Here is a 57,671-nt window from a genome sequence, read left to right on the forward strand (position 1 = left end):
AGAGAGAGAGACGCATCACTTGCGTTAACTAAACAGAATTTTTCTAAAATACAAATTTTCCTATTGTGTCAAAATAACGGAGCATTTTTTTATGCTTTCGTTTACTTCGTGGTATATATCCAATTCCAAATAAGTTGGTTCGGTAAGCTGTACCGGATAGAATCATTGTTGTTTTGTTGTCGTTCGAAAACTACTCCGGATAACCATTTACCAATAAGCCAACTGCCTATTGCAGCAGGGTGCAGTGTATGCACTTTGCTGCTTTTCTTTCAAATGATCAATAAATTCGGTGCTGAAAATCAACAACTCTTTATAAAAACAACAAGAGGGTCTGAGGCCCCAACAACTCAAATTGAAATGACAATGAAAAAGAAATGTTTGCCTTTGCTGGGTATATTCTCGTTCGGGATATTCCATGCACAGGTAGGAATCAACACACAAAACCCACAGGGAATTTTCCACATTGATGGGAAGAGTGACAACTCTTCTACCCCAACAGTAACACAACAATTGAATGACTTTGTTATACTTAGTAATGGCAATGTAGGAATCGGGACACTAAATCCCTCTGCTAAATTAGTTATCGAAGATGGAGCCACTGCTGTGAATCCTAAATCTGTACTGAAAATTGTAGACCCCAATGTGAAAAAGGATAGGGTTATGACTGCCATCAACTCTAATGGAGAGGCTACATGGCAGGATTATGAATATCAGGGAAAAATAGGACAGGTATATTCAACAACATCGCTTCCGGCACAAACATTTCCGGCAGCTATAACCGCAATAAACGGTTGGAGTTTTACAATACCGGAAGAAGGATATTATGCTTTTGATATCCGTTGGTGGGCTACTTATTCGGCTGTGACTTCGGGGGCGGTAGCTGTTACTGCTACTCATTTCTACTTAAATGTAAATGGAACTACCATGGATCAGTATGAAACATATAATACAATTAATACATCTCTTGGGAATCGTTTAACAGCCTATTTTCCCCTATACTTCGATGCAACTGCTGCTGATGTGGGTAAAACCGTAACAATCAGTGTTCGTCCCGGAATCTCTCCGGCATCGGCAGGACAGTCGACACAAAACAATACTACAATCCCTTGGACAACGAGTAAGATAACTGTAAAACGTATGGATATATGAGAAATATTCTTGGTATATTAATTTTAACGGCTTTACCGGTAATGGCGCAGATAGGTGTCAATACCGAAACACCTTATACCCTGTTTCATCTGGATGCCCGTTATACAGCGACAACAACCAATCCGGATAACGCCGTTCCTTCTAATATTCAGCAACAAGATGATGTTGTAATCACAGAAGATGGTAAAGTCGGTATTGGAACGATAACCCCGGGTGCGAAATTTGAAGTGAATACCCAAAACGTAGCCGGTATGTATCCTTTACAGATTACAGATACCAGTGATCCCACAGGTAAAGTTTTGGTTTCGGATAGTAATGGAAATGCTCTGTGGACAAAAGTCCAGCCTCCCCGGGGAACCGTATATCCCATTATTGATATACCTGCCTCTACAATACCTGCTGGATCGGAGCAATTGGTGCCGAATAGTGAATTTACGGTACCGCATGATGGCTTTTTCTCGTACGAAATACGTTGGTGGTCTTATTATAGTGCAGCATATGCAACAGCTTCGCGTATCAGTATAGTGTTGATACTGAAAAGAAACGGGGTTACAGTAGACTCATTCAGGTATCAGACTCCTTTTATAGGATCATCGGCTATAACAAGTTATATTCCATTGTATTCTACAGCCAATGCTAATGACAAGCTGGCTCTATATATACATTCTGTAGAAGGACCGGGCAATGTGATGACTCAAACAACACGTCAATGGACTACTCCTCGAATTTTAGTAAAAGAATTACAAATGAATTTTTAAAACAGTGGATATGATTAAATACATTATAATAGGGTTATTTACAATGATTTGCTATTGTGTGTCGTATGCGCAATGTATAGGTATCAACACCCGTAATATGCCGACCGGAATGCTAGTCGTTGTAGACGGAAGTGGAGATAATAGCCTTTCTCCATCTGGTGTGGAAATTCAAAACGATGTAGTAATTAATGCCAGAGGGAATGTCGGAATCGGGATGCACAATCCTTTGGCAAAATTAAGTATCGATAAAGGGAATGCAAGCTATCCTATCCGGATTATAGACGGTTATCAGGAAGAGGGAAGAATGCTTACCTCCGATGATTCGGGAAATGCAAATTGGCTGTCTGTTGCCCCATCTACAGGCAGTATAGAGGCTATTATATCTTTACCCACACAGAATATAGCGTACAGTAACTATACCATTCCGTTAACAGGATCTGAGTTTGTCGTACCTACCGATGGGTACTATATATACGAAGTCAGATGGTATGGCAAGTATTCAACTGCACCAAGTAGTCAGGCCATGACTACTTCTCACTTTAGACTGACTCTGGATAATAATATTGTTGATGAATACGAAGCTTATATGGATATTACTACGGAAACGAACGACGCTGTTGCATTCTTTACCGCTCTGGCTACCAAGGCTCAAAAAGGACAAAGGTTGGCTTTGATAAATAGATTGGGGTTTGGACCCGGTAATGCATCCGGTGGTTATATGCAGATAACTGATTATGGAACAGGCGATCCCAGAACCTCAAAAATCATAGTGAAGCGATTAAATATGCGATAAATAAATTGGAGAATAGGGAGGATATGACTTGAAGAATAGTATACCTCCCTGTTTTTTACTATTTGGATCACAGATCCGATAAAGTTATCTTTTTTTGTTAAAATCAAAACATTCCTTATATTTGCCATACAAACAACCTATTACAATCTCTGAATGACTCAGGTTTTCACACATAAAAATATCAATAATGATCTAAATTTTAACAGTTTAGATTTGATATTGTGTGCTGAAATATTAGAGAGAGAGAGAGAGAGAGAGAGAGAGAGAGAGAGAGAGAGAGAGAGAGAGACGCATCACTTGCGTTAACTAAACAAAATTTCTTATTGTGTCAAAATAACGGAGCATTTTTTTATGCCTTCGTTTACTTCGTCGTATATATCCATTTCCAAATAAGTTGGCTCGGTAAGCTGTACCGGGTAGAGTCATTGTTGTTTTGTTGTCGTTCGAAAACTACTCCGGATAACCGTTTACCAATAAGCCAACTGTCTATTGCAGCAGGGTGCAGTGTATGCACTTTGCTGCTTTACTTTCAACCAATTAATAGCCATTTAAACACAAAGGCACTAAGACATAAAGGTTTTATTCAAAGACGTACTGTAGGGGTAAGGCTCTGCTTTACCCATTGTCCTGAAATACAATATAGAGCCCTTTGCGCCTACTTCGTGCCCTTTGTGATAAAGTACACATTATCGGGCAAAGAAGAACCCTACCCCTACAATCACCACATTCAAAATCAACAACTCTTTATAAAAATAACAAAAAGGTCTACGACCTTAAAAACAACAAAAGGGGGTGCGACCCCAACAACTCAAATTGAAATGACAATGAAAAAGAAATGTTTGCTTCTGCTGGGAATATTCTCGTTCGGGATATCCCATGCACAGGTAGGAATCAACACGCAAAATCCGCAAGGAATTTTCCATATCGACCCTCAGGCGGATACTTCCGGTACTTCGGGGAGTGGAGACGATGTGGTAGTAAAAGACAATGGTTATGTCGGGATCGGAACGGTTGACCCTGTATCCCGGATACATATCAAAACACAAGGTACTGCCACTTCTCCCGAAACTGGTTTTATCCTTGAAGATGGAAATCAAAGTGAAGGGAAGATACTCACTGCTATTGATGATACCGGTCTTGCCACGTGGAAAGAACTCGTCGTCTTTGATGCTGTGATGTTTAATAGATCGACCAGTTCTCCTAATTTGAATCTTGAAACGAATCCTAATTTCTATGCGACAAATTCCACAATAACTTTATCTCCTGGGCGTTGGGTTGTTCTGGTTGTAATGTTTATAACAACCAGAACCGCTACCGTTACTGCGTATTATGGGAGTGATCAATTTGGAGTGAGCGCTACTTTTTCGGATCCAACCCTCTTGGCAAATAATGGACAACCATTGAATAATATTAGAACTTTGGATTTAGAAGGTTTCGGTGTTGTGTCGGGTCAGTTCTGGACAGGCTACTATTCTGGTATTCTTACAGGTTCTGTTATTATCAATAATAAATCTAATGCAGACAAAGTATATTATTTTATGGTGGGAAATATAGAATACAATGGAAATTCAGCTCCTGCCGGACTTTATATAGGAGGTCCTGGAGGAGGTTGGGGAGAAGATAATATTGTAGCTTATCGCATTCCTCGCGAATTATAAATAACGAAAGAAAATAGTATTGTAATGAAAAATATATTTGTTTTACTTTTCTTGCTGTTAGGTGGAATCATTTATGGGCAGGTATCTATAAACACCCTTAATCCTTTGTCAGGAGTTTTACATATCGATTCGTCGGGTGATAATGGCACTGGTACACCTACGTCGGTTCAAACGTCAGATGATATTTTTATCTCTAATAGCGGTTATGTAGGTGTCGGACATGCTGTTCCGCAGGCTCAGTTTCATCTCAAAACCTCTGATCAATATAATGGTTCTATTAAGATAGAGGATGGGTCACAGTTTAATGCCCGTGTTTTAAGGTCGGATGCTAATGGAAAGTCTGTCTGGGCATATGCCGGGGAAGTGCAGACAGTATATGCTCAACTTGGTTCCGGGATAAATGTATTGTTGAGTACAATAAATGTTGCAGTGGATATATTTACTGATACTCAGGGATATATTTACCTCAATCCCGGAATGTGGCTTGTTACATGTTCGATGTCGTTGAATTTCCAAACCTCAGAAACAACGAGCTTACTTTATCGGTGTTGGATAAGAAGTTCCTTTTCGGATATTGCAGGAGGAAGTTATTCGGCCGATATTGTAGGCCCAAAGTATGCTTCGGGAGTTGCTTATTCTATAGGATATGGTCAGTTGAATGGTTTTATTGTCATCCACAATCAAACATCTGCTATCAAGCGGTATTACTATGTGTTGGCATATTCATCAAAGGTGAATTCTCCTACCGACAGTATTCTGATGAATTTTGCAAAAGGAGGGGTAGAAGGCAACACTATTATTGCTTATAAAATGAAAGATAATTAAGATATGGAAGATATACTATTTTTATTCAGGATAAGAGTAATAGCTATATTTATAGTTATGATGATAACATCACAGTTTACACATGCTCAGATAGGGATTAATACGGATTATGTAGCAAATAATCTGATATTGCAGATAGATTCGAAGAGGAATAATCCTTCAGACGGCACAACACCTTCTGCTTCCCAGGCATTGGATGATGTCGCAGTTACGAATACTGGTAATGTCGGTATCGGGACTCTTACTCCACAAACGAAATTACATATTGTGACAGGCGGTACTACTTTATCACCTAATCCACAGTTCAGGCTCGAAGATGGGTTGCAATTGACTAATCGGGTTTTGACATGTAATGCACAAGGTATCGGTTATTGGGAAGATTATGTTCCCGGTGCATCACAGGGTGTGTGGGATACTTCGGGAGTTAGCATCTCAGGTAGTGAAACTTCCTTTGTGAATACAAAAGCTAAAATCAGCCTTGATTCGGGTAGCTGGGCGATCTTTTATGCCTTGATAGTGGAAATTGATACACCTGGTATGGCTTCGAATGGAAACCGGATATTGGTTAAAACATCATTGGCTGATGATACTACTTTATACAACTCAGGTATAAACGGGTTTCCTACTACTGATATCTCAGGTGGAGGTACTTATTACGAGTATATTGTATGGCAGTATGGGAAAAGTGTTTTAGTCGGGAGGTATGTTATCAATAATACAACTACCGGATCGAAAGATTATTATCTCATTGCCGGATCGGTATCTAATCCGGGAGCGGTTACCGGTATTACTTTGGTTAATGTTGGAAAAGAGGTTGAAGGATCGAGCTTTTTCGCTTTCCGGGCTAAAGAGTAAAGATGATAGACATAAATAAAGCCGGCAAAATGAAGCCGGCTTTATTTGTATTTTTGAGTTAGTCTTATTTACCTCCGAATGTAAAGCTTACCGGAATAGCTACCGGCGATGTAATGCTTTGTCCTGCGATTACAAATGTAGGTTTCAGTTGTACTTTCACATTTGACTGCTGAGAACCTATTCCAATGAAATTCTTAGCAATATTCTGAACTGCATTTTTCGAATCACCAGTCATTAATGTGGCCAGATCAACACCAATATTCAAAGGCAATGTCTGTGTACTGCCTCCGGCAATATTCAATGCCTGGTTCACTTGTCCTGTGGTGAACTGAATGTCATCAATACTGATAACATATTGCAATCCGTTAAGAGCTGCAGTTGCTGTATTCGGATTTTTAATATCCAGATTAAGAGTAAAGTTCATAGGAATAGAAGATGCGGTACCTCCTAGAATCGAAATAAGTTTAGGCAAATTGGTTGCCGAAATGCCATTCGACAGATTCATTCCCGAAACCGTCAGGTTCGAAATGTTTTTGTACTCATACTCGCATTGAGTAAGGTTATATGCACTCGAAAGGCTGTTTCCTGTTGTTCCACACCCCGAAAATAGTATTGATACGAACAATACTAAACTTAAAATCTTTTTATTCATTTTATGTTGTTGTTAAAAGTCTCGCATGTTGGTTTAAAATTATTTTATGGTAACCATAGTTGCTCCGAAACCATATTCGCGGAACGATGCGTCTTGTATGTAGGTGTGTTTGTATTTATTCTTAAGTTCGTCGAGAATCGCTTTTTTGAGTACACCTTCTCCTTTTCCGTGTATGAAAACGATTTTTTGTCCTTTGTTCGATTTGTTCTCGTCCATTATTTCCCTGAATTTACTCAACTGATAATCGAGTATATCCGATGCTTCCAAGCCGGCTGTGGAGTCAACAAGTTCATCGATATGCAGGTCTATTTCGAGAATAGGAGAGGTTTCTTTCTTTTTTGCGGGTTGTATTCTGGGACGTTCCGATTGTTGCTTTTCCCTCATTGCCACAGCTAGTACTTCCGGCTCTATGGTAAGTTCTTTTTCAACCAGATCTTTCTTCATCAGGTAGTAGATGATCGCATTTTCGTCGAAATAATCATTATCCCTGAAACTGTGCAGCTTATAAAACTTAACGGTATCCAACCGGATTTCGGCTGAACACGGATTCTTTAAACTGAAAGGTTTATCTTTTTTGAAAGCTATAAATTGTACACAGATCTTTTCCAGATCATTGAGATCGGTTTTATTAAACTCTTCCAGAAATATTTTTGTATTAGGCTCTATTAACCCTGCGGCGCGGCTGACCCATCCATGGTCATTCCTGCTCATATAGTTGTATGAAAGGAAGTAGTTACTGTCGTTCACCAGATAGCATTCGTACGCAGTGGTCGAAAGGCTCTTTTCGTCTAATGGCAGGTAGGCAAGACAAGCTGTAATAAGGTCTCCCTCTTTGGTTTCGATAACAGGAGTGTCTTCTTCGGGTTTTTCCTGATAAGTTTTCTGTGTTGGTTCCGTTACATTCTGTGGTTTAACAGACTGCCTGACCTGAGTATCGTGGGCAGGTTCTATAACTATACATTCGCGGATTAGTACCGGGGTGTCAAATCCGTCATCATCAACAATTACAACATCTTTACCTTGAAACCCTTTTACTATACCACCTCCTGTTGTATTCAGAAAGCGAACTTTATCACCTATCTTCATGATGCGTTTTATATACTTGCAAAATAATAAAAAGGCCTGTGACCTTAAATCTCTTTTATACTTCGTGCAAAGTTGAATAATTTTGACGGATAAACAAGAGAAAGGACATGGCTCTTTGCTGTGCTTTTAGGAATTATAACAATTAACCCTGTTTCTGAAATTTCGTTTGTTGTGTTCTATATACTTTTTTATTCGTATAAAGTTGAGTAATTTTGATGGACAAACAAAAGAGAGACATTATTAACTCTTGTCTTTATTCTAGTAATTATATTGGTTATACCCTATCAGATGGAATCATTAGACCCTCGTCAAATACATATTAAAGACTACAATTACAACCTGCCCGATGATCGTATCGCTAAATATCCTTTGGAGGAAAGAGACAGTTCTCGTCTACTGGTTTATAAAGAGGGTAGGATAACGGATAGTTCTTTTACTACTCTTCCTGATTTTTTACCATCGGATAGCCTGATGATCTTTAATAATACGAAAGTTATTCAGGCTCGGATGTATTTTCAAAAATCCACAGGGGCACAGATTGAGATTTTTTGCCTTGATCCGTATGAGCCGCATGATTATAATCTGGTATTTCAATCAACCGGATGTTGTTCATGGCATTGTCTGGTTGGTAACCTTAAGAAATGGAAGGAAGGTAAACTATCGAAAAGTATTACTATCGGAGGACAAGAGGTGCTGATAACCGTAGAACGTAAACATTCGGCTGGAAATACACATATAATCGAATTTGCATGGGATAATTCGCAATTTACTTTTGCCGATATACTCGATTCGTGTGGCGAATTGCCTATTCCGCCTTATTTAAACCGCGATACGGAAGAAAAAGATAAAGAAACTTATCAAACATTATATTCTAAAATAAAAGGGTCTGTAGCAGCACCTACTGCCGGATTACATTTTACGGAAAGGGTATTTGCTGACATCAACAAGAAAGGAATAAAGACAGATGAAGTTACGTTGCACGTAGGTGCAGGTACTTTTAAGCCGGTTAAGAGTGAATTGATAAGTGATCACGAGATGCACTCAGAATTTATCTCGGTGCGTCGTGAGACTATCGAAAATATATTGAATCATCAGGGGAATATTATCGCTGTTGGTACTACTTCTGTGCGCACTATCGAAAGCCTGTACCATATCGGTGCAGCATTGGAAAAAGACCCGTCTCCCGGATATCTATTAGTGAAGCAATGGCAGCCGTACGAAGAAACAAACTCTACTATTACTAAAGAGCAGGCTTTACAAAATATTTTGGATTATCTGGATAGTCATTCGATGAAGGTGTTGTTGGCTGATACACAAATAATAATTGCTCCGGGCTACGAATTTAAAATAGTGAAAGGTATAGTCACTAATTTTCATCAGCCACAGAGCACTCTCTTATTATTGGTTTCTGCTTTTGTAAAAGGTGATTGGAAGACTATCTATAATCACGCACTAACTCACGATTATCGTTTTCTGAGTTATGGTGATTCGTCGCTATTGCTTCGATAGTTTCAGGCGTATATTCAGCCAGTCCTTCTTCTATTGTTTTAAAAACATAGCCTTGTTCTTTCAGCCATTCGATAGCCAGAGGTAAAGCATATTTCATATTCTTTTCAGCTTTTACTGAATCATGGAATACTATAACAGAACCGTTACGGGCGTAATGCTTCACGTTATCAAGAACTTCTTCCGGAGTCTGGCGTTTACTGTAGTCTCTGGTCACGACATCCCATAGAATTATGTGGTAATCCTTTCTCAATTTGAAAAACTGGGGAAGTCTCATATGTCCGTGTGGAGGGCGAAATAAAGTAGATTTGATATATTCCGCAGCTTTTTCCGTGTTCTTAATATAATTCTTCGAAAGTGTTCTTATACCCTGTACGTGGTTAAATGTGTGGTTGCCCACGGTATGCCCTCTTCTCAATACTTCTTCGTATTCTTCAGGGTGCTTTTTGACATTATCTCCTACACAAAAAAAAGTAGCTTTTATATTGTACCTATCCAATAGGTCAAGTACCCAGGGAGTAATCTCCGGTATAGGGCCATCGTCGAATGTGAGGTATATTACTTTTTCTTCTTTGCTTGGCATTCTCCATATTCCTCCCGGAAAGAGAAACCTGTAAAAGAAGGGTGGTTGCTCTATGAACATTGTTTTTAAACTATATAAATAACATCCAGTTACAAAGGTCAGAAAATTCCCGACCTTTATACTAGATGCAATTTTTTCTTATTCGTTGCTTCGCGCTGCATATTCTTGTAATAATGCAGGACTATATTGTTGCATCAACTGCATCGATTTGCGTGAAAGATCCTCTTCAAGTTTTTGTATATCAGATCCTTCTTCGGCCATATAGTATCCGCGAATAGAGACGTCCGTTAGATTTTTAAGAGCATAATTTCCTAATGTTGATGCCCTGTTCTGGAAATATTTTTCTACATATCCTTGCAATTTCTCAATCATTGCTTTGTATTCTGCTGTTTTCCCGTTTTGCTGATAAACCATAGCTATACGGAGCATGTTGTCGTAATACTCGCGAATGTCGGCAGTACTGTTATTCATTTGCGAAGGACTCAGGCGATTATACCAGTTTAATGATTGTTCCGAACGGTCTTGTATTATTTTTCTGATATTATCAGCTTTTTCAGGTTGCTCAAGTTTATAGTAGAAATCAATAAATGAAACCGATTCTCCTCCCATAGGAACTGTAGCTGCCGGAATTGATTTAAGACAGTGCTCAAGGGCTGATAATGCTTTGTCTTTTTTGCCTTCTGCTATTAACGCCGAAATCAGTTCTCCGAACATAATACGGAATGTTTTGCTTGTGCGGGTATTATTTTCATCCAGATATACTTTCGGATTTTCAATTCCTCCCCATTTAAACTTGTTCACCATATTGTCGTATGCAACCTCGGTATTTACACCTGTTTCGTTCACAATACCTGGAGTAACTCTGTATGCCATACCTTCAAGAGAGAAGTTTCTTTGTTTCAGGTTCATATACATATCGGAGCCTACTGTGGTTGCAAAATAGATAGGGCGTTCCCAATTTCCTTTGTTGATATTATTCAGCATTTCCATGATCATCAGTTCCTGACGGTAAATAACGCTTTTTCCTCCTAGATTGATAAACATAAATGGCAGAGGCTTGCTGTTCAATGCTTTCCAGTCTACTTTACTGGTATCGACTTGCATATAGAGAAGATTACCCGGAACAACGAGTTCGTTGTCGCCTTGTATGAACGGATTTTTAGGAACATAGCTGTAATTGTTTCGCAGTATGTTCATCAGTTCATCTAAAGGAACAGTATCGGTAAATGCACTCTGGTCATAGTATGCTCCCAGATTATAGTTTTGTTCACCTACTTTACTCATCCATGAGTTACTTGACCCTTGGTCTAATTGCTGCTTCAGATAAGCTTCTATCTGCTCTTTAGTGATTACATATGCGTATTGACCCTTGTCTCCGATATAGTGGGCTTTGTCCCATTCGATCGGCAAAGGAGGCGAATCGTAAGATTGACGGCGCATCTGGTCTACATACCAATCTGTTTGCAGATAGCTGAGGTTAGATACACGTACATCTGTTCTAAAACCTTCTACTTCCTGTGCATACCAAAGAGGGAATGTATCATTGTCTCCGTTGGTGAATATTATACCGTTTGGAGCTACGCTTCGCAAATAGTTCATCCCGAAATCGCGTACTGTATAACGGTTCGAGCGGTCGTGGTCGTCCCAGTTTTGCGATGCCATCTGGATCGGTACTAAAAGTCCGATAATGGATACTACTGCTGCGGCAGCTGTTTCGGGGATATAACGCTTGGCTAATGTCCATATTCCGGCAATACCCAGTCCTATCCAGATACTGAAAGCATAGAACGACCCTGCATATGCATAGTCACGCTCGCGAGGCTCGTATGGTTTCTGGTTCAGATAAAGGACTATGGCAAGACCTGTCATGAAGAATAGCATGAAGGTGATCCACATCTGTTGTTCTCCTTCTTTTTTTCTCGACAGTTGGAATATTATCCCGATGATTCCTAATATGAGAGGTAACATGTAATAAACATTGTGCCCTTTGTTGTCTGCAATATCGGGTGGAAGGTTATCTTGTGGCCCTAAGCCCAAAACATGTTCATCTATAAAGCTGATACCTGTAATCCAGTTTCCGTTACTGATGCCACCCATTGATTGAATATCGTTCTGACGGCCGGAGAAGTTCCACATAAAATATCTCCAGTACATGAAATTGATCTGGTAAGAGAATAGGTATTGTACATTTTCGAAGAATGTAGGCGGAATTTTAGGATCGGTTATTCCTCCCCAGTTTTTGTAACCCGAGATATGCCTTGGGTCATCAGAATACATACGGGGGAAAAGCATTGTATTTGTATAATCGTAAGAAGGTGATTCACTGGCAACGAAATAGCGGTCTTTTTCGTCCGGTGATTTTTTTACGATTTTGTCAAATTTCTTTTTCTTGGAGCTTTCAATAGCTCTGCCGTTATAATCGCGTTTTACGTCAGAAGCATAAGTCCGTCCGTAAAATAGGGGAGAATCTCCGTATTGTTCGCGGTTCAGATAATCAGTCAGGGAGAATACATCTTCGGGCGAGTTCTGATCCATCGGGGTATTAGCTGCCGAACGGATAGGTATCAGTGCGAAAGAAGAGTATCCTATCAGTATTACTAACAGACATAGTAGCGAAGTGTTTACCATGCGGAAAGTAACTTTTTTGCTTTTCACACAGAAGAAGATTAGTCCGCCTAAAAGTACAATCCACAGTAACCAATTGGATCCGATAAATGTGATTCCCGAAAGAACCATACTTAGTATAAACGCTATTTTAGCTCTTTGAAGATTACCTTTAGCCGATAGGGTTTCGTATAAGCCCCATATTATGGATACGAATAATAGAATCAGGTAAACGAATACTCCCGAGTTGTAAGGTAAGCCAAGTGTGTTTACAAAGAACAGCTCGACCTGACCTCCGACTTTGGTAAATCCGGGAATAATACCGTACATAAGTACGACGATGAGCCCAATTGAGCCTATAAGTGCTAATAATATACCTTTAAAGTTTGGTTTTTCTGCTTTTTTGAAATAGTAAACCAGTACGATAGCAGGGATACAAAGAAGATTCAGCAAGTGAACGCCTATTGATAGCCCCATCATATAAGCAATCAGTACCAGCCATTTATCAGAACCTTCCTGATTGGCTCTGTTTTCCCATTTTAGTATCAGCCAGAATACCAGAGCGGTGAACATAGACGAGTATGCGTAAACCTCACCTTCGACGGCTGAAAACCAGAATGTATCTGAGAATGTATATACTAAAGCTCCTACAAGACCCGAGCCAATGATGGTGATCATTTCGCCCATAGTCATTTCTTTGGAGGTATCACTGTAGACCAGTTTTTTTGCAAGATGTGTAATTGTCCAGAATAAGAACAAGATAGTCAATGCGCTGAGTAAAGCCGACATGGCATTAACCATCATAGCTACTTGCGACGGATCGGACGCAAAGAGTGAAAAGAATTTACCTGTCAACATGAAAAAAGGAGCGCCGGGAGGGTGTCCTACTTCGAGTTTATAAGCGGAAGTGATGAATTCGCCGCAATCCCAAAAACTGGCAGTAGGCTCTATTGTCATCAGGTAAACAACGGCCGCTATTACAAAACTTAACCATCCGAAGACATTGTTGACTAAGTTGTATTTTTTCATATTCACGATCAGATAATTAGACTAGCTATTGCCTTCGCAACACGCTAAATGTGACTTTTTCTTTTTCAATCAAGGTGCAAATATAGTTAATTGAATGGAACTAAAGCCTTTCATTATTCTTTTTTAAGGTCTTAAATTCTGTTTATTCGCTGTGTTCTGCCCTTTTATGTAATGATTTTGCGTAATTCTGGTCTTTCTTGCTTCAATCTATCCTAGATTTTCTTCTTAAAGGTTATTTCTAATAACCTCTTCTTTGTACCTATTGTCAGGTTTTCAGATTCGAGGCCTATTGGCTTGTTGATATGTATATCAATGAATCTTAAGGATATTCTTATACTTATCCTGTTGAGGAATTCCGTTTCAGAATTTCAGGCACTTGTATATGAAGAAGGCTATAAGGATAATGGCAATGATCCGGTAAACGATAATGAGTCTTTTTAGTTTTTTCGATTCTTCCATAATTAAGGGTATTTATCTGAAAGGCCGTCCGGATCCCATGCTATATAGAAAAAAGAGAATCCCCGATGCAATTATCAAGTACGGGATAAGGATATATTTCATAAGTGATGTTATAAAGGAGAGTTTGAAGTATGTTTTACTACCTTTTGTATAGCATTGCCGGGCTATAGATGTGAGTGTCCACATGAAGACTGGTATACCTATAAAAATCCCTGTTAATAGGAACATTTCGGATAATCCATCCCTGTCAGGAAAATAAGTGCTGGCAATGCCAACAGAAGATAAAAAGATAATTATAAGTAGGCTGATAATAGTCAGAAATATCCTTTTCTCTTCTTCTGGAGTGGTGTTTATATTCATTATTCTTGAGGTGTAGTATTATTTCTATAGCCTATAAAGGAAGAGAATTTTTAATAAATAAAAAAGCGTCCACTTTTTTAAGTGAACGCTTTTGATGAAATCTATATGATTTTAGTTTCGATAGATGATTGTAATTGACTATTGATTTTTTCTACCAATACTGATTTTTGAGCAGCTCCTACTTGTTTATCTACTACTTCTCCATTCTTAATGAATAAAATTGTAGGGATATTGCGGATACCGTATTTTGATGTAATCTCATCGTTATTGTCTACATCTACCTTACCGATAACTGCTTTGTCGGCATATTCTCCGGCTAGTTCTTCTACGATTGGGCCTACCATACGGCATGGTCCACACCATTCTGCCCAAAAGTCGATAACCACCAATTTGTCTGATTTTAGGACTTCTTCAAAAGTCGCATCTGTAATTTCTAGTGCCATTTGTTTAATTTATTTTTTAGTTATTTCTCTACTATAATACAAAGATAACTAAAGTATCTTTATCTGTAAAATATCAATTAATCCTGAACAGGACATTGTCGTTTTGCTCCAAATAGTCTATTAACTCCTTTCTTATATTGATCTTAATACCTCTGGCGAAAAGCTCGATTTTCATGTTTTTCTCGCCGTCTACTACTTCAAAATATAACAGTGAATTTCCGGGATTGTTCTTGGTGAGTGTCGACAGTTCTTCTACCATCGTTGCATTCATTTCGTGAATAGGTAAGGTGATGGTTATTTTCTCGATCATCGAGTCTTTTACATCCGGAAGCAACTGTATCGAATTGATCTTTAACTCCAGTTGGTTTTCGTTAAAACGCCTTCCCTGTACCCGTCCTTTTACATATACATAAAGTCCCGGGCGTCCGTATTTTGCAAAATTGATATAGTCATCGCCGAATAGCGGAATTTCGCCACTACCGGTAAAGTCTTCTATCTTGATGATCATGTAAGGCTTACCTGTTTTGGTAATCCCTTCACGAACTCCGGCGACTAATCCCCCGAATGTGACCTCCTTGTTTTTGAGGGCATCTTTGTCTTCGATGTCAGCCATACCTACATTACACCCGTATTTTAGGGCAATGGCGAATTCATCGAGAGGGTGAGCCGACAGATAGATACCTATCAGTTCGCGCTCTTTGTTGAGGCGTTCCAGATCAGACCATCGTTCGGCTTTTATTATCTCGGGATGTGCTATCTCTACAGCAGCGTCTCCCCCGAATAAAGAATTTGTAGCCTGAGCTTTATCCACCTGATATTTATTTCCGTACCTGATAAGGAGATCAATAAATGTTTCGCTTTTGCCATTCATTACGAAAAACTGTTCTCTGTGCATTTCGGGGAAGTTATCGAATGCTCCGGCTAGTGCCAGTGATTCTATATTCTTCTTATTGCAAGAGGTAAGGTTGACACGTTCTACAAAGTCGAATATGTTTTTGAACGGGCCGTTCTTGGTTCTTTCTTCTATTATATTGTTTACAGCTCCTTCGCCTACTCCTTTTATGGCAGCCAGCCCGAAACGGATATCACCTGCTTTGTTGACAGAGAATTTGAGAAATGATTCGTTTACATCGGGTCCGAGTACATTCATTTCCATGGCCTTGCATTCGTCCATGAATTTCGTGATTTCTGTAATGTTCGACAGATTTCGCGAGAGTACGGCGGCCATGTATTCCGGTGGATAATTCGCTTTTAGCCATGCTGTCTGATAGGCTACCCATGAGTAACAGGTGGCATGTGACTTATTGAATGCATAAGAGGCGAATTTTTCCCAGTCGGCCCAGATTTTATTGAGGGTTTTTTCCGAATGACCGTTTTTCTTACCTCCGGCAAGGAATTTCTCCTTCAGGGCATTCATCTTATCAATAAGCTTTTTCCCCATTGCTTTACGCAACTCGTCTGATTGACCACGGGTGAAATCGGCCAATAGACGGGACAGAAGCATCACCTGTTCCTGATATACGGTAATACCGTATGTGTCGTTGAGATACCGTTCCATGACAGGAATGTCGTAACTGATCTCTTCCTGACCGTGTTTACGGGCGATAAATGATGGTATATAGTCCATAGGACCCGGACGGTACAGAGCATTCATCGCAATAAGGTCTTCGAACTTACTGGGTTGTAGTTCTTTCAGGTACTTTTGCATACCGGCGGACTCGAACTGGAATGTTCCGGTTGTTTTTCCCAGACTATAAAGCTCGTAGGTTTTCGGGTCTTCGAGCGATATGGTGCTTATGTCTATGTCTTCTCCTGTAGTGTGCTTAATGTTTTCTATGGCTTCTTTTATAATAGATAGGGTTTTCAGCCCTAAGAAGTCCATCTTTATCAATCCGGTTTCTTCGATAACAGAACCTTCGTATTGCGTTACAAGCATTGTTTCGCCGGTTTCTTTATCTTCGGCTGTACTTACGGGAACTACATCCGAAATAGCTCTTTGCCCGATAATTATACCACAGGCGTGTACTCCCGTATTACGGACATTACCTTCAAGCATTTGGGCATATTTGAGCGTATCACGCATTACTGTGTCGTAACTGTTAGCTGCATCTTTCAGTTCGGGTACATATTCGATAGCATCACGAAGTGTGACTTTTTTCTTATCCGGAATTTTATCCGGCACGAGTTTAGCCAAGCGGTTCGACTCGGATAGAGGTAATTTTTGTACACGGGCAACGTCTTTAATGGCCGATTTGGTTGCCATTGTACCGTATGTAATAATGTGTGCTACACGCTCCTGTCCGTATTTGTCGGTTACCCAGCGTAATACCTCGCCACGTCCGTCGTCGTCGAAGTCGATATCAATATCGGGCATCGAGATACGGTCGGGGTTAAGGAAACGCTCAAAAAGTAAGTCATACTTAATCGGGTCTATATCGGTAATACCCAGACAGAAAGCAACTGCCGATCCTGCTGCCGATCCACGACCGGGTCCTACGGCTACTCCCATTTTACGGGCGGCAGCTATAAAGTCTTGTACTATGAGGAAATATCCGGGAAATCCCATTGTTTTCATCACACTGAGTTCGAAATCGAGCCGCTCTTTAGTTTCCTCATTCATGTTCGGATAGCGCGATTCTGCTCCTATCATGGTAAGGTGTGCCAGATAATCGGCTTCGAGCTTGATACGGATTACTTTATCGTATCCTCCTAAACGATGGTATTCTTTTTCTCCGAATTCGGTAATTAAGTCCTGCTCGGAATATTTTGTTTTGTAATCTTCTTCAGTTCCAAACGAAGGATCAATATCGAAGAAGGGCATCAATGCATCCGAATCAATAGAATAGAATTCTACCTTGTCTGCAATCTCCAAAGTATTTGCTAACGCTTGAGGAACGTCGCCGAACAACTGATTCATTTCGGCAGTTGTTTTCAGCCATTCCTGTTTAGTATACCGCATCCGCTTCGGGTCGTCAAAGTCTTTACCTGTGCTCAGACATATCAGACGGTCGTGCGCATCGGCATCCTCTTCGTTTACAAAATGGGTGTCGTTGGTTGCTATCACTTTTACTCCCAGTTTTTCGCTGATCCGGAGTAATTCTTTATTTACTCTTTCCTGCAGTGGATATGCTTCGAGGTTTGAATCGGGGCGTGATGTTTTATGCCGTTGAAGTTCGAGGTAATAATCTTCGCCAAACAGGTTTTTGAACCAAAGAACGGCTTCTTCCGCGGCTTCGATATCCCCATTGGTAATTTTCTTCGGAACTTCTCCTCCCAGACAGGCAGACGATACTATCAGCCCTTCGTGATGTTTCTCCAATAATTCCTTATCGATACGGGGACGCATATAGAAGCCATCGGTCCAGCTTTGAGAAACCAGTTTTATCAGATTCTTATATCCGGTCAGGTTCTTGGCAAGAACAACAAGATGCCATCCGCTCATATCTTGCTTACCTTCTTTCAGCTTGTGATTTCTGCGTGCGACATAGCACTCACAACCTAAGATAGGCTTGAACAAGTGGGATTCTTCATCTTTTAGTTTTTGTGTAAGTTCCTCTATCTGTTTTTGGTCACCTTTGCTTTCGGCTTCTTTCAAATCCTTTTTGATCTCTTTGATAGCGGCAAAAACAGGCCCGTTCTTTTTCTTTACGTAGTTGTAAAATTCTTTGATCCCAAACATCGACCCATGATCGGTAAGGGCTATGGCTTTCATTCCGTCGCTTTTAGCCTTGTCCACAATCCGCGAAATGCTTGCTTGTCCATCCAGCAAAGAGTACTGCGAATGGACATGTAAATGTACATATGGTTGCATACGTTAGTTAATCTTTTATGCTATAAAGGTACTCTTTTTTGAAGAAAGAGTACCTTTATATATAATCGAAAGTTTTGATCGGTTTATCAACAAGCGGCTAATTTTTTGTTGCTATCAGCTGCCACTATCGCTTTGGTGCTTGCGTTTATCCAATATCTTCTTCACATTTACTTTGTCCTGGTAAATATGTTTTTTTAATGTTTCCAGATCCGGGAACTTTTCATCAGGACGGACAAACTCTACAAATTCTACCGAAAGATATTTTCCGTATAAATCTTCGTTGAAGTTGAAGATATTAACCTCGAGACTGATATTATCTCCATTATGCAGGGTAGGGCGTTTGCCTATATAGAGCATTCCTCCATATTTTCGGTCTTCTATATGCACTCCTACCGCATATACACCGAATGCCGGAACAACCTTAAAGTCTTCCCATATCTTGATATTAGCAGTAGGGAAGCCTATGGTACGCCCGACTTTGAAACCTTCTATTATCTGCCCCGATATGGTATAGTTGTAGCCCAACAATTGGTTGGCTTTTTCGATATCGCCTTCGCCTAACAGGCGCCGTATACGTGATGAACTGACGTGGACACTCGGGCTCAGCTCTTCGGCTTGGATAACTGTCATCCCAACTTTGGCTCCGTATTCTTTATATTCTTCAAATCCGTCTTCACGATTGTGTCCGAACCGATGGTCATGACCTATCAAGAGTGTGTCTACCTGAAGTTCTGCCTTTAGTACTTTTTGTATAAAGTCCCGTGCCGACATCATAGACATTTCTTTTGTAAAGTCGAGAACTTTACAGTAATCAACGCCGGTAGTTTCTATGCGTCTGATCTTTTCTTCGAATCCACATAGTAAGGCTGGCTGGTAATCGGAGTTTAGCACCCGGCGCGGATGTACCGGGAATGTAATAATGGCCGACGGCAAATTCCTTTTGAGTGCTTCTGCTTTTAGCTGTTCTATCAGGAACTGGTGTCCGGTATGGACTCCGTCGAAAAAGCCGATAGTGGCTACTAACGGCTTGTGATTTATCTTATTTTCAGCATCCAGAATCTGCATGTATGCCTCCTTTATTTTTCGAAAACTTTTCTTAAATCCTGAGTTTGATCTACCAGATATGTTTTAAATCCGAACTTTTCGGCTGCATCCAGATTTGACTGTCCATCATCGAGAAATAATGTTTCTTCGGGATTGATTCCGGCAGCAATTACAGCTTCGAATGATTCTTTCGATGGTTTTGTATGTCCTATTTTATATGACATAAATGTCTCATCAAAAAAATCCGATAGGGTTTCGCCTGTTGTTGTAAATGTATCCGAATGTGCCCATTCCATTATTATCGGGTTGGTATTACTTAACAGATACAGATTATAATCTTTACGTAAGTCTCTGAGTAACTGGAAACGGTATTCGGGTATACCTCCCAAAAAGCCAAGCCATCCCGAATCTATATCTTTGTCGGAAATATTTTTCCCTGTCATTTTACGTAATTCGTCATAAAACTCTTGTCTGGTTATGGTACCTTCTTCAATACCAAGAAATATCCCTTTCTGACGGAACTCGCCCAGATATTCTTCTATGTTGTCGACTCCTATTTCTTTGAAGCGTTTTATTGCTCCTTCTTTATTTATATCGACGATAACCCCGCCAAAATCGAAAAGTAAATTTTTGATACCTGTCAAATTTCCCATAATGTTTATAATTGTTTGATAGATGGTACGAAGGTAAGCATTAATTAGTGAAATCGGAGCAGTGGCTTTTTTTTCTAAAAGAAACAGGAGATAAAACTGCCAAATTTTACCTCCTGTTCTTTTTTAATAGCCTGCCACTGTATCATCTCCTCTCGGGTCTGCTCCTCCTTCGAGTGTATTGTCGGGTTTAACGATTACAGATTCAATTCTTCCGAATGGTTTTCTGGAAGTGATCTTATACCCTTTTGTCTCGAGATACTTTCGGGTACTTTCCGATATTGCTCCGTCTTCGACTTGTATTTCATCAGGTAGCCATTGATGATGGAAACGTGGCGCTGATACTGATTCCTGCGCACTGAGACCATGCTCGATATTATTGATAATTGCCTGAAAAACAGATGTAATAATTGTTGATCCTCCAGGAGTTCCGACAACCATGTATAGAGAACCTTCTTTTTCGAGAATAGTAGGCGTCATCGAGCTGAGCATACGTTTTCCTGCAAGAATTGAGTTGGCTTCATTGCCGACCAAACCGTACATATTAGGGATTCCGGGCTTTACGGAGAAATCGTCCATTTCGTTATTCAGAAGAAATCCGGCTCCTCCGACTACAACTTTCGATCCGTATGATCCGTTGAGGGTTGTAGTAATGGAAACAGCATTACGGTCTTTGTCGATTATAGAGTAATGAGTGGTTTGATCACTTTCGTATGGCATGAATCCGATCGGTTTGATTTCGAAGCTGGGAGTTGCCTTGGTGAAATCGATATCGGACATCCGCCTTACGATGTAATTAGCTTCGAGAAGTTCTTCTTGAGGAACTTTAAAAAAATCAGGATCACCCAGATATTCAGCTCTGTCGGCATATACCCGGCGCTCTGCTTCAACGATAAGTTGTATTGTCGAGTCTTCCTGAAATCCCCATTTGCTGACTGGATATTTTTCTATAGCTTTCAGTAATGTAATCAGTGCTATCCCTCCGCTCGAAGGGGGTGGCATTGATATAACTTTATAGTTTTTATAATCGGCTGTTACCGGATTTCGCCATACAGCTTTGTATTTTTCTAAATCGGAGTGGGTGATGATTCCATTGCTCCGTTGCATTTCGGCAACTATTTTGTCTGCAACCTCTCCTCTATAGAAGCCGTCACATCCTTTTTCGGCTATCAGTTTTAATGTATTAGCCAAATCGGGTTGTTTCAGGGTATCTCCTTTATTCCAGCCCTGATTTTTGATGAGGGCGCATCCGTCAGGATTATATTTGATGAAGAATTCTTGGTTTCGATTGAGTTCGTCGACTTGCATATCTGTTATCTGGAACCCATTTCTGGCTAGTTCGATCGCCGGTTCAAGTAATTTGCTCCAAGCTAATTTTCCATATTTTTTATGGGCTTCCACCATTCCGGCAACAGTGCCTGGTACTCCGGCGGCAAGACCTCCGTATAAACTCTTGTCTGTAATTGCATTTCCGTTTTCATCGAGATACATATCATGATGGGCTTTTTCAGGAGCGGTTTCGCGGTAATCTAAAGCAGCCGTCTCTCCCTTTGCCGAGCGGTAAACCATAAATCCTCCACCCCCGATATTTCCTGCATTGGGATACACTACAGACAACGCAAATTGTACTGCTACGGCGGCATCTATAGCGTTACCTCCTTCTTTTAATATTTCTATGCCGACTTCCGATGCCAAAGGATGTGCTGTAACAACCGCTCCATTCGGATATGTTGCAGTAATGTTTTGAGAAGGCAGTAAAATACTTATTAATAAAAGCAGAGAGAGTATTTTGATCTTCATTTTAGTCTCAAATTTTGTTTGTCGGTAAAAGAAAACCACCGGATTATGATAAAATAATCCGGCGGTTGTTCAGTTTAATTTATCATAGATTATATGGTCAAACCAATTCTGGCAAAAACATAGCGTCCGTTAAATCCGAATTGCTGGCCTGTACGCGAGTAGATAAAGTATCCTGCACCTCTATTCCCTGCATTGTTCTTATCAGGATAAATATCGAAAACGTTGTTGGAGCCTACACTTAGTTTCAGGTTTTTATTGAAATCATATCCTACAACAAGGTCTGTTATTATTCTCGGATCGTATGTCTGGGCATCTGCTTCTATGTTGGTGGCTGCATCGGTTGATCCGAAGTAGACATTGCGAAGCAGGAATGACCATTTGTCGAGGCTATAGTTCAAAGAAAGGTTTACCTTCACTCTCGGAGTAGCAGATTCTATATAAATCCGGCTGGCCCTGTCCAGATAAGAGTTTTCTTTTCCGGCTAGTATGGTTGACGAGTGTACATCTCCTACAACATTTGTTTTTGAGAATGTTCCGGAAAGGTCTATTCTCAGATTTCCTTTTCCTAACTGATCTTGATATGTCAGTACTGCATCAATTCCTTTAGTTTCAGTATCAATTGCATTGGCAAAGAAACGGGCTGATGATGCTCCTACCTGATACAGTAGTTGATATATTTCTTTGTCTTGGGCAGATGCTTCAGCCGCATTGCTTCCTGTGAATTGTCCTGTATAGATAATGCGGTCATCGATGCGGATAAAGTAACCATCGACAGTAGCTTTGAACTTTCCGAAGTTGGCTGTAAGGCCTCCGCTCACGCTGAATGATTTTTCTTCTTTCAGTTTAGGTATACCCAGTAATTTGGCTGCACGGCTATCGTTAGTGAATGTTCCTGATTGTACAATTACCCCGTCAGTCCATACGCTGGATGTTGCACTAAAGTAACGTTGATGAAGAGATGGAGCCCTGAATCCTGTATTGGCTGCTGCCCGAACCGAAAGTATATCATTAAACTTGTAACGGGTAGAGAGTTTCCAATTTAATGTAGAACCGAAGTCCGAATAGTTTTCGAAACGCAAAGCTCCGGCTACTAACCATTGAGGAGTAAAGTTTACTTCCACATCGCCGTATGCAGCAAAAGAAGAACGGCGTGCATCGACTGCATTTTCGGGTCTGAATCCGGGGAATGCCTGTGCTCCGCCTGCATATGCAGAACCATTTTCGGCGAACAGTGTCTGAACCGATCCATTGATATCCGATACGTATATAGGATTGCCATCGGCATCAGTTCCTATCTGTGTAGCTTTTCCGTAATCGCGGTAAGACGATTCCTCTCCTTGACGGATAATGTAATTTTCATATCTGTGTTCTAATCCGAAAGCCACATTTACACCCGATAAGGCATCTGCAAAATTACGGTCTATATCTAAGTTGGTTGTATTTTGAGTAAAGCTGTATCCTCCGGCATCGAAACTGGTAGGAGAACTTTTTCCTAATGATGCATTCAAGCTGTTTTCGGTTGTAAAATCTATCTTGTTGTTGCCATAGGTGTTTGAAAAATCGACATTCCATCCCGATACTTTCCCTCTTATACCTGTCGCAAGTGACTTGTCGTAGTTGTTGGTTACGATTAAAGGTAAATATCCATCGGGATATATTTCAGAAATGTTTTGGGTAAGCTGAGCCGGCTGACGTCTGAATGCCGTAGATTCTCCCTGACGATAGTTTAATCCACCGAAAGCATAAAATTCGGTTTCATTCTTCACCGGTATTACACTGTTGAAGAATAATGCGCCCCCTCTGCTTTCCGATTGTCCGATACGCGAAACATAGTCGGCTCTGGTTTCACCTCTACGTGCTAATTCTTCGTCTGTGATATCCGCTCCGGTAGGATTAGGATAAAGGTCGGGTCTGTTATAGTCGGTAAATATTGTTCCTGTAAATTCTTTCTGGCGGTTGGTTGGTTTACGGTAATTATACACCCCGGCCAGGTTAAGGAAACCTCCTTTATCTCCGAGTTTGATTCCGTAATTGGCATCTACATCTACTCTTTCCCCGTCAATATCCCCTTCCGAATTTCTGGATATATTAGCACCTGTTGAAGCATTGAATTTTAGCTGGTCGGTCGAATCTTCAAGGATAATATTGATAACTCCGGCAATGGCATCAGATCCGTATTGTGCTGCTGCTCCGTCGCGAAGAACTTCTATACGTTTAATAGCTGAAGTTGGAATTGCATTCAGGTCGGCTCCTACCGATCCTTTACCCACTGTTCCGTTTATATTGATAAGGGAAGTGGTATGGCGCCGTTTCCCGTTGATTAATACGAGTACCTGATCGGGTCCTAACCCTCTTAATGTGGCAGGATCGATATGATCGGTTCCGTCACTGATAACCTGTGTGTTTGAATTGAAAGAAGGAACTACATAATTGAGTATTTGTGTAAGTGAAACCTGAGGAACGTCTTTCAAAGTTTGTCCGTCGATAACATCTACAGGAACCGGAGTTTCGAGACGTGAGCGTCCGCCACCGCGTGAGCCTAATACCACAACCTCACCCAGCTCTTTGGATGATAACTCAAAATCTTGTTTTCCGTCTTGATTCTCTTCAAGCCTTACGTTCGCTGTTTTTTGATAATAGCCAAGATAGCTTGCAGCCAGAGTGTATGTTCCGGGAGCAGTATTTATCTCATAGTTTCCGTTTTCGTCGGTTACTGTATTGATGTTAGTACCCTCTACTCTGACTATTGCTCCGGCCAGAGGAGTTTCGTGGTCATGAATATTTCCTTTTATTGAGATTGTTTTCTGTGCGAAAAGTGTAGATGATCCTATTGCTAAAAGTGCGAATACTGAGTATATTATTTTTTTCATTTGTCGGTTTTTTATTTGATGTTGAATTTTATTGTTACTGAAAACTGATAAATCAACAACATCGCATGAAAACCGATTGCGTTTTTATTTTTAAAAAACTGAGATGGAGACTTACTCCTAAAATGCGTTCGTTTCTTCTCTTTTTGTCTAATCTTGTAAGCTCCATAGCTGCGTTGTTTCAATAATTTTATTGAGACAAAGGTATGTAGTGTTAATAAGTATGAAAATACCATAGATTAGGTATATTTCTTTGAGAAAAAAAGAACCCCTGCCTTTCTACATTAAGGCAGGGGCTTTTATATTGGAATAGCTATTTGTTTATTGTTTTACTGTTTCTTTTTTCGCAAGTTCGGCCTGGATTACTACATTCTTCAGATATTCGTATTCTAGCTGAAAACATTCCGAGAATATTTTGTCATCGGCAAAGCTTTCTTCAATTTGTTTGGTTGTCCAGAATTTACCATTAAGGAGGCTTATGCTTTTTAATTGGCTTTCGGTCTCGATACGTGCCACAAATAAAAATATTAACCGTTTGGTGTTTTCGTTCTCAAAAACATATTTGATAAGAAAATTGAACGGTAATTCCTGCATATTCAATAGTCTCGATATACTGTTGCGGACAGCTATATTAATCTCGTGATTGAATAGCATATACTTTTCGAAAGGATGGTCGTAGGTTCCCGGATCAAGAGGGGCAGAGTCTGATCTTTTCTGGAGATATATTTCTCCGTTATGGATCAATGCTACTCTGACAACCGGATGCATAAACCTGTTTTTCATTTTCGATGAAACCGAACGCGCTATCCGTCCTGTTACCTCGCCTGATTCATTTACGATCGGCAGCCATTCTTCTTTTCTTAGTTGCTTGATTATACTCCGGGTTTTTACTTCTTCATAGATTATAATAGTCACGAGTATGGCTATGGGTATAATACAGTATATGGTTAAGCTGGCTTCCCACAAATATTTTTGAGGCTTTAAGAATGAAAAGATCAGTATTGCAAAAAGGTAGAGTGTTATTGTATATTGGGTTAATCTGGCTATTTCAAATATTTCGCTTAAAAATGTTTTTTGTACAATACTTTTTTTCTTCCCTAAATAGAGGCTGATATATGTTTTGGATAATCGGCTTATAAAGAGTATTGTTGTAAACGTAACAAAGTAAAGCACAAGGTAAAATACCGGCGGAAAATCTTGCAAGTCAGACAATAATTTGACTATCAGTGTTATACCTAATGCAATAGAATTGAATAGAAAAATAAGCCCGCAAACACTTGCCTTTGTGTATAGTCTTAACGCTATATCTATAAGTATCGAAAATACTATAGATATGCTAAGCGAGTAAAGGACATTATTAGTTGTCCAAAACAGGATAATGTAAAGTATTCCAGTAATCAATCCTAAAGAGGGGTTGATCAGATACTTTTTTATGCCTTTTGTTATCATATATGTTTGAAATATTCCTAGGCCATGTTATAGCAAAAATAACCATTTTGTGACATGCCTAAATGTCAATTTTTCTTTTTTTAGTCTTAGCGTTGTCAACTTTTGGTTTTATATAAACAACTGATTTTACCTTTTGTTTATATAAAAGAGATTTAAAAGTAATATATTAAAGTTATTATTCAGCTATAGAGTACAATATAACAAGCCATATTTGGAAAATATTTCTTTTTGCCAATAGAGAAGGGATTAAAAATAGAGAACCCGTCTGGGTTCTCTGCCTTATTGTTAGGTATTTATGGTAAAATAAGATTTTTTACTGGTTGGTGAGGAAATTGATAACTTTTTGATATAAATAAGCCCTGTTGTTTTCTCCTAAAATAGAGTGATTGAGATCGGGGAAAATAAATAAGTCAAACTGTTTATCAGCTTTGATTAAAGCGGAAGTATAATCTATGGTATTCTGGAAGTGAACATTATCATCAGCCGTTCCATGTATGAGTAGCAATTTGCCAGATAGGCTGGATGCCAGATCTATTGGAGATCCGTGTCCGTAACCTGTAGGGTTTTGCTGAGGAGTACGCATATATCTTTCGCTATAAACCGAGTCGTAATAACGCCAGTCGGTAACGGGAGCAATTGCAATTCCTGATTTAAAGACACCTTTGCTGCGGCTGAGGCTCATCAGTACAGTATACCCTCCATAACTCCAGCCCCATATTGAGATATTGGCAGGATCGATGTATGATAACGTTCCGAAATATTTAGCAGCGGCTATCTGGTCGTCCGATTCTTTGATCCCGAGGTTCATGTATGTGCATTTGCGGAACTCCTGTCCACGGGCACCTGTTCCCCTTCCATCCACAGAAGCAACTATATACCCCTGATTGACGAGATAATGTACCCAGTCTATATTAAAGCGGTCTAATACTTCCTGTGAGTCGGGCCCACTATATTGAACCATAAGTAATGGATATTTTTGCGATGGGCTGAAGTTAGCCGGCTTCATAATCCAAGCATTCATATCTGTTCCATCTGCTCCTTTTACAGTGATGAATTCTTTCTTTGGGATTCCGGAAGAGGCTACCTTGCTTTGCAGGGCTTTGTTGTCTTCCAATATTCGTAACTCTTTTCCTGACGCATCGTTTAGTGTTACTAAATTAGGGGTTGAGGCATCAGACCAGTTGTTTATAAAATACTTGCCATTAGAACTGAATTTTGCAGTATTATATCCGGCTTTAGGAGTAAGCTTGCTTTTGGTATCTTTTGTGATATCTACTTTGTATATTGATCTTTGTAGCGGGCTGTCTTCTGCTGCCTGATAGAATACTGTTTTTGACACAGGGTCACAAGCAAGTATCTCAGTCACATCGTAGTTGCCGGAAGTTAGCTGTTTTTGTTCCACACCGGCCATCGAATATAAATAGATATGGCTGTATCCGCTTTTCTCACTGATATATGTAAACTGATCACCTATGAAATGGATAGAGTGCAAGAAGTCGTAATTAATGTATCTGTCGTTTTGCTCCTTTAATGCGAGTTTACTTATAAGCGAACGTGGGTCTGCAAAATAGAGGTTGAAATCGTTCTGTTCCCTGTTCAGGGTCATTACTGCCAGTTGCGAGTTGGGTGCGAAAACTATCCGGGGAATATATTCAAATGATGTATTTGCCGGAAACTTAATCTCGCGTATTGTTTTTGATTCTATATCAAATATATTACATCCGACCTTTGAGTTAGCCTCGCCTGCTTTTGGATATTTGAAGGAGGTGAGGGTCGGATAAAGTTGTCTTTTGAAATACTGAAATGAGAATTCCGGGACTTGCGTTTCGTCGAATTTTACAAAGGCCAGTAGCTGATTGTCGGGCGAGAAGTCCATTAGTTCTGTAATAGAAAATTCTTCTTCGTATGCCCAGTCTGTGGCTCCGTTGATGATTTTCCCGAATGATCCGTCTTTCGTTATTTGCGATTCGGTGTTGTAATCGAATTTGGCCAGCCATATATTATTGTCTAAAACGTAAGCTAACATCCGTCCGTCACGAGAAAAAACAGGCGATTGTTGTTTTCCTTTGTTTTCTGTCAGTTTTCTGACCAAGTTGCGGCGTATGTCGAAGTAATAATAGTCGGCTTTGAAAGAACGCCTGTATATAGGCTCACTGCCAGTGTATACAAGTAAGCGGTTTTCGTCGGGGCTTATCAGGTAACCTTCGAAGTTGGATATATTACAGTCGCGGGCCGTAGCGACATCAAAAACTGTGGCAACCGGTTGGCCTGTTTTATATGAATATTTGACTATTTGTGTCCGCTCGTTATTAGGCTGATAATAAAATTCACCATCAGCCGACGAAACTGTCGCTGGTACATTCATGGGGCGATATGCTCCCGATGTAATATCTTTCAGGTTTAGCGATTGGGCGAAAGAACAAGTCGCTATCATAAGTGCAAGAAGCAAAAAACAAGCTTTTTTCATACTTTTCATGATTTTCTACAATACAAATATACATTCTTTCGCAGTAGAATCTTATCTTCGTTCTCATAAAAAGCTATATTGTAATGATAAATGAAGTCCCATACGATCAGGTTCTGGAAATAAGACATAAGGTAATGTATCCCGATAAACCCAAAGATTCAGTTATTCTTCCCGATGACAAAAAAGGGTTACATATTGGATACTATAAAGACGATAAGCCGGTAAGTATTGTTTCTCTTTTCCTGAATTTGGAAACGAAGGAGTTGCAGTTTCGTAAATTAGCTACACTGGTTGAATTCCAAAATAGAGGGTATGGATCTCAGTTGGTACGCTGGATATTGGATTATACAAAGGATCTTCAATTTCCCAGAGTATGGTGTAATGCCCGTGTTGAGAAAATTGATTTTTACAAAAAGTTTGGTTTTACCGAAACCGATCAGGTATTCGAGAAAAATGGCTTTAAGTATGTGGTTTTAGAAAAATGTTCTTTCTGACCTTTTATTCTTTAGCTTCGGAGTCGGTTATGTTTTCTTCCTGATTATCTTCTCTTAGCTGTAATTCTTTTTCTTTGAGAATAAGGATTTCTTTCATGAAATCTTTATCGAAATTGACTTTTTGATAGGTTGCTTCCGCCGCTTTCTGTTGCGATTCTTTTTTCGAAAAACCTTTACCTGTTCCGCATTCGATATCGTAGATATAGATGGTTGTAACAAAAACCGGGTTGTTATTGTCGTCGACAAACGACTCTATTAATCTGAACTCTACCGGAATTTTGTGTTTTTGACCCCATTCTATTAGTCTCGATTTGAAATTGACTTCCTGTTGTGCTACAGATTCTATATTCAGATATGCCTGTATAAGCCTCTCGTGTACAAAGCGTTTTGCCACGCGGTATCCCTGATCCAGATATATTGCCCCGATCAGAGCTTCGAGGGCATTTCCGTACATGTGGGTTTTATGGTTTGCTGTTTTTGCCGAGGATTTTATAAGACGGTCCAGTCCAAGATCCAAGGCCAGCTTATTCAGTGTTTCCCGCTGAACTATTTTGGATCGCATATTGGTAAGAAAGCCTTCTTTCTTGTACTCAAACTCTTTGAATACGATATCAGCAACGATGGCATCGAGTATCGCATCCCCTAAAAATTCGAGGCGTTCGTTGTTTATCCAGCGTCCGTCCTTCATTTTTATAGAGGAAGATTTATGCAATAGGGCTTGCTCGTACAATGTTATATTATACGGATAGAAATTAAGTATTTTGTAGAAAGAAATATAAGGCTCTTTCCGTTTTTGAGGAAAAAGCCTTACAGTTCGGTATAGTTTCTTAAGCACTTCTTACTTCTTAAACTTCTTCACAATTACACATGCGTTATGACCACCAAATCCAAATGTATTTGAAAGTGCGGCTCTAACTTCTCGTTTCTGAGCTTTATTGAATGTAAGATTCAATTTGTAATCGATTTCAGGGTCTTCGTCTCCTTCTGTAAAGTTGATAGTTGGAGGAACGATGTCGTTCTGAACGGCGAGTGTAGAAAATATAGCTTCAACTGCGCCGGCAGCACCTAACAAGTGACCTGTCATTGATTTGGTTGAACTTATATTCATATTATATGCATGATCGCCAAATACCTCCTTGATTGCTTTGATTTCCGAAGGGTCTCCTACAGGTGTTGATGTTCCGTGTACATTGATATAATCAATTTCACTTGGATCCATATTTGCGTCTTGGAGTGCATTTCTCATTACCAGTTTAGCACCTAAGCCTTCAGGGTGAGATGCTGTAAGGTGATAAGCATCGGCAGACATTCCGCCACCTACTATTTCTGCATATATTTTAGCTCCACGAGCTAAGGCATGTTCAAGCTCCTCAAGTACTAAACAGGCAGCACCTTCTCCCATCACAAATCCGTCGCGGCTTGCGCTGAAAGGGCGTGAAGCTGTCTCCGGAGAGTCGTTACGGGTAGACAAAGCCGTAAGGGCATTGAATCCGCCAACACCGGATATGGCTATCGCTGCTTCTGCACCACCAGCTATCATTACATCTGCTTTTCCTAAACGGATAATGTCAAATGCCGAAATAGCGCTGTGGGTAGATGAAGCACATGCTGATACTGTTCCGAAGTTTGGCCCGCGAAGGCCATGTCTCATTGAAATAAGGCCTGATGCTATATCCGATATCATCTTAGGGATGAAGAACGGATTGAATTTAGGGCCTAATTCGATATGAGTAAAGTAGTTTGCTACTTCTTCTTCGAATGTTTTAATACCGCCGATTCCCGCAGAAACAATAACACCGACTCTATCCTGATTTACTTTTTCGAAATCAAGACCGGCATCGGCAATCGATTCTTCTGATGCAGCAACTGCAAGTTGGGTATATCTGTCTGCTTTGCGAAGTTCTTTACGGTCGAAGTATTTACCAGGATCGAAATCTTTTACTTCACAAGCAAATTGGGTTTTGAACTTTGATGCGTCGAATTGAGTAATGGGGCCGGCTCCACTAACTCCGTCGATGGCATTTTGCCATGATGTTTTCACATCATTACCAATCGGAGTTACTGCACCCAGACCCGTTACTACTACTCTTTTTAATTCCATAATTTGTTATTAGTGGAAAAAAGATTATTTTGCGTTAGCTTCAATATAAGAAACAGCGTCTCCTACAGTTGAAATTTTTTCAGCTTGGTCATCAGGAATAGAAATACCGAATTCTTTTTCGAATTCCATGATAAGTTCTACAGTGTCAAGCGAGTCAGCACCTAGGTCGTTAGTGAAACTTGCAGTATTAGTAACTTCTGTTTCTTCAACACCTAATTTATCAACGATAATAGCTTTAACTCTTGATGCTACGTCAGACATAACTTTTTGATTTTAATTATTAATATAAATTTTATTTCTATTTTTGTCGATGCAAAGTAAACGTATTTTACTAATACGATACAAATATTTTGCCTAGAAAATTCGTTAAAACTGCACATTTTATGTTTTTGTGTGCAAAATTATAATTCCCGATTATGCTGCGTGTCGCTATTTTTGCATCCGGATCTGGTTCTAATGCCGAGAATATTGTTCTGTATTTCAAAGAGAGAGGTATTTGTGCAATTGATACTATAATCTCAAATAAACCTGATGCTTATGTACACGAGAGAGCAAAAAAGTTGGGTGTGGAATCTATTACTTTTTCGAAAAATGATTTCTCAGAGGGTGACAAAGTTCTCCAATATCTGAAATTGCGCCAAATAGATTTTATTGTTTTAGCCGGATTTTTACTGAAAGTTCCCCAAAATCTCATAGAAGCTTACCCTGATAAGATTGTAAATATACACCCTGCGCTTTTACCGAAGTTTGGAGGAAAAGGTATGTATGGCGATAATGTACATAAAGCTGTGATTGAAGCCGGAGAAAAAGAATCGGGTATCACTATCCATTATATAAATGAGAATTATGACGAGGGAGGTATTATCTTTCAGGCTAAATGCGATGTCCTTCCCGGAGATACATACGAAGATGTTGCTGATAAAGTGCATAAACTCGAATACGAGCATTTCCCGAAAATCATAGAGTCTATTCTCAAATAAATTTATAGAAGAGCAAACCAATTGCTCTTTTTTATTTGGAGCGAATGTCTATATTTGCGGTCAATTCATTTAACCTTAATTATTAACACACTTGAAAAATGAAAAATTTTCCAGACTCATCAAAAACTTATAGAGTATTATTCTCCTTTTTATTGTTATTTGCTTGTGTTTCTTTATCTGGACAGATCCATACTGATCAGAATGGAATAAAAACCTCTGTTCTTTATGCTATTTCTGCAAATCAGGCGCAGGCACGGCGTTTTGAAGTTGCTACTATTGGTTATAACTCATACCATTGGCAATCTACAGGAATATTGATTGTTGAATTATTTAATAGTCATTATGGAACGGGATATGAGAAGTATACTGTGGAAATAGGTTATAGTCAAGGAGCACAGGGTGATCCAGTGGTGAAATTGATTGATTCACAAGGAATGTATCATTATGCCAAAGTTACTTTAGGAGAACCTTACGATTTATCTACTAGTTATAATAATCAGAAAAACAGAGCAATCCCTGTTTATGTAGATGTCAAATATCATAGTACATACAAAGTTAGATTAACTTATTTACGGGCTAGAGTAAATGATGTTACTACATTGAATCAGATTAAAATACATGAAACCCCTACACCAATTGATATTCCGGATTTTACAATACCTACAACCCTTGATAACCATATTAGAGTAGCCGGAACCGGAGACCACTATATTACAAATGGTAATGTGGGTATTGGTACTTCAACTCCTAAAGAAAAGCTGGATGTTGCCGGAACTATCAGAGCCAAAGAGGTAAAAGTAGAAATTAATGCCGGAGCCGATTATGTTTTCGATAAGGATTATGATCTGAAACCATTATCTGCCATAGAAGAATTTGTAAGTGAGAATAAACATCTGCCCGAAATTCCATCCGAAAAAGAAATGCAGGAAGATGGTTTGAGTGTAAATGAATTCCAAATCAAGTTATTAAAGAAAATAGAAGAACTTACACTATATATTATTGAACAAGATAAAGCGATGAAGACTCAGAACAAAAATATTGAAAGACTTCAACAAGAATTGGACAAGTTGAAGCAATAATAGAATTAGATAAAATATTAAAAAGCCCACAGAACTAATATCTCTGTGGGCTTTTGCTTTTCTATTTTATCACACTGATAGTGTAACTGTAAGAATATTCTTTTGCTTTGAACCGGTATTGATCGAGAGGTGTAGCTCCCCATGAGTTTAAACCGGCAACTCCCCGTTGAAACAAGTCGATACATAATACGACTTCGTTTCGGGGTAAAACGTCGGATGCGTGTTGTTGTTTCTTGGTCATACCCGGGTCTAAATCTTCGGGCTTGTTATTGGTTGCACTTACCGAAAGAGGCTGTAAACCATCGATACGAATACCCTTCTTTTCGTTATTTTGTAGGGTTAACCAACGGACATCGGTTTTGTTACCTGTTTCCTGCGGACGGAAATATGGGTATGCCTGTTCTTCTACTTTTCCGGACCAGATGCCCATAAAGGTATCGTAATGGCGGTCTACATAGTTTTCCCAAGGTCCTCGGCCGTACCAGGTAAATTCGTCCATGTTTTTAGGAAGGGTCATCAACATACCGAATCGCATCATCTCCGGCAGATCATCCGAGAGGGCTTTGTAACGCGCATTGATGGTCAGGTTTCCGTTTTCACTCACTATGTACGTGAGTTCTACCTGTGCTTCTATTCCCTGCAATTTTGCAAGATATGATAAAGAAGCTCCTTCACTCGTTTTCAGTATGCCTTTGTATGTATATGTCACATTATATCCTGCTGCATCCCATAGGCGCAGTTTGTATTGTGATCCGTCTCCGAAATCATTATCGGTAGGTGCTCTCCAGAAATTGAGGCGCGGAAGTTCGTTAAAAATACGGTTTCCGTTGTCAGTCATATTTATGAGAGCTTTATTGTCTTTAGTTGAAAACTCGTAGGTGAGTGTTCCTGATTTGATTATGATCTTTCCGTCAGGTTTTTCTACTGTTAATAAGCCTGAATAGCTCTTTTGAGTGAAATAATTATTGTCTTTGAAAGCAAATTCTTCTTTGGCTACTTCGAATCCGGCAGGAAGAAAATCGGTCTTTTCTTTATTATAAGCGAATACCTGTAGAAAATATTCCACACCTGTATCGAAAGAAAGTTTAGGTAAGTTTAGTTTCACTTCTTTTTGACTATCTGCAGAAACGTTTGCTTCGAAATTCTGTTCGGCTACCTTCTCTCCATTTTTTAATAATACCCATTTGTATGAATAGTTTTTGGAGGTGAGATCCGTGAATTTGAAGTCGTTGATAATAGTTATCACTCCGTTATTCAAATCTTTCGCTTTAAACAGGATATTCTGATATACTTTTTTTACGATATGGGTGTGTGGCAGGTAAGTCTGATCGGGAGCGATTACTCCGTCCATACAGAAATTTCCATCATTCATTTTATTATAACCTTTCAGGTCTCCACCATAGGCAAAATACTCACGGCCTTGTTCGTCTTTTGTTTTGTATCCATGATTGTACCATTCCCATATAAAACCTCCCTGCATATTCTTGCTGCTTCGCATAAGATCCCAGTAATCCTGAAAGTTACCCATACTGTTTCCCATGGCGTGAGCATATTCGCACATAATATACGGGCGTCCCAGATTTTTCTTTGCATCTTCTACCATCGAATTCCATGAAGGGTACATAGGAGCAAGGATATCGGTATTACGTGCGCTATTGGATGTATTGCGGTAATTGAATGGCTGTTCGTACTGCACAGGACGGCTATTGTCGCGAGCTTTTGCCCAGTCATACATATCGAAAAAGGCTGTGCCGTTACTTGCCTCATTACCCAATGACCAGAATATGACAGATGGGTGGTTTTTATCTCTTTCGACCAGTCTTTGTATACGGTCCAGATGTGTTCCGTGCCATTGGGGATTATTTGCGACATTGTCTGGTCCGTAGCCTAATCCGTGAGATTCCAGATTGGTTTCATCTACGAGGTAGATACCGTATTGGTCACATAATTTGTACCAAAGGGGTTGCTGCGGATAGTGGGAGGTACGCACGGCATTTATGTTAAGCTCTTTCATTAGCTGTAGGTTTCGTATCATTTCTACCCGGGTCACAACCTGACCGGTATTGGTATTGAACTCATGCAGGTTTACCCCTTTGAAATATATCTTTTTACCATTGATGAATACTTGGCCGTCTTTTATTTCTATTTTCCGGAATCCGATTTTGGTTGAAGTGCTTTCTATAATTTTATCGTTTCCATCTTTTAAAGTGATCAGAAGTGTGTATAGATTCGGGGTTTCTGCAGTCCATTTGAGGGGCGAAGATATTGATCCGGATAAGCTTATTTGCGCTATATCTCCGGCAGGTATGGCGATTAGGTGAGATTTTGATAATACCCTTTTTTCCGATTTGTCTAAAATTGCGACTTCCACTTTTTGTGTTTTTACATTGTCGGAATAATTTTTCAATGACAGATCAATGCTGAATAAGCCGTTTTTATAATTTTTGTCCAGATCGGGATGGGCGAAAAAATCTAATATGCGGGTTTCGTCTGTACTATATAGGTATACACTCCGGTTGATTCCTCCTAATCTCCACATGTCCTGATCTTCGAGATATGATCCGTCGCTAAACTTATGTACTTCACAAGCAAGTGTATTTCTTCCTTTCCGGATATAAGGTGTTATATCAAACTCGGCAGGGCTTTTAGAATTCTCGGTGTAACCGACTTCCTGTCCGTTTACCCATACATACATTGCATTAGTTCCTCCTTCGAAGTGAAGGAAAACACGCCGTCCATCCCAATTTTCGGGAATGTCAAATGTATGGCGGTATACTCCTACAGGCGCATCCTCCCGGTCAATGAAGGGTGGATTTTTGGGAAATCCAAAACCAATATTTACGTACATTGGGATCCCGTATCCGTTGAATTCCCAATTTCCGGGGACAGGCATATTGCCCCATTGGCTGATATCGAAATTTTCTTTATAAAATCCGTCGGGGATATCTGCGGGTTTCGGTGCCCAGAAGAATTTCCATATGCCATCTAATGATTTATAGTATGGCGAAGATGTATAATTGTCTTCGATTGCTTGTTCTTCTGTTGCATATGGTAGAGAGGTTGCCCGGGTTGCTTCTTTATTCACAGCAAATATCTCGGGGTTTTCCCAATTCGGAGCCGGTTGTTGTGCTGACAGGAGTAGGTTTGCTGTCAAGAATATGGACAGATACAGAGTTTTTATCATGGTAGCAGGTCGTTATGAAAGTTAAATAATTATTGTACTCTACACAAAGATAAGAACTTCTGTATAAGGATGTGAATACAAATCATTCTAAAACGAATAGATTCCGGGCAATAATATAAAAAGACAGCTCTTTTGTGAGCTGTCTTTCCCATTTTTATATTTTGGTAATCAATATTTAGTCATCAGTTCTTTGAAGTACCATATCATCTTTGCAAAATTGTCGAGAGTGATATGTTCGTTTTCATTATGAATCGATCGTTGTTCTGATAGGCTTAAGTTGAGCGGCATGAAACGATAGATATTATCACTTACCGATTGGTACTTGTATGCATCGGTTCCGCCGATAGTAATATATGACGATACAATGGCTTTGGGATATAATTCGGCCATCGTCTTTTTGATAATTTCGAAACCTCTTGTATCCAACGATGAAATAGCAGAAGGTTCACGGGCTGAAATAGTTTCAATTTCTACATTATAACCCTCACAGAGTTTGTCAACATGTTTTTTTACATCATCCACTGTTTCGCCCGGAAGAATCCGGAAGTTAACAGTTACTTCTGAAACCGAAGTCAATACATTTGCAGCATCGCTACCTTTTGCCATACTGATAGCTGTGGTTGTGCGAATCAGTGCATTTGAAGAAGGACTTTTACTGAATGTGCTGATCAATAGTGGTTTCAGAGCCCATTGATTGGCAATAGCTACCTGTGATGCAAAATTCATTTCGCCTCCGATATTGTCAAGGAATGAGGCAATAGGAGATATAATTTTAGAAGGCATCTGGTTGTTATTTAATTTTTCTATTATCTCGGCAGCATATACCAGCGAACTTTTGGCAGGGGGCATAGATGCGTGTCCTCCTATTCCGTGGACTTTTATCCGAAGAGTGAGAAATCCTTTTTCACCGATACCGACCAATCCCAGTGGCTTTTGTATAGATTCTAACGCAGATCCTGGTGCGGCAATAATTCCTCCTTCGTCATAAACGGCGTCGAATGTCAGATCTTGCTGTTTAAAATATTCGGCGATTTGGATAGCTCCCTGGCGGCCTCCGACCTCTTCGTCATGTCCGAATGCAAACCAGATATCTCGTTCGGGTTGAAACCCTTGTGCGATAAGTGTATCTGCTGCTTCAAATAGTGAGAATAGCATACATTTCATATCAAGTGTACCCCGTCCGTAAATACGCCCGTCGGCTACTGCTCCGGAAAATGGCGAATAGTCCCATTTTGATTGTATAGTGTCGGCAGGAGGGATAACTGCATCTCCGGGACGAAATATGGTATCACTTGCAGTTTCTGTTTCGGGATTATAACCGATAACTGGAACTACATCGTAATGCGAAAGGAATAATATTGGTTTCAAATCGCTGTTTTTTCCTTTCCAATGGAAGACCAGCCCGTATTTATTGACTGTAATAGTATCCATTGCTTTGTATATTTCGGGATATGCTTTAGGCAGGTATACTTTGAAATCATCAAAAGGTTTGAAGTATGTGTCCTCATAGACCTCTGTGCTGACAGTAGGGATACGTATTCCTTCGGCAAACCGCTTGATTGATTTTTCTGTTAATGGAGTTTCAGGAGTTTGTCCCTCTTGGACAGTATCTGTTTTAAGGAAAGGATAAGTCAAAGTCCTGATTACTAGAATTGCGATAAAGATCACCAATAATGCAGCTATAACCATAGCTATCTTTTTTATATTCATACTGTTTTTCTTTTTCGAATGTATTTTACCGGTTATTCTGGTATCTCTGAATATGAGATATCCGCATTTTCTGCCCGGTTAATTATTTTTTGTTAAAACAAATATGAAATAAGAAATGTTTTATGATGTAACTGATATTGTTGTGAATATGTGTATTAAAGGGGGTTATCGCAAATTGTAATGCAGGGTTGCTATAGGTTTATTCAAGGATAAGAAAACCGTCGGTTAATGCCTTTTCGTATTTTTCCTTATCAAAAGAAAATAGAGCCGAATCTTTTACTCCAAATTTCTTACTTACTTCATCCAATTTATATACAAGTCCGGCAGCCAGCATTTTTCGCTGAAAATTACGCCTGTCGAGTTTCTTCTGTAGTATTGTCTCGAAAATAATGCGCATTTCTGTCATTGTAAATTTCTCGGGTAAAAGTTCATAGCCGATAGGAGATATAGAAAGGCGTATACGTAGTGTATACAATGCTTTTTCTAAGATTTCGTTGTGATCTGAGTATAGTTCGGGGATATCTTTAAGATCGAACCATGCAATTTCCTCGTCTTCATTTGTTTCTATTTTGACTTTCGAGTATTCGACCAGTGCATAGTAACCAATGCTGACAAACCGTTGCATCAGCCAATGTTTTTCCCTGTCTTTCGGGTTTTCGAAGCCACGCAGAATAAGCATCTCCTCGTTCTCCGGTAGTTTAGTCCTCTTCCAATCTCCGAATGTATGGAATTGCTTCAAATATACATTTTCTAGACCTGTCCTGTTTTTCAGTACCCTGTCGGCAGCAGTATCTATACTTTCTTCTTTTCCGACGAATCCACCCGGTAGCATCCATTGGGTATAATATGAAAATTTGTTTAGTAAAACTTTCATATTACCATCATGAAATCCAAATATTACACAGTCAACAGACACTCCTTGCTGGAGAGAATCGCCATCGATTTGCAGAACTTTAGAACCTGCATACGATTTTTTGCTAGTATGTTTATCAGTAGGCATTTGAGACACAAAATTTTCTGATTTTCAAAGGTACAATAACCCTTTAACAAATTCTAGGTATTTAGCATATTTTAACCACACATGTATAGTTATGCTGTAAAACATATTTCTTTTAAAAGTCCTTATTCTCACTCGATTTATTGACCTAATATCGTCTAATTCTACCTCCTGCACATTTTTTAGATTTGGAAATAAAAATTTATTATCGTTATATTTGCGTCTAATCAACACATCAATGTGTTTGAAAACGCATCATTGAGTTTGTGGGACGCTTTTTGCTTGATGCTAATTTCAACCTGCTTACAGAATTATAAGATTTAAGATCATGAGACACCTCTTCCCTTCTTTTATTTAACAAAAAGCCCGGATTGTGTGGTCTAAAAACGACATCTATTTAAAAATAACATAGCCAAAATCAATTTGGTCTAATCAAAAGCGAACCTCAGGTTTAACGAACTGAAAAATTATGAAAAAAACATTAGTCGGAATTTTTGCGTTGCTTGCATCTCTTTCAGCGCAGGGGCAAAATGGTTCTACCTTCAACATCGTAGAAAATGATAATGGGGCGACCCTCGGGTACTCACCGAACTCTGGTGTGAAAATAATAACGGTCAATGGATTAAAATTCAAAGATCTGAACAAAAATGGAAAACTGGACAAATACGAAGACTGGCGCCTACCGGCAGATGAACGAGCCAAAGACTTGGCTAAACGTATGACTGTAGAACAGATTGCGGGTTTGATGTTATACAGCGGACACCAATCGTTGCCTTCGGCAGCAAGTGGTTTTGGAGCCGGAACTTATGGCGGAAAAATTTTTGCAGAAAGTGGACTTCAGGCATGGGCGCTATCAGATGCTCAGAAGGTATTCTTAAAAGACGATAATCTAAGACATGTTCTTATTACGAAAGTTGAAAGCCCGGAAGTTGCTGCCCGTTGGAACAACGAAATGCAGGCATGGGTGGAAGGTGTAGGATTGGGAATTCCTTGTAATACCAGTTCAGATCCTCGTCATTCGGGTCAGGCAGCAGGAAACACGAAAGCTGAGTTTAATGCCGGAGCAGGTGGTGCTATCTCTATATGGCCCGACGGACTGGCAATGGCGGCTACATTCGATCCATCCATTACAAAACAGTTTGGGAACATCGCAGCTCAGGAATACCGTGCATTAGGTATCGGAACAGCTTTGTCTCCACAGATAGACTTAGGAACAGAGCCCCGTTGGTACCGCATCTCTATGACATTCGGCGAAAGCCCTGAATTGGCAACAGATATGGCAAGAGCATACATTGATGGTTTCCAGACTTCAACCGGAAAAGATGAAATAAAAGACGGTTGGGGATACAAGAGCGTAAATGCAATGGTAAAACACTGGCCGAGCGGAGGCCCTGAAGAGGGTGGACGTGACGGACACTGGGCTTTCGGTAAATTTGCCGTATATCCCGGAAATAATTTCGAAACTCACTTGAGACCGTTTACCGAAGGTGCTTTCAAATTGCAGGGAAGTACGGGTATGGCTTCAGCTGTAATGCCATATTACACTATCAGTTATAATCAGGCTAAAGATGGTACCAACTATGCGAATGGTTTTAGTAAATATATTGTAACTGACTTGTTGAGAGAAAAATATGGTTACGACGGTGTTGTGTGTACCGACTGGCTTATAACAGGAGACGAAGGCGCAACACCGGATCAGTTTATGGGTAAACCATGGGGTGTAGAAGATAAGTCTATTGCCGAAAGACATTACATCGCACTAATGGCCGGAATGGATCAATTCGGAGGAAACAATGTAATGGGGCCTATCATCGAAGCTTATGATATGGGGATAAAAGAGCATGGCAAAAACTTTATGAGAAACCGTTTCGAGCAATCGGCAGTTCGTCTTTTAAAGAATATTTTCCGCCTTGGTCTATTCGAAAATCCGTATTTGAATCCACTGGAAACTGCAAAAATTGTGGGTAACCCCGATTTTATGCAAGCCGGTTATGATGCACAGGTAAAATCCGTTGTGATGTTGAAGAACAAATCAAAAGTCTTACCTATCAAAGAAAAGAAAACAGTATATATTCCTAAGAATTATTATCCTTCTACAAAGAGCTGGTGGGGAGACTGGTCTAATCCTTCTTTAGATTATCCGGTAGATATCAATATGGTGAAGAAATATTACAATGTAACAGAAGACCCTAAAAAAGCAGACTTTGCCATAGTATTTGTATCGAGTCCATACAGTAATAACGATGGGGGAGGTTATGACCTGAATGACAGAAAAGAAGGTGGTAATGGGTATGTGCCTATCTCTTTACAATATTCTACTTATACGGCAGTTGATGCCCGTGACCATAGTATCGCAGCCGGAGACAAGGTTATTGACCCTACCATCAAAGACCGTGGATATAAAGGTAAAACAGTTACGGCATCGAATACAATGGATCTGTCTACAATCTTGACTACAAAAAATCAAATGGGAGAAAAACCGGTGATTGTTGTCGTGAATTTGGCTCGTCCGATGGTATTTAATGAGTTCGAACATCGTGTTGATGGTATCGTAGCCCGTTTCGGAATAGGAGAACAACCTGTATTGGATATTATCTCAGGTAAATATGAACCATCGGGATTATTGCCGGTACAAATGCCTGCAAATATGTCTACTGTAGAAAAACAAGCTGAAGATGTACCTTATGATATGGAATGTCACAAAGATACAGAAGGCAATGTATATGATTTCGCTTACGGGCTTAACTGGAAAGGTGTGATAAAAGATGCACGTACAGCGAAATATTCAAAAAAATAAATCATTTACCATAAAACACAATATATAGAATGAAAAAATCAGTAAAGAAAGTATCTCTTATTCTAGCTTTGGGTGGGTTTTTTGTAGGAGGTATCAATGCTCAGGAGAAAGCAGCGCAAGATACAACGAAGGTAAAAGAAGGCGACCGTAACATGATGCTTAACGCAGCATCTGCAAACTCGGGTCCCCGTGAAGTAAATGTTGGTTTACCTGCTACTGTAGGTGGTACAACCGTATTGGAAAATAACCTGCCTGTTGTATACTTCTACTGGCCTGAGTTCCCTTACAAATCGTGGCGTATGGATGCTATGACCAATGGGGTTAAGGTAAGAGATCTTGGACAAACTGCTATTCATGTTGGTGATGTAGGTTTTTCTATGGATACATACGATAATTTAGGAACGGATAATTTCAGAGGAAGCGGAAGTCTTGGTTCTAATCACTTTGGTTTGATCAAACAGGATTTTAATGTAAGCGGGCCTCTTGGAAACGGATTCAAATTCTCGCTGGGAACTTTTATCAACTTTGACCCGGGTACGTACAAGAATAAATATACCGAGAGATATTACAGCGACCAGACTGTATTATTGAAAGGTGCATTGAGCAAAGATTATACTTTCGGTAATGGTAAAGGTTCTATTGCACTGATGTATAAGTATGCCAGTTCTAAAGGTATGTCTACTCAGTTATCAGCTCCTTATATCTATAAAAAAGACGGATCGGTTAAGGAACTGGATGGTTTCAAAATCGGAGGAGATTCGTATGTATCAGGTCAGACATATGATTTATTAGATTCTTATTCGGGAAAACGGGTTGAACGGGATGCGTTGAATGATTATGGCTCTGAAACGCATACAATTGATTTGATAGGTAAAAATAATTTTGATAACGGATTGTACTTCAATTATATTGTTCGTGCACACTCAGCCAGAACAGGAGCATTTCTTCCTGTAATGACAGGTGTTTCCGGCAGTGAGGCGGGTAAATATACTTATGCGGATACCGGAGAAGAATATACAGGAAACAATGTGCAAACAGTAATGGTTATCGCATCCAGAAAGACTCCTATCAAGTCTCTTACTTCAACATTCGAAGTAGGTAAAAAATCGGGAAGACATAGTTGGAATGTAGGTTTGAATGCGTGGGTTTATGATATCAATAAATTTTTATCAGAGTCAACCATGTTCTATCAGGAAGTTTCTGCTAACCCCAGACGTCTTGTTGGTGCAAGCGGAAGTACTTATTTCAGTGATGGTAACGAATATCATGACGGTACAGAAACCAAAACAGCTTTGTTTGCTACAGACAAATGGGAAATATCGGATGTATTTACTTTGAATTTGGGTGCTCGTCTTGAATACCAGGCATTGAGGGGTAACTATATTGATAAGACTACTATTGTAAGTGGTATTCCGTATATGGATAACAAAAAGACTGATATTGATGAAAATTTCCTGAATAAAGCTTTCATGGCTAGTGCCGTTTATAAAATGACAAGATCGTTCGGCCTGCTAGGAGAATTGACTTATAACGAGCAAGCCGGACACTTGGAAAACTATTCGGCAGGTAACTATCCTGACCTGAAACATTCTAAAATACCGGGAGCTACATTGGGGTTATTCTACAATCACCCGATGGTAAGTGTCGTTTCTAAAGCAACTTATATTCAGAAAGATAATTACAGAAGTACTGTAAACTTTACAAATCCTAACGATATCAGTCAGGTAAACCGTGCAGCAGTAAAATATGATATTCAAACAATCGGATGGACTACAGACGTAGTTGCAACTCCGTTCAAGAATTTCAACCTGCACTTCTTGTTGACTGTTCAATCTCCTAAGTATAAAAACTATGCAGGAACTGTAGAATTTGCAAGTGGAAATGTTGATTATAGTTTCAATGATAAAATCGTAAATAAGGTTTCTAAAGTTTTGATCGAGATCGACCCAAGCTACCAATGGGAGAAAGTTCGCATTTGGGCTAGTGCACGTTATTTCAGTAAAACGTATGCCAATTTGTCTAACTCATTACAATTGGCAAGTCGTTGGGAAACATTCGCAGGGTTGAATTATTCTTTCAACAAGAATCTTGATTTCAGTGCAACTTTTGTGAATTTATTGAATCAACGTGGTGCTCAGGGAACCATTTCGGGAACAGACCTACTTACTGACGAACAGGTTGATGAGAAGGTAGGAGCCGACGGTATTGTCGTGTCAGGAACGTATATCCGTCCGTTTACAGCAGAGTTTGGTATTAAATATAGATTTTAAGTTTTTGATGACAAGTATATTAAGGAGGGGATAAGTCCTCTCCTTAATAATTTAAACAGATAAAAACTATGAAAAAAAATTATTCTATTTTATGGGTGCTCCTTGTTGGTATACTCTTTACACAGTGTAAAGATGTCACATCATCGGCACCGCAACTGGGGCAAGCCCCTATAGATAGTGTTATTGCTGCAATGACACTCGAAGAAAAAGCATTATTGGTTGTCGGAAGCGGGATGGAAGGTCTCGAAGGGAATGAAGAACGTCAGGCTCCCGTAGTAGGTGAAACTAAGAAAATTGTACCCGGAGCTGCGGGAACAACTATCGCTATAGAACGATTGGGTATACCTGCTATTGTTGTAGCTGACGGTCCTGCAGGATTACGTATATCTCCAACCCGTGATAATGATGATAATACTTACTATTGTACAGCTTATCCTATCGAAACAGCTTTGGCTTCTTCATGGAATGTCGAACTTGTGGAGGAAGCAGGAAAATCTGTCGGTAACGAAGTTCGCGAATACGGAGTAGATGTGCTTCTGGCTCCGGCATTAAATATACACCGCCATCCTCTGGCAGGACGTAATTTCGAATATTATTCGGAAGACCCGCTCATCTCAGGAAAAATGACGGCTGCTATGGTAAAAGGTGTTCAATCGAATGGTGTAGGAACTTCTATCAAGCATTTTGCAGCTAATAATTCTGAGACCGAAAGACAAGGTCTGGAAACTAAAGTTAGCCAGCGCGCATTGCGTGAGATATATTTAAAAGGCTTTGAGATCGCAGTCGAAGAATCTCAACCTTGGACAGTAATGTCTTCTTATAACAAGATCAACGGAGTTGATGCTTCGCAAAGTGTAGACCTGTTGACTACTGTACTTCGTGATGATTGGGGCTTCAAAGGATTGGTTATGACTGACTGGTTTGGAGGATACGATCCTGTTAAACAAATGATTGCCGGAAATGATCTTCTGATGCCCGGAACTAAAAAACAAAAAGACCTGATTGTAGCAGCTGTTACAAACGGAATTTTAGACGAAAAAGTTCTGGATAGAAATGTTAAGCGTGTTTTAGAACTGATACTGGAAACTCCTCGTTTCAAAAAAGAAGCATTTTCAAACAAACCCGACCTAAAAGCGCATGCAATAGTGTCGCGGAATATAGCTACAGAAGGAATGGTATTGTTGAAAAACGATAATAATGCACTTCCTCTTACGGATGTGAAGAATGTGGCTGCTTTTGGTTTCAATTCATACGATTTTATAGCCGGAGGAGCCGGTAGCGGTGAAGTGAATAATGCATATACTGTATCGCTGGTAGAAGGGCTTGCTAATGCCGGATACACTCTGGATACGGAATTGGTAGATGTATATAAAAAATACATGGAGGTGGAAAAACCTAAAGTTCCACAGCCTAAGACTTTTAAAGATCCGGTTATTGCCATACCCGAAATGGCTGTTGATATGTCTTTGATAGAGAAAAAGGCTGAAACAACAGATGTTGCTTTTATCAGTATAGGTCGTATATCGGGCGAGTTCAGAGACCGTACACTTACTAATGACCAATACAAGATAGGTGATTATTATCTTACTCAGACCGAAAAAGATTTGATCAAGAACGTATCTAAGGTATTTAAGGCAAAAGGAAAGAAAACAGTGCTTATCCTTAATATAGGAGGAGTTGTAGAACTTACAGAAGTGAAGGATGCACCGGATGCAATACTTCTTGCATGGCAACCCGGACTGGAAGGCGGAAATGCTGTTGCTGATATCTTAAGTGGAAAAGTGAATCCTTCGGGAAGACTGGCTACAACTTTCCTTGCAAACTATAAAGATGTCGCAGCGAAAGATTTCCCGGGTACGCCTGTTGAGAAACCGACTCAAATTGATTATGCAGAAGGTATTTATGTAGGTTACCGTTATTATGATAAGTTCAATATCAAACCATTGTATGAGTTTGGTTATGGGTTGTCTTATACAACTTTTGAATATTCGGATTTGAAAGTTAGCCGTGAAGGCAATACTGTGAAAGTGAGTTTGAATGTTAAGAATACGGGTAGCCGCGAAGGTAAAGAGGTTGTACAGGTATATGTTGCTGCACCTAAGGGGCAGTTAGATAAACCGGTTCAGGAGTTGAGGACATTCGGGAAAACCAAACTTCTTAAACCGGGCGAATCACAGTCGTTTGCATTTGAGCTGAAAGATAAGGATATTGCTTCTTTCAATGAGAGCCTGTCTGCCTGGGTGGTAGAAAAAGGGCAATACGAGGTTCGTATAGGAGCATCATCCAGTAATATCAAACTAAAAGCACCATTTGTGGTAGACAGCGATGTTAATGTATTGAAGGTTAATAATGCTCTGGCTATGCAAGGTGCAAAATAAGGTCACAAGCCTTTAACAGATCAAGAATACACAAAATATGAGAAAAGTATTTTTTAGTTTAGTTTTCCTATTAGTTTCAATATATAGCTTTGCGCAGTTTACCAGCGCAAGCTATATGTCGAACGGCTTTACATTGCCTTATCAGGTAATGTTTCCTCAAAACTATGATGAGTCTAAAGCTTATCCGCTGGTAATCTTATTGCATGGTGCCGGAGAGCGGGGTAACGACAATGAGAAGCAGTTGACACATGGAAAACAATTCCTTATCGATAATTTCCAGTCAACTTATCCTGCTATTGTAATAGCGCCACAATGTCCTCTCGAAAGTTATTGGTCAAATGTTGAAAGACATCAGGTTGGACGAAAAATGTCTATGACTTTCGGACTTACCGATCAACCGACAGCAGCTATGTCTACCTTGATGAACCTGATTCAAAACTGGGTTTCTTCGGGTTCTGTAAATACCCGTCAGGTTTATATCGGCGGCCTTTCGATGGGAGGAATGGGTACACTTGAGTTATTATGGCGTATGCCTCAAACTTTCACCGCAGCTTTTGCTATTTGCGGGGGAAGTGATCTGGATAAGCTTCCGGTATATGCAAAACATACACCCTTGTGGTTATTCCATGGTGATGCGGATGTGGTTGTATCGGTCAATAATTCAAGGAATATTAATAAACGTCTGCTTGAACTGGGTGGTGAGGTTAAGTATACCGAATATCCGGGAGTTAACCATAATAGTTGGGAGAATGCATTTCAGGAAAAAGAACTTGCTTCGTGGTTATTTCAACATAAAAAATAAAACCCCTTAATTTTTCATCACTTTCAATTTAATTCTTATCGCCTTGTCATTTGATTTTATGACAGGGCGATATTTTTATACTCTAAAAAAAAGATATTTTACTCCTGTTCTCATATGTTTTAGTTTTTCTTTGTATTATTGTAATGTGAACACTTATTTTTACCATGCCATGAAAAAAAACATTTTAACCTTAGGATTAGTAGTGGTGTCCACTTTCTTATCCGCCCAAACAGTAAGCAGTCCCGATGGAATGCTGAAAGTAGAAATTAAAACGTCCGATAACAAGTTGTTTTACAATGTACGTTATCAGGATAAAGTCATGCTCGAAGATTCTCCACTAGGGCTTGAAACCAGTATCGGAGATTTTGCAAATACATTAGTACCTGTAAACTCAGTCCAAAATAAAATTGATGAAGAGTATATCTTGCCTCATGGTAAAGCCAGCCTTATACAATATCAGGCAAATCAGCTTATATGCAGTTATACTAATGGAGGTGTTGATACACTACAGGTTATATTCAATGTAAGTAACAATAATATAGCTCAATCTTATCGGGTAGCATCAAAGAATAAAGTCCGTTGTATTGTACTAAAAGAAAATACTGGGTTTAAATTACCTCAAACTGCAACAACATTTATTACTCCTCAGGCACCTTGGGGAAGTGGTTGGCAAGCGACAAAACCAAGTTATGAAGAAGAATATACAGTAGACGAACCGGTTGGAAGAAAATCTACTTACGGATTGGGATATACTTTTCCTGCCTTATTCCACCGAGGTAATGATGGTTGGGTTTTGATTTCTGAAACAGGGGTAACCAGTAATTATGTGGGAACTAAACTGAGTGAAGGTACAAGTGATGGATTATATATGATTTCATTTCCTGAAAAAGAAGAGAATGCAGGAATAGGAGAACAGGGAGTTTCGGCTGCATTACCATTGACTACCTCTTGGAAAACAATTACAGTTGGCGAAACCTTAAAACCTATTGTAGAAACAACTATATCATATGATGTGGTAAAACCTGTAATAGAACCTACTCAGGTATATAAAGCGGGAAAATCTTGCTGGAGCTGGCTTGTGTGGCAGGATAATAGTGTTAACTATGATGATCAGATTAAATTTATTGACCTTGCTTCGAAAATGAATATCGAGTATGTTCTGGTCGATGGTTGGTGGGATACACAAATAGGAAGGGATCGGATACCTTCATTAGTAGCTTATGCCCGGTCGAAGGGGGTTGGTATTATCCTCTGGTATAATTCGAATGGCTCGTGGAACGACGCTCCTCAGACCCCTCAGGATAGAATGGATACAGCTCCGGCGCGTCAGCGTGAGATGGCCTGGCTGCAATCGATAGGAGTAAAGGGGATTAAAGTGGATTTCTTCGGTGGAGACAAGCAAGTTACTATGAGGCTATACGAAGATATACTTACCGATGCAAACCGTTGTGGTATCCATGTAAATTTTCATGGGGCGACTTTACCCCGTGGATGGGAAAAAATGTACCCCAACCATATGACGAGTGAAGCCGTATTAGGTTCCGAAAATATTATTTTCCAGCAGAAATACGCCGATATGGAGGCCTTTACAAGTACTATACTTCCTTTTACAAGAAACACAACAGCTGCAATGGACTTCGGACCTTTGTATCTGAATAAAATATTGTCTAAGGATCAGAAAAAAGGATCGAAACGTGTAACAACGGATGCTTTTCAGTTGGCAACGGCTGTTATCTATCAGTCGGGAATACAACATTTAGGAATTACGCCTAATATATTAGATGAACAACCTGATTATGTTCTGGACTTTATTAAATATGTTCCGGCAACCTGGGACGAAACACGTTTCGTTGATGGATATCCCGGTAAATATGTTGTAATGGCTCGCCGTACCGGTAATCAGTGGTATATAGCTGCTACCAATGCTGAAAAGTCGGCTAAGACTCTTAAATTATCTTTGCCATGGCTGGCAGGTAAGCAACTGAATATGATAAGTGACCGGCCGGATGGTTCTGCTGCCAATGAAAAAGTAGTGGTAGGAAAGGATGGTTCTGTTACTATTAAGATGGAGTCGTCAGGTGGAGTTGTTCTGTTTTAATTTTATACTGTCTCAAAAGTAGAATAAAAGTTTCTGGGTATACAGGCCCGAAGAAAAAGCATAGAAAAAGGAGCTTGCCCGACTTTGGGAATAGCTCCTTTTTCTTATTTTTGTATTACCCGTCCTAAAATAAAATAGGTTGACACAAAAAAACTAATTAATGAAAAGTTATGTTCACTAAATTGAAAGCACACTTCAAGTCGAAAGTATCACTGACAGAAAATGAATTGGAGCTAATTGACAAATATTTTGAAGTTAGAGATTTCAAAAAGAAAGATTTTCTATTAGAAAGTGGGAAAGCTTGTGATTTTATTGGATATATAGAAAAAGGAACAATCAGACATTTTCATATTAAGGATGGAGAAGAAAATACCTGTGACATATCTTTTAGCGGGCATTGGATTACAGATTTTCAAAGTTTTACCAACTGCTGCAATTCTGTAATGAATTTACAGGTATTGGAAGAAACTACAGTTTTCATTATTTATAAAGAAAATCTGTATAAACTATATAAAGAGTGTAACAAGTATGAAACATTTGGGCGATTAATGGCTGAGCAGGTTGCACAAAGGGCAACAGAGATAGCGATGTCGTTATCTTCTGATAAACCTGAGGAAAGGTTTCAAAAGTTGATTAAAACGCAACCTGAATTATTTCAGCGTATATCACAAAAATATATTGCGAACCTTTTGGGTATAAAGCCCGAGAGTTTAAGTAGAATTAGGAAAAGAATATTAAGTAATTCAAAACCTTAACTTAAGTCATCGCTTCGTAGTCAACCTGATGTATAATTTTACCTCTGAAAATAATCAGAGATAAAATGGACACTTCAATCTTACAAATTCAAAAATTGGATATATCGATAATCAAAACTTTTGAGCATCAGCTAGAGGATGTAATGGAAATTATTGATAAAGAGCAATTAAAAGCCAAACTAAAAGAGGTTGAGAAAGACTATTCAACGAAAGCTAGTGAAATCAATACAGTAAGGAAAGGCATTATCTATCATGAAACAGCTCTTAACTTGTCTTTCTTCTCGAATACTGAATATAAAGGATATGCGAAAAAGAGTTTTGATATTTTGAGTATGCTTTATAATTCATCGACAACAACCAGAGAGCTTTTACCATTTATATCATCTTATCAGGCTTCTGCATTAGCATTAATGGCTTCCGAGACAAACAACCTGATTAAATTATTTCAATCATTCTCATTATTTGACGATGCTGTCAGGAAATACGCTGATATCAGCTATTTACCTGAGTTTATGAGAGGGAGTGTAGCAGAAAATATTCCCAAAATATTCTTTTGGCTTCATAAATACGGTAAAATTGATTTTCAGTCAATAATCGATAAATATAATTTAAACAACGATTATGCTAATCGGAAAATTATGAGTTTTACTTACTGGGCTTGGGCAAAACAACGACAAGATAAGAGATATGTAACACAAGCTAAAGAGTATCTTGAACGTGCCATTACATTAGATCCCAATTATCAGGCAGGGAGGCAAAGGAGCGAACAGCTTCTAAAAATGTTTAGAGAGAAATACTAGGTTAGTTTCATGCATCCAATACTTCTTCTTAAAAGATTTAGTTCCTTACTTTTTATTTTTTTTGGTCTGTTCTTTTGTCAGGTTCTGGATATCTTTTAGGGAGAACTCTCCTAAGAATCGTATTACACTAACTTCCGATCCGTCTTCGGTCAGCATTAGTAATTCCGATTTCTTATCGTTAGAGTTTTTCTTCAGATAGAAAGCTGTTTTGGAATCCTCATCTTTTACCAACATTAATGTCTCATAGTTGCCCGATCTTACAAGCCTGTCGGTAGTTGCCCGCAATGTATTGGATGCGCTACGCCCTTCGGCAGAATATACTTGCAAGGTTTCCAGTTTACCGGCTATCTTTCCGATATTTACTCCGGGCATATCCATATTATTCATCATTCCCAGCATCGACTTTGTTATATAAACCACCTCTATCCCTTTAGTATTTGCCAGATCGTGGAAAACATCCCTGTTTTGATTGGAAGATGAAGCTTTACTCTGGTTATCTTTCTGGTCGCCTATGTTATACGAGTAACTGTAGTAGTTTTCGTCTGTATCCAGATTTAATGTTATCAAACCGTCTATATTCAATCCCTCTAATTCGGCTTGTAGGCCTGCCATATCCTCCTTTAGGCCTTCCAGTCCCAAAGCGACTTCTTCTGATATTTTACTTAAGTTTACGTCTATCTTTACTTTATTCTGAGCATATTGGGGCGAGATTCCCAATACGAGTAAGACTAATATAACCACCCACTTTTTCATAACCGTATATTATTTTTATTCATTACCTTATTTACTCTGTCAACATTATCTTGTATGGATTCTACTTGCTGAAGCCCTTTGTTTAATTTGTTGGAGACCAGTAGCATTACTTTCTGAGTTTCACGATAAGCATCTTCCGGATCGGAATAAGTATCTACAACTGCGTACTCCTGATGTTGCCCCATTCCTTTGTAGAGGAATATTCCGGCGGTTATCATGATAGCAATACAGGCGGCAATGCCTGATACCCATTTCCAATGTATATGTATTGATTTGCGGATAGGGCGAGATGTGCGATTCTCTTCTTTATCAAGCTTATCAACTAAAGAGATTAGTCTGCTTTCGAGATGATAAGGAGCTTCTTCGTTTTTCCTGCTATAGATTTCCATGAACATTTTCTGCTCTATATCCATCCAGTCGGGTACATTCTCCGATTTAAAAAAATCCAGTAGAATTTTTTCTTCGTCGAGGGTAGTAGTACCTCCATAAAACGAAGTGATAAGTTCCTCTATATGTTTAATATCTATATTCTTCATGTCCATATTGACTATAAAACAGTTCTTTTATTTTTTTTCTGGCTCTTGATAACAGTACCCTGACATTAACGCTGGTCAGTCCCATTATCTCCTCTATTTCTTCAGACGAGCAATCGTCAAAGTGCCTTAACCTTATTACTTGTTGTTGCTGTTCAGGCAATTGTTTCATTATATTTTCAATATAATTTATTTCTTCTTTATGCTCGATGTCCGAAACCGTCTCTAACTGGTCGGCCAACTGCAAACCTTCGGATGATTGTGACGGATGCCGGGCTTTCGAGCGAAGAAAATCGAGACACAAATTTTTTAAAATTGTAACACAATATGATTCTGCATTATCGACCAGAGCAAGTTCGTCCCTTTTGTTCCACATTTTGATATACGCCTCCTGCACAAGATCTTCGGCATCACATACGTCTTCTACAAGGCGGTATGCTACTCTGAACATCTTCTGATGATAGGGTATATATTTTTCTTTAAATGCAGATGAATCCATCCGGGAACTGAACTTCTTTTTTGATTAAGTAAAAGTAAGTATTAATGATATGTTTTCATGAATAACTATCAGTTATATTTATACTTACCCGAGCAATAAAAAGGCCTGATACCTTATTTCTTCTTCTTTTTTACACCATATTCCTTCGTCAGGTCAGCTAAATCGTCAAACGAAAACTTGCCGTTTAGTTTTACTATGGATGGTTCTTTGCCTCCTGCCGATACAATATATAATTCGCGAATTTTCTTCTTCTTGGTTTTAGATAGAATATAGACGTCGTCTTTATCGTCTTTTACTCTCATCAGCAGGTCATAATCGCCCATCTTCATATTAGACACATCATTTGCAAATCTTTTTTTGTCACCGGATGTGCAATCGCTTAAATCCAATACCTGAACCGAACTTACCTTTCGGAAAACTTTCGATTCACTATCGTTTGTCGAAACCATTTTCATCATCGAAAATAAGAATTTGCGCAATTTTACATTTTCGGCTTTCGGCACTTTCGAATAACAGGTCATCAACTCATCTACATTATGGGCTGAGGCTGAAAACCCCAACAACATAAAAAAGCAAATATATACTATTGATTTCTTTCCCATTGTATGTTCTTTTCTTGTAAGACGAAATATGAAAGGCAGATGTTACAGAGTTTTATATTTTTTGATAATCTTTTTTTATCTTTGTGTGCATCAAGGTTCAGAAACTGCCTGAAGTTATCGGTAACTGTCTTTACTTTAATATAAAACAAAATCCATGACCGAAAAAATCATTATTCTTGATTTTGGTTCACAAACCACTCAATTGATTGCCAGACGCATCCGCGAATTGAATACCTACTGCGAAATAGTTCCCTACAACAAGTTCCCCCAAGATGATACTACTGTAAAAGGAGTAATCCTTTCGGGTAGCCCGTTTTCAGTAAACGACAAGGATGCATTTTATACAGACCTGAATGATATCCGTAAAAAATATCCACTTTTGGGAATATGCTATGGTGCCCAGCTTTTGGCTCATACCTCTAATGGTAAAGTTGAAAAAGGAGATTCACGTGAATATGGACGTGCACATCTGGTTACGATAAATAACGATCTATTATTTGACGGAATCAAAGAAGGTTCGCAGGTATGGATGTCACACGGTGATACTATTACTGTATTGCCTGCCGATTTTAAAATTATAGCCAGTACGGAAGATGTACAGGCGGCTGCTTATAAAATAGACGGAGAACAAACATGGGGTGTACAGTTTCATCCTGAGGTGTACCATTCAACAGATGGAACCAGAATTCTTAGCAATTTTCTGAATATTTGCGGATGTAAAAAGGACTGGACTCCGGCATCGTTTGTAGAGTCTACTGTGGCTGAATTAAAGGCGCAACTGGGTGATGACAAAGTCATACTGGCATTGTCCGGAGGTGTTGATTCTTCCGTAACGGCCGTGCTTCTGAATCAGGCAATAGGCAAAAACCTGACGTGTGTCTTTGTTGATCACGGCCTATTGCGTAAAGGAGAATTCGAAAGAGTGTTGAAAGATTATGAGCACCTTGGACTAAATGTAATCGGTGTAGATGCTAAAGAACGTTTTTATAAGGCTTTAGCCGGCGTTAGTGATCCTGAACAAAAGAGAAAGATTATAGGTAAAGGTTTCATCGATGTATTCGATGAGGAAGCCCACAAACTGAAAGATATTAAATGGCTCGGACAGGGTACTATTTATCCTGATATTATTGAGTCTCTTTCCATTACCGGAACTGTGATAAAATCGCACCATAATGTGGGAGGATTACCCGAAAAAATGAATCTGAAGTTAGTAGAACCTCTCCGTTTATTATTCAAGGACGAAGTTCGCCGTGTAGGGTTGGAGATGAATATGATGGAGCACCTGATCAAACGTCATCCTTTCCCCGGGCCGGGATTAGGTATCCGTGTTCTTGGTGATATTACTCCCGAGAAAGTGGAGATATTGCAAAATGCCGATGATATATACATGCGTATGCTGAATGAATATCATCTGTACGATCAGGTATGGCAAGCCGGGGCTATTTTACTTCCTGTAAAATCGGTTGGAGTAATGGGTGATGAACGTACATACGAATTCACTATAGCTTTACGTGCGGTAACGTCTACGGATGCAATGACTGCCGACTGGGCACATCTTCCTTACGAATTTTTAGCTAAGGTATCGAATGAGATTATCAATAAGGTAAAAGGGGTAAACCGGGTAGTTTATGATATATCGTCTAAACCACCGGCAACCATAGAGTGGGAATGATAAAATAGCAAGTTATATTTTTCGCCTTGAATGTATTTTCAAGGCGATTTTTTTTATACGGAAGTTAATATCCGGAATCGATTATGCAGAGAACATGAAGTAAGATTCTCTAAACGATGTATTTTTTGTAACTTTGTGCCTCCAAATCCATATGTATGTCAGAAGGAAAAAATATTATTATAAAGGGAGCACGTGTAAATAATCTGAAAAATATAGATGTTGAGATTCCCCGCAATAAGTTTATAGTTATCACCGGCTTATCGGGATCAGGTAAGTCGTCGCTTGCATTCGATACATTGTATGCCGAAGGTCAGAGACGTTACGTCGAAAGTCTTTCATCATACGCCCGTCAGTTCCTGGGGCGGATGAACAAGCCCGAATGCGATTATATAAAAGGTATACCGCCGGCTATTGCTATTGAGCAAAAGGTGAGTTCTCGTAACCCGAGATCTACGGTCGGAACCTCTACCGAGATATATGAATATTTACGTCTGTTGTTTGCCCGTATTGGAAAGACTATCTCTCCTGTTTCGGGAGAAGAGGTTAAGAAACATCAGGTAAAAGATATACAAGATAAGATGCGTACCTTCCCCGAAGGTACACGACTGGCTATCCTTTCGCGTATTATCCTCAGAGACAACCGTGAGTTTGCCGATCAGCTGGATATCCTTCAAAAAGAAGGGTTCTCGAGAGTCGAGGTCAAAGGTGAGTTTGTGCGGATAGACGAACTCTTGGAATCGAAGAAAAAAGTCAGCAATGCCGATACTTTACTTGTTATTGACCGTTTAAGCGTATCGCAGGATAAAGCTACTATGAACCGTTTTTCGGAATCTATAGAAACTGCTTTTTTCGAAGGAGAAGGCGAATGTGTTGTCCGTTACTATACCGAAAAAGGAACCAAGACATATAACTACTCAAAACGATTCGAAGCGGATGGTATCCAGTTTGAAGAACCAACCGAAATGATGTTCAGCTTTAATAATCCGATAGGAGCTTGTCCCGAATGCGAAGGCTTTGGTAGGGTATTAGGTATAGACGAGGATCTGGTTATTCCAAATAAAAGCCTGTCGGTTTACGAAGATGCTGTATTTTGCTGGAAAGGTGAAAAGATGAGCGAATGGAAAAAAGAATTTATACAGTCTGCTGTTCCCAAAGGTTTTCCTATTCACCGTCCGTATTTCGAACTGACCGAAAAAGAAAGAGATCTGCTTTGGCACGGAGCACCCGGAGTATTCGGGATAGATGCCTTCTTTAAAATGCTGGAGGAGAACCAATATAAGATACAGTATCGTGTAATGCTCGCCCGCTATAGGGGTAAAACAACCTGTCCGGCCTGTAAAGGTGCCCGGCTCAAGAAAGAGGCTTTGTATGTAAAAGTGGGAGACCGGACTGTTGCCGATTTGGTATTGATGCCTGTTACGGACTTGTCGGACTTCTTTAATAATCTGAAACTGAACGAAACAGATGCAGCTGTAGCTAAGCGTCTGCTCACTGAAATAAATAACCGTATCAAATTCCTGCAAAATGTAGGTTTGGGTTATCTGACTCTGAATCGTCTTTCCAACTCGCTTTCGGGAGGGGAAAGCCAGCGTATAAATCTCGTGACATCATTGGGTAGCAGTCTTGTCGGTTCCTTGTATATTTTAGATGAACCGAGTATCGGTCTGCACTCGCGTGATACCGATCTGCTCATAAATGTTTTGCGTGATTTGCAGGCATTAGGTAATACAGTGATTGTTGTAGAGCATGATGAAGAAATTATCCGCGCTGCCGATTATATTATCGATATAGGCCCTAAAGCAGGACGTCTGGGTGGTGAGGTCGTATATCAGGGTACTGTTACCGACCTCGATTCAAAAAGTAAAAGCTATACGGTGCAATACCTTACAGGTAAGGAGAAAATAGCTGTTCCTAAACAACGCCGTAAATGGAATAATTACATAGAAGTAAAGGGTGCCCGTCAGAACAACCTGAAGAATGTAAATGTAAAATTTCCGCTGAATGTAATGACTGTAGTGACCGGAGTCAGCGGATCGGGAAAATCGTCTTTGATCTGCGAGGTGCTTTATAATGCGTTACTGAAGGTCTATAAAGAATCAAGTGGGCAGATCGTTCAATACAATGGATTGGAAGGTGATTTGAAACTGATTAAGAATGTAGAGATGGTAGACCAGAATCCGATAGGGAAATCGTCTCGTTCCAATCCCGTAACCTATATTAAAGCATATGATGAGATAAGAAAGTTATATGCTGACCAGCAGTTGGCAAAACAGATGCATTTTACACCTGCGTACTTTTCTTTCAACGTAGAAGGCGGAC

The 57,671-nt window shown here is 39.5% G+C and carries 44 protein-coding genes and 1 pseudogene (1 of these 45 running past the window's edge); 20 read left to right on the forward strand and 25 right to left on the reverse strand.

Translation table 11 applies throughout. The features are described 5' to 3' along the window. Positions 1–101: 101 nt before the first annotated feature. A complete protein-coding gene (locus BUC12_RS20070; protein WP_157257553.1) occupies positions 102–254 on the reverse strand; it encodes a hypothetical protein in 153 nt (50 codons plus the stop codon). Positions 255–363: 109 nt separating this feature from the next. On the opposite strand from BUC12_RS20070, the gene BUC12_RS12960 reads away from it, so the two are divergent. Genes BUC12_RS12960 through BUC12_RS12970 form a run of 3 tightly spaced genes read left to right on the forward strand, consistent with a single transcriptional unit; the run spans position 364 to position 2,700 of the window. Then, positions 364–1,149 carry a hypothetical protein gene (locus BUC12_RS12960; protein ID WP_139262059.1) on the forward strand — a complete coding sequence of 262 codons (786 nt, stop codon included), beginning with the start codon at positions 364–366 and terminating at the stop codon, positions 1,147–1,149. Then, positions 1,146–1,907, forward strand: a complete 762-nt coding sequence (locus BUC12_RS12965) for a hypothetical protein (RefSeq protein ID WP_062182158.1) — start codon at positions 1,146–1,148, stop codon at positions 1,905–1,907. The genes BUC12_RS12960 and BUC12_RS12965 overlap by 4 nt, the downstream gene beginning before the upstream one ends. 10 nt (positions 1,908–1,917) lie before the next feature. Then, positions 1,918–2,700 carry a hypothetical protein gene (locus BUC12_RS12970; protein WP_062182161.1) on the forward strand — a complete coding sequence of 261 codons (783 nt, stop codon included), beginning with the start codon at positions 1,918–1,920 and terminating at the stop codon, positions 2,698–2,700. A 361-nt stretch (positions 2,701–3,061) separates the two neighbouring features. Here BUC12_RS12970 and BUC12_RS20075 read toward each other — a convergent pair whose 3' ends face one another. Then, the gene (locus BUC12_RS20075) at positions 3,062–3,214 is read right to left on the reverse strand and encodes a hypothetical protein (protein WP_157257555.1); all 153 of its coding nucleotides are present in this window, start codon (positions 3,212–3,214) and stop codon (positions 3,062–3,064) included. Between the two features lie 310 nt (positions 3,215–3,524). On the opposite strand from BUC12_RS20075, the gene BUC12_RS12975 reads away from it, so the two are divergent. From BUC12_RS12975 to BUC12_RS12985, 3 genes are read left to right on the forward strand one after another with little or no spacing between them, the layout of a single operon-like run. Next, the gene (locus BUC12_RS12975; RefSeq protein WP_139262060.1) at positions 3,525–4,358 is read left to right on the forward strand and encodes a hypothetical protein; all 834 of its coding nucleotides are present in this window, start codon (positions 3,525–3,527) and stop codon (positions 4,356–4,358) included. 24 nt (positions 4,359–4,382) lie between these two features. Beyond that, positions 4,383–5,183, forward strand: a complete 801-nt coding sequence (locus BUC12_RS12980) for a hypothetical protein (protein ID WP_062182167.1) — start codon at positions 4,383–4,385, stop codon at positions 5,181–5,183. A gap of 3 nt (positions 5,184–5,186) precedes the next feature. Then, complete coding sequence (locus tag BUC12_RS12985; RefSeq protein ID WP_062182170.1) at positions 5,187–6,038, forward strand: hypothetical protein; 852 nt, start codon at positions 5,187–5,189, stop codon at positions 6,036–6,038. Between the two features lie 64 nt (positions 6,039–6,102). On the opposite strand, the gene BUC12_RS12990 is transcribed toward BUC12_RS12985, so the two are convergent. Together BUC12_RS12990 and BUC12_RS12995 are read right to left on the reverse strand one after the other, a co-directional pair. Beyond that, positions 6,103–6,690 carry an LEA type 2 family protein gene (locus tag BUC12_RS12990; protein ID WP_062182173.1) on the reverse strand — a complete coding sequence of 196 codons (588 nt, stop codon included), beginning with the start codon at positions 6,688–6,690 and terminating at the stop codon, positions 6,103–6,105. 39 nt (positions 6,691–6,729) lie between these two features. Beyond that, positions 6,730–7,776, reverse strand: coding sequence for a DUF2027 domain-containing protein (locus tag BUC12_RS12995; RefSeq protein ID WP_062182175.1), 1,047 nt, complete (start codon positions 7,774–7,776; stop codon positions 6,730–6,732). A gap of 288 nt (positions 7,777–8,064) precedes the next feature. Here BUC12_RS12995 and BUC12_RS13000 point away from each other — a divergent pair, with 288 nt between their 5' ends. Beyond that, positions 8,065–9,285, forward strand: coding sequence for an S-adenosylmethionine:tRNA ribosyltransferase-isomerase (locus BUC12_RS13000; RefSeq protein WP_062182178.1), 1,221 nt, complete (start codon positions 8,065–8,067; stop codon positions 9,283–9,285). A gap of 28 nt (positions 9,286–9,313) precedes the next feature. Here BUC12_RS13000 and BUC12_RS13005 read toward each other — a convergent pair. Then, positions 9,314–9,925 (reverse strand): annotated as a pseudogene (locus BUC12_RS13005) (polysaccharide deacetylase family protein); the annotation flags it as partial. Between the two features lie 78 nt (positions 9,926–10,003). Further along, complete coding sequence (locus BUC12_RS13010; protein ID WP_062182181.1) at positions 10,004–13,498, reverse strand: glycosyltransferase family 117 protein; 3,495 nt, start codon at positions 13,496–13,498, stop codon at positions 10,004–10,006. A gap of 312 nt (positions 13,499–13,810) precedes the next feature. Here BUC12_RS13010 and BUC12_RS20395 point away from each other — a divergent pair, with 312 nt between their 5' ends. Beyond that, positions 13,811–13,939, forward strand: coding sequence for a hypothetical protein (locus BUC12_RS20395; RefSeq protein ID WP_262485551.1), 129 nt, complete (start codon positions 13,811–13,813; stop codon positions 13,937–13,939). Between the two features lie 30 nt (positions 13,940–13,969). Here the strand turns inward: BUC12_RS20395 and BUC12_RS13015 are convergent, their stop codons facing one another. The 9 genes from BUC12_RS13015 to BUC12_RS13055 form a co-directional block, all read right to left on the reverse strand. After that, the gene (locus tag BUC12_RS13015) at positions 13,970–14,317 is read right to left on the reverse strand and encodes a hypothetical protein (RefSeq protein ID WP_062182184.1); all 348 of its coding nucleotides are present in this window, start codon (positions 14,315–14,317) and stop codon (positions 13,970–13,972) included. 101 nt (positions 14,318–14,418) lie between these two features. After that, on the reverse strand, positions 14,419–14,760 hold the full coding sequence (gene trxA, locus BUC12_RS13020; RefSeq protein WP_062182187.1) for a thioredoxin: 342 nt from the start codon (positions 14,758–14,760) through the stop codon (positions 14,419–14,421). A gap of 73 nt (positions 14,761–14,833) precedes the next feature. After that, positions 14,834–18,571 carry a DNA polymerase III subunit alpha gene (dnaE, locus tag BUC12_RS13025; RefSeq protein WP_062182190.1) on the reverse strand — a complete coding sequence of 1,246 codons (3,738 nt, stop codon included), beginning with the start codon at positions 18,569–18,571 and terminating at the stop codon, positions 14,834–14,836. Positions 18,572–18,685: 114 nt separating this feature from the next. After that, positions 18,686–19,636 (reverse strand): riboflavin biosynthesis protein RibF, encoded by a 951-nt coding sequence (gene ribF, locus BUC12_RS13030; protein WP_062182193.1) that lies wholly within the window; start codon positions 19,634–19,636, stop codon positions 18,686–18,688. 11 nt (positions 19,637–19,647) lie between these two features. Beyond that, positions 19,648–20,268 carry an HAD family hydrolase gene (locus tag BUC12_RS13035; protein ID WP_062182195.1) on the reverse strand — a complete coding sequence of 207 codons (621 nt, stop codon included), beginning with the start codon at positions 20,266–20,268 and terminating at the stop codon, positions 19,648–19,650. Positions 20,269–20,391: 123 nt separating this feature from the next. Further along, entirely contained in the window at positions 20,392–22,065 is a 1,674-nt protein-coding gene (gene ggt, locus BUC12_RS13040; protein ID WP_062182198.1) for a gamma-glutamyltransferase, read from the reverse strand. An 89-nt stretch (positions 22,066–22,154) separates the two neighbouring features. Beyond that, on the reverse strand, positions 22,155–24,935 hold the full coding sequence (locus BUC12_RS13045; RefSeq protein WP_062182201.1) for a TonB-dependent receptor: 2,781 nt from the start codon (positions 24,933–24,935) through the stop codon (positions 22,155–22,157). 318 nt (positions 24,936–25,253) lie between these two features. After that, a complete protein-coding gene (locus tag BUC12_RS13050; RefSeq protein WP_062182204.1) occupies positions 25,254–26,381 on the reverse strand; it encodes an NUDIX hydrolase in 1,128 nt (375 codons plus the stop codon). Between the two features lie 313 nt (positions 26,382–26,694). Then, on the reverse strand, positions 26,695–28,848 hold the full coding sequence (locus tag BUC12_RS13055) for a S9 family peptidase (RefSeq protein WP_062182369.1): 2,154 nt from the start codon (positions 28,846–28,848) through the stop codon (positions 26,695–26,697). A gap of 83 nt (positions 28,849–28,931) precedes the next feature. On the opposite strand from BUC12_RS13055, the gene BUC12_RS13060 reads away from it, so the two are divergent. After that, positions 28,932–29,342: a GNAT family N-acetyltransferase gene (locus BUC12_RS13060; RefSeq protein WP_062182207.1), complete on the forward strand. Its 411-nt coding sequence runs from the start codon at positions 28,932–28,934 to the stop codon at positions 29,340–29,342. A 4-nt stretch (positions 29,343–29,346) separates the two neighbouring features. Here the strand turns inward: BUC12_RS13060 and rnc are convergent, their stop codons facing one another. Genes rnc through BUC12_RS13075 form a run of 3 tightly spaced genes read right to left on the reverse strand, consistent with a single transcriptional unit; the run spans position 29,347 to position 31,704 of the window. Beyond that, entirely contained in the window at positions 29,347–30,177 is an 831-nt protein-coding gene (gene rnc, locus BUC12_RS13065) for a ribonuclease III (protein ID WP_062182210.1), read from the reverse strand. A gap of 3 nt (positions 30,178–30,180) precedes the next feature. Then, positions 30,181–31,443 (reverse strand): beta-ketoacyl-ACP synthase II, encoded by a 1,263-nt coding sequence (gene fabF, locus BUC12_RS13070; RefSeq protein WP_062182213.1) that lies wholly within the window; start codon positions 31,441–31,443, stop codon positions 30,181–30,183. 24 nt (positions 31,444–31,467) lie between these two features. Continuing rightward, a complete protein-coding gene (locus BUC12_RS13075) occupies positions 31,468–31,704 on the reverse strand; it encodes an acyl carrier protein (RefSeq protein ID WP_062182216.1) in 237 nt (78 codons plus the stop codon). A 155-nt stretch (positions 31,705–31,859) separates the two neighbouring features. Between BUC12_RS13075 and purN the strand changes: the two genes are divergently transcribed. Both purN and BUC12_RS13085 read left to right on the forward strand, forming a co-directional pair. Then, positions 31,860–32,423 (forward strand): phosphoribosylglycinamide formyltransferase, encoded by a 564-nt coding sequence (gene purN, locus BUC12_RS13080; RefSeq protein WP_062182219.1) that lies wholly within the window; start codon positions 31,860–31,862, stop codon positions 32,421–32,423. Between the two features lie 98 nt (positions 32,424–32,521). Continuing rightward, complete coding sequence (locus BUC12_RS13085; RefSeq protein WP_062182221.1) at positions 32,522–33,502, forward strand: hypothetical protein; 981 nt, start codon at positions 32,522–32,524, stop codon at positions 33,500–33,502. Between the two features lie 61 nt (positions 33,503–33,563). Here the strand turns inward: BUC12_RS13085 and BUC12_RS13090 are convergent, their stop codons facing one another. From BUC12_RS13090 to BUC12_RS13100, 3 genes are all read right to left on the reverse strand, one after another. Next, a complete protein-coding gene (locus tag BUC12_RS13090) occupies positions 33,564–36,686 on the reverse strand; it encodes a beta-galactosidase, LacZ type (protein ID WP_062182224.1) in 3,123 nt (1,040 codons plus the stop codon). 168 nt (positions 36,687–36,854) lie between these two features. Then, positions 36,855–38,396 carry a M20/M25/M40 family metallo-hydrolase gene (locus tag BUC12_RS13095; protein ID WP_062182227.1) on the reverse strand — a complete coding sequence of 514 codons (1,542 nt, stop codon included), beginning with the start codon at positions 38,394–38,396 and terminating at the stop codon, positions 36,855–36,857. 199 nt (positions 38,397–38,595) lie between these two features. Next, positions 38,596–39,396: an NUDIX hydrolase gene (locus BUC12_RS13100; RefSeq protein ID WP_062182230.1), complete on the reverse strand. Its 801-nt coding sequence runs from the start codon at positions 39,394–39,396 to the stop codon at positions 38,596–38,598. 466 nt (positions 39,397–39,862) lie between these two features. Between BUC12_RS13100 and BUC12_RS13105 the strand changes: the two genes are divergently transcribed. The 7 genes from BUC12_RS13105 (at position 39,863) to BUC12_RS13135 (ending at position 51,293) form a co-directional block, all read left to right on the forward strand. Next, complete coding sequence (locus BUC12_RS13105) at positions 39,863–42,190, forward strand: glycoside hydrolase family 3 protein (protein WP_062182233.1); 2,328 nt, start codon at positions 39,863–39,865, stop codon at positions 42,188–42,190. Between the two features lie 29 nt (positions 42,191–42,219). Continuing rightward, on the forward strand, positions 42,220–44,460 hold the full coding sequence (locus BUC12_RS13110) for a TonB-dependent receptor (protein WP_062182236.1): 2,241 nt from the start codon (positions 42,220–42,222) through the stop codon (positions 44,458–44,460). A gap of 68 nt (positions 44,461–44,528) precedes the next feature. After that, on the forward strand, positions 44,529–46,838 hold the full coding sequence (locus BUC12_RS13115) for a glycoside hydrolase family 3 N-terminal domain-containing protein (protein ID WP_062182239.1): 2,310 nt from the start codon (positions 44,529–44,531) through the stop codon (positions 46,836–46,838). A gap of 37 nt (positions 46,839–46,875) precedes the next feature. Then, the gene (locus BUC12_RS13120) at positions 46,876–47,640 is read left to right on the forward strand and encodes a carboxylesterase family protein (RefSeq protein WP_062182242.1); all 765 of its coding nucleotides are present in this window, start codon (positions 46,876–46,878) and stop codon (positions 47,638–47,640) included. A gap of 169 nt (positions 47,641–47,809) precedes the next feature. Continuing rightward, complete coding sequence (locus tag BUC12_RS13125) at positions 47,810–49,738, forward strand: glycoside hydrolase family 97 protein (protein ID WP_062182243.1); 1,929 nt, start codon at positions 47,810–47,812, stop codon at positions 49,736–49,738. A gap of 170 nt (positions 49,739–49,908) precedes the next feature. Then, positions 49,909–50,493: a Crp/Fnr family transcriptional regulator gene (locus BUC12_RS13130; RefSeq protein WP_062182246.1), complete on the forward strand. Its 585-nt coding sequence runs from the start codon at positions 49,909–49,911 to the stop codon at positions 50,491–50,493. Between the two features lie 65 nt (positions 50,494–50,558). After that, entirely contained in the window at positions 50,559–51,293 is a 735-nt protein-coding gene (locus BUC12_RS13135) for a hypothetical protein (RefSeq protein WP_062182248.1), read from the forward strand. A 45-nt stretch (positions 51,294–51,338) separates the two neighbouring features. On the opposite strand, the gene BUC12_RS13140 is transcribed toward BUC12_RS13135, so the two are convergent. The 4 genes from BUC12_RS13140 to BUC12_RS13155 all read right to left on the reverse strand — a co-directional run bounded on the left by BUC12_RS13140 (position 51,339) and on the right by BUC12_RS13155 (position 53,680). After that, positions 51,339–52,046, reverse strand: a complete 708-nt coding sequence (locus BUC12_RS13140; RefSeq protein ID WP_062182251.1) for a DUF4252 domain-containing protein — start codon at positions 52,044–52,046, stop codon at positions 51,339–51,341. Further along, positions 52,043–52,582: a hypothetical protein gene (locus BUC12_RS13145; protein ID WP_062182254.1), complete on the reverse strand. Its 540-nt coding sequence runs from the start codon at positions 52,580–52,582 to the stop codon at positions 52,043–52,045. The genes BUC12_RS13140 and BUC12_RS13145 overlap by 4 nt, the downstream gene beginning before the upstream one ends. Next, positions 52,563–53,078 carry an RNA polymerase sigma factor gene (locus BUC12_RS13150; RefSeq protein ID WP_062182257.1) on the reverse strand — a complete coding sequence of 172 codons (516 nt, stop codon included), beginning with the start codon at positions 53,076–53,078 and terminating at the stop codon, positions 52,563–52,565. Before BUC12_RS13150 ends, BUC12_RS13145 begins: the two co-directional genes overlap by 20 nt. A gap of 113 nt (positions 53,079–53,191) precedes the next feature. Beyond that, positions 53,192–53,680, reverse strand: coding sequence for a DUF4252 domain-containing protein (locus BUC12_RS13155; RefSeq protein ID WP_062182260.1), 489 nt, complete (start codon positions 53,678–53,680; stop codon positions 53,192–53,194). Positions 53,681–53,834: 154 nt separating this feature from the next. On the opposite strand from BUC12_RS13155, the gene guaA reads away from it, so the two are divergent. Both guaA and uvrA read left to right on the forward strand, forming a co-directional pair. Beyond that, positions 53,835–55,352: a glutamine-hydrolyzing GMP synthase gene (guaA, locus tag BUC12_RS13160; protein ID WP_062182264.1), complete on the forward strand. Its 1,518-nt coding sequence runs from the start codon at positions 53,835–53,837 to the stop codon at positions 55,350–55,352. A 155-nt stretch (positions 55,353–55,507) separates the two neighbouring features. Beyond that, on the forward strand, positions 55,508–57,671 hold the 5' portion of the coding sequence (gene uvrA, locus BUC12_RS13165) for an excinuclease ABC subunit UvrA (protein WP_062182267.1). The gene runs 623 nt beyond the window's last position; the window shows 2,164 of its 2,787 coding nt (coding positions 1–2,164); it begins with the start codon at positions 55,508–55,510; the stop codon falls past the right edge of the window.

Origin of the sequence: Indolivaga macrotermitis (genome assembly GCF_900128985.1) — a bacterium.
Classification (GTDB): Bacteria; Bacteroidota; Bacteroidia; order Bacteroidales; family Dysgonomonadaceae; genus Dysgonomonas_A; species Dysgonomonas_A macrotermitis.

Excerpts from the sequence above, each read along its gene's own strand:
- trxA (WP_062182187.1), bottom strand. The coding sequence starts at position 14,760 with ATGGCACTAGAAATTACAGATGCGACTTTTGAAGAAGTCCTAAAATCA.
- BUC12_RS13135 (WP_062182248.1), top strand. The coding sequence starts at position 50,559 with ATGGACACTTCAATCTTACAAATTCAAAAATTGGATATATCGATAATC.
- BUC12_RS13060 (WP_062182207.1), top strand. The coding sequence starts at position 28,932 with ATGATAAATGAAGTCCCATACGATCAGGTTCTGGAAATAAGACATAAG.
- BUC12_RS13095 (WP_062182227.1), bottom strand. The coding sequence starts at position 38,396 with ATGAATATAAAAAAGATAGCTATGGTTATAGCTGCATTATTGGTGATC.
- BUC12_RS13130 (WP_062182246.1), top strand. The coding sequence starts at position 49,909 with ATGTTCACTAAATTGAAAGCACACTTCAAGTCGAAAGTATCACTGACA.
- BUC12_RS13150 (WP_062182257.1), bottom strand. The coding sequence starts at position 53,078 with ATGGATTCATCTGCATTTAAAGAAAAATATATACCCTATCATCAGAAG.
- BUC12_RS12960 (WP_139262059.1), top strand. The coding sequence starts at position 364 with ATGAAAAAGAAATGTTTGCCTTTGCTGGGTATATTCTCGTTCGGGATA.
- BUC12_RS13000 (WP_062182178.1), top strand. The coding sequence starts at position 8,065 with ATGGAATCATTAGACCCTCGTCAAATACATATTAAAGACTACAATTAC.
- BUC12_RS13090 (WP_062182224.1), bottom strand. The coding sequence starts at position 36,686 with ATGATAAAAACTCTGTATCTGTCCATATTCTTGACAGCAAACCTACTC.
- ggt (WP_062182198.1), bottom strand. The coding sequence starts at position 22,065 with ATGAAGATCAAAATACTCTCTCTGCTTTTATTAATAAGTATTTTACTG.
- BUC12_RS13155 (WP_062182260.1), bottom strand. The coding sequence starts at position 53,680 with ATGGGAAAGAAATCAATAGTATATATTTGCTTTTTTATGTTGTTGGGG.
- BUC12_RS12965 (WP_062182158.1), top strand. The coding sequence starts at position 1,146 with ATGAGAAATATTCTTGGTATATTAATTTTAACGGCTTTACCGGTAATG.
- BUC12_RS20395 (WP_262485551.1), top strand. The coding sequence starts at position 13,811 with ATGAATCTTAAGGATATTCTTATACTTATCCTGTTGAGGAATTCCGTT.
- BUC12_RS13120 (WP_062182242.1), top strand. The coding sequence starts at position 46,876 with ATGAGAAAAGTATTTTTTAGTTTAGTTTTCCTATTAGTTTCAATATAT.
- BUC12_RS13050 (WP_062182204.1), bottom strand. The coding sequence starts at position 26,381 with ATGATAACAAAAGGCATAAAAAAGTATCTGATCAACCCCTCTTTAGGA.
- BUC12_RS13010 (WP_062182181.1), bottom strand. The coding sequence starts at position 13,498 with ATGAAAAAATACAACTTAGTCAACAATGTCTTCGGATGGTTAAGTTTT.
- BUC12_RS12970 (WP_062182161.1), top strand. The coding sequence starts at position 1,918 with ATGATTAAATACATTATAATAGGGTTATTTACAATGATTTGCTATTGT.
- BUC12_RS13115 (WP_062182239.1), top strand. The coding sequence starts at position 44,529 with ATGAAAAAAAATTATTCTATTTTATGGGTGCTCCTTGTTGGTATACTC.
- BUC12_RS12985 (WP_062182170.1), top strand. The coding sequence starts at position 5,187 with ATGGAAGATATACTATTTTTATTCAGGATAAGAGTAATAGCTATATTT.
- BUC12_RS13055 (WP_062182369.1), bottom strand. The coding sequence starts at position 28,848 with ATGAAAAAAGCTTGTTTTTTGCTTCTTGCACTTATGATAGCGACTTGT.
- BUC12_RS12975 (WP_139262060.1), top strand. The coding sequence starts at position 3,525 with ATGAAAAAGAAATGTTTGCTTCTGCTGGGAATATTCTCGTTCGGGATA.
- BUC12_RS13125 (WP_062182243.1), top strand. The coding sequence starts at position 47,810 with ATGAAAAAAAACATTTTAACCTTAGGATTAGTAGTGGTGTCCACTTTC.
- BUC12_RS13085 (WP_062182221.1), top strand. The coding sequence starts at position 32,522 with ATGAAAAATTTTCCAGACTCATCAAAAACTTATAGAGTATTATTCTCC.
- BUC12_RS13140 (WP_062182251.1), bottom strand. The coding sequence starts at position 52,046 with ATGAAAAAGTGGGTGGTTATATTAGTCTTACTCGTATTGGGAATCTCG.
- purN (WP_062182219.1), top strand. The coding sequence starts at position 31,860 with ATGCTGCGTGTCGCTATTTTTGCATCCGGATCTGGTTCTAATGCCGAG.
- BUC12_RS13035 (WP_062182195.1), bottom strand. The coding sequence starts at position 20,268 with ATGGGAAATTTGACAGGTATCAAAAATTTACTTTTCGATTTTGGCGGG.
- BUC12_RS13015 (WP_062182184.1), bottom strand. The coding sequence starts at position 14,317 with ATGAATATAAACACCACTCCAGAAGAAGAGAAAAGGATATTTCTGACT.
- fabF (WP_062182213.1), bottom strand. The coding sequence starts at position 31,443 with ATGGAATTAAAAAGAGTAGTAGTAACGGGTCTGGGTGCAGTAACTCCG.
- BUC12_RS12995 (WP_062182175.1), bottom strand. The coding sequence starts at position 7,776 with ATGAAGATAGGTGATAAAGTTCGCTTTCTGAATACAACAGGAGGTGGT.
- BUC12_RS12990 (WP_062182173.1), bottom strand. The coding sequence starts at position 6,690 with ATGAATAAAAAGATTTTAAGTTTAGTATTGTTCGTATCAATACTATTT.
- BUC12_RS13045 (WP_062182201.1), bottom strand. The coding sequence starts at position 24,935 with ATGAAAAAAATAATATACTCAGTATTCGCACTTTTAGCAATAGGATCA.
- BUC12_RS13105 (WP_062182233.1), top strand. The coding sequence starts at position 39,863 with ATGAAAAAAACATTAGTCGGAATTTTTGCGTTGCTTGCATCTCTTTCA.
- BUC12_RS12980 (WP_062182167.1), top strand. The coding sequence starts at position 4,383 with ATGAAAAATATATTTGTTTTACTTTTCTTGCTGTTAGGTGGAATCATT.
- BUC12_RS13100 (WP_062182230.1), bottom strand. The coding sequence starts at position 39,396 with ATGCCTACTGATAAACATACTAGCAAAAAATCGTATGCAGGTTCTAAA.
- BUC12_RS13075 (WP_062182216.1), bottom strand. The coding sequence starts at position 31,704 with ATGTCTGACGTAGCATCAAGAGTTAAAGCTATTATCGTTGATAAATTA.
- dnaE (WP_062182190.1), bottom strand. The coding sequence starts at position 18,571 with ATGCAACCATATGTACATTTACATGTCCATTCGCAGTACTCTTTGCTG.
- guaA (WP_062182264.1), top strand. The coding sequence starts at position 53,835 with ATGACCGAAAAAATCATTATTCTTGATTTTGGTTCACAAACCACTCAA.
- BUC12_RS13110 (WP_062182236.1), top strand. The coding sequence starts at position 42,220 with ATGAAAAAATCAGTAAAGAAAGTATCTCTTATTCTAGCTTTGGGTGGG.
- BUC12_RS13145 (WP_062182254.1), bottom strand. The coding sequence starts at position 52,582 with ATGAAGAATATAGATATTAAACATATAGAGGAACTTATCACTTCGTTT.
- ribF (WP_062182193.1), bottom strand. The coding sequence starts at position 19,636 with ATGCAGATTCTGGATGCTGAAAATAAGATAAATCACAAGCCGTTAGTA.